Here is a 57,671-nt window from a genome sequence, read left to right as displayed (position 1 = left end):
AGCAAGAGCAAACCCAACGATTTGAAATCTGACATCTGTGAGAAGGTGGGATGGTCGATAACACCTATCCTGCCTTTTTTCTTTTAGAAAGGGGGGAGGTAATTGTGAGTGATTATCGAAATAGAAGTGAAAACAGCTCTACGATAAAGGAGATGGACTTCACCAAATCCCAAATTGGTCAAAGTGGAAATTCTGACGTAGATGTAAATGTTAATGTGATGGTTGATACATCATCCCTTGCTTACGCATATCTATGTTCTATGCTGGCGACCAATAAAATGACCAATCAAGAATTCGAAACTGCTTTGGAGAAATTAGAGGAACTCACAATTCGTAAACAAGAGAAAGATAAATATAGAAAAGATTCTTTAGGCGTTGAGAATATAGATCGCTATCGACAGAAACGCCGCCAATATTTTTGGTGAATACATGCGTAGGTTGTTGCAGAAACAAAAAAACTACTCGTTGTTGCAATTCAAACTTGGTGTGTTTTCGCCCCTGTAAGATGTACCCGGTTGGGTACTTTTTTTGTTTTGAGGGATGATGTTGTTTTACTCGATTCACAAAATATTTGGAATACCTCACTCGAATTCATATTATCAGAAATAAATTTGTAGAAGAATTGCGTATGATTGTTGAAGACTATTATTAGATTGATCTATAATCCCATGATCTCTTCATATTTTTTGGGTAGGTTCCCCTCGTATAATTCTTCAATGCTAAATAATCCCTGGTGTCTTATAATAATGGTCATTGGGAGTATTCCATCGATCTTTTTGGGATGTTTTCGTAGACTTACTGATATATAAGACTTGGATGATACTTCCTTTTTGTGTCTATAAACCCTATGAGAAGGGCTCGGAATTATGAATATCAATCATATATAGTTGAAGATTAGCTCGCTACGTCATCCAGTCACCAGAAGATGCTGCAGCTTTTATGATGGCTGAGATGGATTATCACACCAAAACATGCCTTGGTCATCTTTTTGACTATGAAGAATGAAATCTTATTTCAGTGATGAATAACTAAAAAGAATTTCCGTTCTATTCAATATGATTTTGACTAAAACCGCGTAAATCTTCAAGATAATATCCTACATCGTAATTATATGGCTCTGCTAATTTTAAGCCCATAAATGGGATCCTATGGAGTTAATAATCATAGATTTCTTTATATAACTATGAAGGTATCTGTGAAAATGTATAAGAGATATATTTTTATCGTCAAAGATGATAATGATAAATGAACTGATCTTTATCAGTTCAAAAACTGGGTTTTATATTAGCCTAATATATTCACTACGATTTAGGTGGATTATGGCAGATTATATTTCCGAACGTACTTAGAAAAGTAACAGACCTTTATATGTTTTTCTATGTATATCTTTTCGCAACATAGCAGTTATGTTATCCAAAGGAGTAATTCTTCCTTTTCTATTTTAAATGAAATATTATCTGAAAATGAATGGAGGAACAAAGATGTTGCTTAAATGGCATACCTCGTTAAACTTTGTAATTTATTTTACTCTGTTGTCACTTGTGGGTTTTATAATAAGTAACAATTCTATTGACCTTGTTCTGTTTAAGTTTGACTCACTAATCTGGTTCATCTGCTTTTGTCTTATAACTTTAGGTTTTCGGTCAATTAAAGAAGAACTTTTCCCATTATTTAATTTTAGGCCTTTAAGAAAACTGACCACATATTTATTTATTCTTTTTGGCTTTCTTGTTCCTTATTTGTTCCTAAAGTTTTTAATTAACTATGAAATTTTGATAGACCATAGGTTTATAGTTCTTTACAAAAATGGCTTGTTGGATTCCAATGGGATGGATTTATATGGACTTATCAACATAATGGTTTTTGTTCCTATATGGGAAGAAACTTTTTTTAGGGGGATTTTATTAATTTTTCTCTCAAAGTTTTTAAAACCGCATTGAGCGATTATTACTTCAGCAATAGTCTTTGCACTTTTTCATCCAATGTATTTAGTAGTTACTCTCATTTCAGGATTAATATTAGCAGTAATAACTTTTAGGACTAAGTCATTAATACCTGCGATACTAACTCATGCAATATGGAACTTATATGTAGGAGTATTTTTCCTCTATTTTTAGTTTTTACGTCAATGTAAACTACTATCATGAAATTTACTCAGGTATCTTCAAAAACAGCATTGTCTACATGAACTTTGCTTTTTTGACTAATCTGATGAGTACGCATGTTTTAGTAACCATTTTATAGACATATAGGACTTGACACACCTGAAGTGGGTTACCAATTGGGCTCATTGAAAACGATCAAAGCGCAACGAATGATCCCTATTCCTGGTTTCGTAATAAATGAGCATAAGATACAAAAGGGAATCAAAATAACTGGAAACAACTGGTTGGAGAATCTTTTATCGACCGGGACTTGGTAATCTGTACGGGAGAGGGGACATGCAAGATCATAGAAACCTAACCAGGGTGATGAAACGAATTCTTGATAGTTTGAACGTACCAAGGATTCGATTCCACGATCTACGCCATTCTCATGCTTCGATCCTGATTTCAGAGGGCGTGGATGTCGTGAGGATCTCTGACCAATTGGGACATTCAAATCCGGAGATTACATTGGATTATTACGCGCATCTTTTGCCGAATACAAATGACGGAGTGGCCGACATTTTCCATAATGCTCTCCAAATCCCTTCGAATCATCCCGAGGAAGAGGGTAACAAGAAAAAGTAGCTGCGGACAAAATGCGGTAAAAAACCACAAAAAAACAGCCCCTAGGCATCCGGCCTAATAGGACTGTTTCTGGAGAAGGTTGTTGTTCCGACAACCTTCCTACGGGTTTGGCACCCAATGATTCCGACTGGGCTCGAACCAGCGACCTCTACCCTGTCAAGGTAGCGCTCTCCCAGCTGAGCTACGGAATCGGGAGATATACTGCTTACTGCACATTTATTATTATAGCTATTTTGTGGAAGAAGTCAACATGTTTTTAAAAAGTTTTTATAAACATGAAGAAAAAGGTAGAATGGAAGGAAAGGAGGGAGTATTGTGATCAATCAAACGATTTCACTTCCATTCGCTTATGACTTTGATAGCGCATTGGTTCGCTTGGCGAGGGATCCGATAAATGCAGTGAATGTAGAAGAGCGAGAAGTGTTGGTTCCGATGGAGGAAGGGAATGTCATTCGTTTGAAAGGAACGGGTTCCACTTTGCATCCGGCTTTTGAAATTGAAAATGTCGTAGATGATGCACAGATGGATCGATTATTTTCCATTTTTCATTTTGACAGGCCGTTGGACGAGATTGCGAGGCATTTTGAAAAAACGGATCTCGCGCCCATTTTTGAACAATATGCGGGCATGCCGATCATCAAAAGTTTTTCTCTCTACGGAACGCTTGTAAAATCGATTATTCATCAGCAGTTGAATTTGAAATTTGCAGATGTGCTATTAATGCGATTTGTTGAAGTATATGGGAAGAATGAAAACGGAGTTTGGCGTTATCCGAAGCCTGAAGAAGCTGCGATGATCAATGTAGAGGATTTGAGGATGCTTCAATTTAGCAACAGAAAAGCAGAATATATTATAGAAATATCTCGTGCAATTGCAGAAGGCCGTTTGGAATTGGATAAATTTGAAACGATGGATGATGAAGAAATTATTAGTGAGTTAGTAGCGATTCGAGGGATCGGTCCGTGGACTGCTCAAAGTTTTCTCCTTTTCGGACTAGGCAGGGCAAATTTATTTCCAATGGCTGATATCGGTTTGCAAAACGCTTTGAAGCTTCATTGGAAAATGGATCGAAAGCCGACGTATGAGGAAATGGCTGAGCGGTTCCCGATATGGTCTCCATATTTAAGTTATGCTTCCCTCTATTTGTGGAAAAGTATAGAATGAAGAATTTAGATAGCCGTATGAATGCTATAGTTAGCATCCATACAGCTCATCAGTATAATTATTGAGGTTGATTGTCGTCTTGTTCAAGGTTGTTTTCGCTAAAGTAGAGGAAATTTTCATCATCCAGGTCTGCGATGCGCTCCTTGTTGAGACCTAATGAAAGATTTCCTTCAAAAATTGTTTCCCACCAAGTTTCTGTCGTTGTCATGTTCATTTCCTCCATTTCGTTAATTGGTTATGTGATGATTCTTTACCCGTGCCGAAAGCAAAAATAACAAAAATGCTGAAAAAGAATCTTAAGGCCTATTGGGTTGCCAGTCATCCAAACGCTTGTTTACATTAACGATGTGCTCTGCTCTTACGTTTATCTCTATAATATGCGACATTTTTTTCGCTCTTTTTGTATTTATAGTATATGTTTGCTTCCATCTTCCCAAACTGCATAATTGGTCGGAAATTGACGAATCGAAATTCAGTCCTTTTGCTATATTGACATTTGTTTTCCATGCAAATCTTTTCAATGGAAATTATACAAAAAACAGTTAAACGTCGAATAGTAACGTATTGATCGTTCAATCGTAGGTTGTTCAATATTTGTGGGGTGTAATAAATTGCTATTGCGAAACAAAAGGAGGATGTTTCATGGATTTTGAAAAAAAAGTAGATTCAATTATCGAATTACAAAAAAGTTATTATTTTAGCGGCGAGACGAGGGATATTAATTTTCGAAAGGAAATGCTCAATCGTTTAAAAGAGGCAATCCAATCGCGAGAAGAAGAGATTTTTGAAGCATTGCAGAAAGATTTGGGGAAAAGCCCGTTTGAATCATACGTAACAGAAGTCGGTTTTGTCATATCAAGCATGAATCATATGCTGAAACATTTGGAGGAATGGATGAAGCCGGAAGATGTGAAGACGCCTGTTCATTTGCAGCCTGCAAAAAGTTTTATTGTACGTGAACCATACGGCTCTGTTTTAATCATTGGCCCATTCAACTATCCGTTTCAGTTAGTGATTGAGCCGTTAATTGGAGCCATTGCTGGAGGAAATTGTGCCGTAGTGAAACCGTCTGAGGCTGCCATTCATACAGCGCAAATCATTAAAGAGATCCTTGCCGCTATTTATCCTCCTCATTATGTAACAGTCGTTGAAGGTGAAAAAGAGGAAACTTCTGCTTTAATTCATGCACCGTTCGATTATATTTTCTTCACAGGAAGTGTAGCAGTTGGAAAAGTTGTTATGAAAGCGGCTGCTGAACGCTTGACGCCGGTCACATTAGAATTAGGGGGGAAAAGCCCGGCGATTGTTGATCAAACTGCCGATTTGCGAAAAACCGCAGAACGGATAGTTTGGGGCAAGTTTGTAAATAATGGGCAAACATGTGTAGCGCCTGACTATGTCATTGCGCATGAATCGATTGTCATAAAGCTAATTGAAGAAATGAAAAAAGTGGTCCATCGATTTTACGGAGAGCGTGTCGAGGAAAATCGAGACTACGGTAGGATTATTAATAAAAAGCATTTTGAACGACTTGTCCAATTACTTGAAAAAGAAAAACATCAAATTTGCTTTGGTGGCTCTTTTGATCGGGAATCATTATTTATCGAGCCTACTTTTTTAAAAGATGTCAATTGGGAAAGTCCGTCAATGGAAAATGAGATTTTTGGGCCGATATTACCAGTTTTGACATTCTCCAATTTGGGAGAAGCCATTCATAGAATCCGCCAAAATCCAAAACCGCTTGCAGCATACATGTTTACGGAAAACGAAAAGGCTGCCGACTATTTTATGGAAAACCTGCCGTTCGGAGGTGGCTGTATCAATGATACGGTTTCTCATGTCGGGAACATTCACTTGCCGTTTGGCGGTGTCGGTTCTTCAGGCATTAATGCCTATCATGGCAAGTATAGTTTTGAAACGTTTACTCATGCAAAGGCAATGATGAAAAAGAGCACGAAAATTTCTGCGAGTATCGGATATCCTCCATACAAGAACAAGCTATCTGTTGTGAAACCGATTATACGATAAGGAAAAGCAGCCTACGTCAGGCTGCTTTTCTTAATAAAGTATGCAAGATACCTATCATTAACTTATAGAAGTACGTTAACAGTTTCATTTTTTCTATCACATTTTAAAAGAATTTTTCCTTTCATGTTGGAAAGAGATATACGAGAGTTTAATGATTTCGGTTATCAACGGATTGTTACTATAAATGTTTTAATATGTGAACAATCGTTAGTATATAATAATGCTATCGAATTGAAACAGGAGAGTACATCGATATTGGAAATGCGGAAAGTTTATCATTTCCATTGGTATACCTTTGAATTTAGTAGTAATATGAAAATAAAATTATTAATGAGAGCAGGAGTCACAAAATAGAAAGAAGGGTGAAGTAGATGTTTACATTCGATGAAAAAAGTACGTTGTCTTTATTAAAAAAACTAGTGGAGACACCGAGTCCATCGGGATTCACAGAAAACATTATGGCGTTCATCGCAAATGAATTAAAGGCAATAGGCGTTCCTTTTAAAAAGACAAACAAAGGGGCAGTCATTGCGACGATTGCCGGCAAAGATCAAACGCGCCATCGTTTATTGACAGCTCATACAGATACGTTGGGCGCAATGGTTAAAGAGATTAAAAGTGATGGCCGATTGAAATTGACGATGGTTGGCGGTTTTAATTGGAATGCAGTGGAAGGCGAGTATTGCCAAATACATACTTTTAGCGGCAAAGCAATTCGCGGCACAATTTTGATGCATCAGACGACCGTTCACGTTTATAATGATTCAGGCAGTGCAAAACGGAATGCCGATAATATAGAAGTTCGCATAGATGAAAAAGTGAAAACAGCAGCGGAAACGAGAGCTCTTGGTATTGAAGTGGGCGATTTTGTTTCCTTTGATCCTCGATTTGAAGTGACGGGTAGCGGCTTTGTTAAATCTCGCCATTTGGATGATAAAGCGAGCACCGCACTATTGTTGGAATTGGTCCGTTCATTGCATGAAAAAGGAACCGAACTTCCACATACGACGCATTTCTACATTTCAAATAATGAAGAGATTGGTTACGGGGGGAATTCCAATATTCCTGAAGAAACAGTTGAATACATCGCTGTCGATATGGGCGCGATTGGTGATGGACAGGCATCCGATGAATATACGGTATCCATTTGTGCAAAGGATTCTTCAGGGCCTTACCATTATGCATTAACAAGACAGTTAAAAACATTATGCGAGGACGAAAATATTCCGTATAAAATTGATATTTATCCTTATTATGGATCGGATGCTTCTGCAGCGATTCGCGCGGGATATGATGTAAAGCATGCTTTGTTTGGTCCGGGAATTGAATCATCCCATGCATTGGAACGCACTCATGTAGACTCTTTGCGTGCTACTGCCCAACTGCTTTACGCTTACGTTACATCAGAGATGCTCGACTAATTGGAGGTTATTATGGATACAGAAAAGTTATTTTCTATTATTCCTATAAAAAATATTAAAGGCGTCTTGCCAAAATCGGTTACAGATATTGCAGTCGATTCACGAGCTGTCAGTGCGGGGGGAGTGTTTGTCTGTATAGAAGGCTTTACGGTAGATGGACATTCATTTGTGCAAAAAGCGGTCGACCAAGGTGCGCGTGTCATTGTCGCATCGAAACCCGTTGCCGTTGACTTGGAAAAGGTTGCAGTCGTTTACGTGAAAAATACAGACAGGGCGATTGCGCTTTTGGCTCCTCATTTCTATCAATATCCTTCCAAAAGGATGACGATGATTGGAGTGACAGGAACGAATGGCAAAACGAGTGTCAGCAATATGATCCATGCAATTTTGCAGCATACGGGAGAACGCTCTGCAGTTACAGGGACAATCGGCTTTAATTTGGATGGGACACTGATGGAAACAGAAAATACGACGACAGATGTGTTGACGACCCAAAAAATGATCCATCAGGCAGCCGAGGCGGATTGTTCTACGATGACGATGGAAGTTTCCTCTCACGGCTTAGTGGAAGGTCGTCTTGCAGGCACGGAGTTTGACATTGCGGTCTTTACAAACTTAACGCATGATCATTTGGATTTCCACGGAACGATGGATAATTACGGACATGCGAAGGGGTTATTGTTTGCACAGCTTGGCCAAGACTTGTCGCAACGTAAATTTGTTGTTTTAAATGCGGACGAGCCATGGAGCGAGCGCATGGAGAAAATGACGTCTTATCCTGTTTTATCCTATGGGATAAGACGGGAAGCCGATTTCCGTGCACGGGATATCGTGTTATCTCCAGATGGTACCTCATTCAAAATGGAAACGCCTGTTGGGGACTTTACTGTTCGAATGAATGTAATAGGCGAGTTTAATGTATACAATGCGTTAGCTGCAACAGCTGCACTTTTTGCGAAGGGGATGGAGATGGAAGACATTATAAATGGTTTGTCCGTTATCCCTGCTGCGAAAGGGCGGATGGAAAAGGTCGAGACGGATCTACCTCTCACGATCTATGTTGACTATGCGCATTCGCCGGATGCGATCGAAAAAGCGATCAATGCTGTATTGCCTTATAAGAAAGCGGAGCAAAAGCTCATATTTGTCATCGGAACGGGCGGTAACCGAGACCGCAAAAAACGACCAATCATGGCGGAGAAAGCGTCAATTGCCGACTATGTTATATTGACGACAGATGATCCGAGGGACGAGCCTTATGAGTCGATCCTTTCCGAGTTGGAAGCGGGCATGGCGCATAAACGTTATGCAGCTATCGGAGACCGTGCCGAAGCGGTGAAGCATGCAGTATCAGTGGCGGATGCAGGTGATATTATTATTTTTGCAGGGAAAGGTCATGAGGATTTTCAAATTGTCGGTCATGAAAAGCTGCCGCACTCAGACGCTGCAATTGCTCTGGAAGAGGCTGAAAGAAAGTTTCGGAAAGGCTTTATTGAAACTGAATGAAGAATGAGGGGCCATTATTTTGTAAATGGCCTCTTTTTTCTTTGAAAAAATGTTGAAATCGTCTTTCATTCTGTCTATGCTTAAAAAAGCTGAATAGAAGGAGTTAATGATATGCAAAAACCGATAAATGAAGAAATTGCTTCGCGGCGTACGTTCGCGATCATTTCACACCCGGATGCTGGTAAGACGACGATGACGGAAAAGTTATTGTATTTTGGCGGTGCCATACGCGATGCCGGAACGGTAAAAGGAAAGAAAACAGGCAAGTATGCAACATCTGACTGGATGGAAATTGAGAAACAGCGTGGTATTTCTGTTACGTCTTCCGTATTGCAGTTCGATTATGACGGCAAGCGGGTCAATATTTTAGATACACCTGGGCATGAGGATTTCAGTGAAGATACGTATCGGACGCTCATGGCCGTTGATGCGGCTGTCATGATGGTAGACTCAGCTAAAGGAATTGAGCCGCAAACGATAAAATTGTTTAAAGTATGTCGTATGCGTGGCATTCCTATTTTTACATTCATGAACAAAATGGACCGGCAAGGGAAAGAGCCGCTTGAATTGATGGAAGAGTTGGAAGAAGTTTTAGGGATTGAATCGTATGCAATGAACTACCCGATCGGGATGGGCAAAGAATTCATCGGCGTTTATGACCGTTATAACAATCGCATCGAGCAGGCAAGAGTGGAAGGGGATAGCCATTTCCTCCCTCTGAATGAAGACGGTGAATTGGCAATAGATCATCCGATGATCGAAACTTCTTATTATCAACAAGCTTTAGAAGATGTAATGCTTTTGAATGAAGCTGGCAATGACTTCGACGAAGAACGTGTAGCAAAAGGCGAGTTGACACCCGTATTTTTTGGCAGTGCGTTAACGAATTTTGGCGTGCAAACGTTTTTAGAGACATTCCTTCAATTTGCTCCTCCACCACAGCCGAGAATAACGAAGGACGAAACGTTAATTGATCCGCAGTCGAAAGATTTTTCTGGGTTTATTTTTAAAATCCAAGCGAACATGAATCCTGCACATCGCGACCGAATCGCCTTCGTGCGAATCGTCTCAGGCGCTTTTGAACGCGGCATGTCCGTTACAGTCCCTCGTATTTCAAAATCGTTTAAGCTGACGCAAACGACTCAGTTTTTAGCAGATGATCGAGAAACAGTAAATGAAGCGGTTGCTGGGGACATTATCGGTTTGTATGATACGGGCAACTACCAAATAGGCGATACTGTTGTCGGAGGAAAGTCGAATTTCCAATTTGAAGCGTTGCCGCAGTTCACACCGGAACTGTTTGTCAGAGTAACAGCTAAAAACGTTATGAAATCGAAGCATTTTCATAAAGGGATATTACAGTTAGTCCAAGAGGGCGCCATCCAATATTATAAAACTTTGCATACAGAAGAAGTGTTATTGGGGGCGGTCGGACAGCTTCAATTCGAAGTATTTGAACACCGTATGAAAAATGAATATAACGTTGAAGTGCATATGGAACATATTGGCTCTAAAGTGGCGAGATGGATTGAAAATGAAAGCGACGTGAAAGAGTCGATGTCGGGACAACGTTCAATGTTAGTGAAAGATCGACATGAGAATTTAGTGTTTTTATTCGAAAATGACTTTGCTCTGCGTTGGTTCGGCGACAAATATCCAGATATTAAATTATATAGCCTTTTATAATGTAATGATTATGGCCCAGCAGACGGTTTAGTCGTCTATGCTGGGCTTTTTCATACGTATGCGAGTGCGCTCATGTTCGATTTGGCGAATTTCCGTATGCTTTACAGGCATTAACGCACTGGACGTCTTGAGCATACAATGCCTTCTTTTAGAGTTCAGACGAAATTGAAGACACTCTAATCTCATTATTATGTGGGAAGCTTCATTTTTGAGCTTGCTGATTAATGTTATGTGAATTTAATCTATATATTGGTGTTTAGAGGCTGTAATGCGCTTCTGATGCGTTTTTGAAGGATTGGCGTTGGATGTTTTTCAGTGATTTCTATGCTCATAATTGATGTTAGGTGAAACATTCAATATGATGTAAGTAGTGCTTTTTCCGATACGAAAGGGATGTCCAGATGAGAATCAGTAACTTTTCAATTAAACGGCCTGTGTTTACAATTGTCACAATGTTTCTTGTCATCATTTTAGGTGCAGTATCTTTTTTCAAGATACCAGTAACATTAATTCCAGAGTTGAATCCACCGGTCGCTGTCGTTGTAACAAGCTATCCGGGGGCATCATCGACCGAGGTAGATGAAAAGCTGACGAAACCATTAGAGACGAGTTTATCCACTGCACCCGGACTGAAATCAATGCAGTCCTCTTCACAGGAAGGGGCTAACTTCATATTGCTGATGTTTGATTGGTCGACAAATATTGATGATGTTCAATTGGATATTATGCAAAGGATCGACCAAGTGGCTGTTCCAGATGGAGCGAACTCTCCAAGGTTCATGAAGTTTGATCCTGCACAATTTCCGGTTATCCAGCTTTCTTTAAGCAGTAAAGCAGAAGATGCTGATATTCGTAATTTAGCAGAACAGCTCGAAACGGAATTGCGCAGAGCTAAAGGGGTTGCGAGCGTTACAGTTTCAGGTAAGCTTCTGGAAGAAGTTCAAATTATCCTAAGTCAGGAAAAGCTTGAGGAATTTGGTTTAACCCAAACGGATATCGTTCAGATGGTACAAGCAAATAATGTAGCCTTGCCAGGAGAGCCGATTGACACGGAAGATGGCAAACGATTGACAACTCGGATTGTAAGTACATTTACTACGATTACAGATATCCGCAATGTCGTCGTCGGCATGAATCCGCTCACCGGAGAGAAAGTGACCGTTGGGGATGTCGGAGATGTGGCGATGCTTGAAACGGAAAGTAATTCTGAAACGCGGGCAAATGATCACCCGGCGGTTCTCATGTCCGTTCTACAAGAGTCAGGGGCAAATACAGCGTCGGTTTCTACAGCATTTAAAGATGCATTGGACGAGTTGTTGGCACAAGATGAATATAAAGATATTGAAGCAAATATTTTATTTGACCAAGGGGATTATGTGAAGTTAGCCATTAATAATATTGGTCAGTCACTGTTGCTGGGTGGGATTTTTGCAATGGTTGTTCTATTCTTCTTTTTGAGGGGCATTAAAAGCCCGATCATTATTGGAGTAGCCATTCCATATTCAGTCATCGTGACGTTTGTGTTAATGTTTTTTGCCGACTTCTCACTTAATATTATGACGCTTGGCGCTTTGGCGTTAGGAATTGGGATGCTCGTCGACAATGCAATCGTTGTCATAGAAAATATAGAACGGCATTTATCGATGGATAAAGAGCCGAAAGAGGCGGCAAGGGATGGTGCTAAAGAGATTAGTGGCGCCATAACTGCTTCTACTTTAACGACATTGGCAGTGTTCGTGCCAGTCATTTTTATTAGCGGATTGATTGGACAAATTTTCACTGAATTTGCTTTGACCATTTCATTTAGTTTGTTTGCTTCTCTCGTTGTCGCTTTGACAGTCGTTCCGATGATGGCGAGCCGAATGCTTAAAAGACCACGGAAAAACATCGAGGCGAGACGGCGTCGTTCCAAGTCGCTTAACAATTTTGAGCGCTCTGTAAAATGGTCGTTAAAGCACCGGACGCTCGTCCTCTTAACGACAGCGATTCTTCTCGTCGGAAGTGGTTTCGGTTTATACAAAGTTGGCACCGAATTTTTGCCCGCTACCGATGAAGGTTTTTTTAGCATAAATGTTAAACTGCCAAACGGTTCGTCTTTATCTGCAACGAATGAAATTGTCGAACGAATCGAAACGCGTTTGAAGAAAGAGAAGGATATAGATGTATATGTGAGCCTAATTGGTGGCAATCAGCAAAGCATGGCGGAAGGAAGTTCAAAAACGAATACTGCTGAGTTGTATGTGAAACTGTTGCCGATATCAGAAAGGGAACGCTCTGTTTTTCAATTCGTCGATGATGTGCAGCCTGAAATTGTAAAGATGGTTGGAGATGAGGCGAAGATCAATTTCAATATGCAAACTGCCGCAGGTTCAAATCCAAACACGTTAACTTTCATGGTGCAAGATACGGATGAACAAAGGCTGAATCAAGTCGTTACGAAGTTGAATAAACAACTGAAAGAAATGGATGCTGTCTTGGAAGTGTCAAATAATCTCCAAGATACGATTGAAGAAATACATGTAGATGTCAATCGAGAAAAAGCTGCTGAGTTAGGATTATCTCCTTATCAAATCGCTCAAACAGTCAATTCGATCACCCGTGGATCGACTGCTTCCCAATTTATAGATAAGCATGGAGAAGTCGTATCAATTGTTGTGAAGTATGATGAAAGATATCGGGATAGTATTAGCAACTTGAAAAAAATCAAATTAAAGACACCTTCAGGTATATTTATCACTTTAGACGAGATAGCGAATCTATCCATTAAGGAAGGTCCTGTATCCATTCAACGAGTCGATCAATCGCATTCTGTCACTTTTGATGTTAAATACGAGTCTGTTTTCACTTTAGGTGAAATGACAGAAAAGGTGAACGAGCTTTTTGATCATATTGGAGTCCCGAAAGAGACAGACATAAGTTATGGAGGAGACAGGGAGCTGTTTGAAAGTGCCATTGACGATATGCTATTAGCAATTGTGTTGGCAGTTGTATTAGTGTATATCGTGATGGCTGCACAATTTGAATCCTTCAAGTATCCGTTTGTCATTATGTTTTCGGTGCCTTTAATGATAATAGGGGTAGCAATCGGCCTATACGTTACGAATACGCCGATTAGTGTCACGGCCATTATCGGGATTTTAGTTTTGGTCGGTATTGTTGTCAATAACGGTATCGTGCTAGTCGATTATATTAATCAAAGAAAAGATAGCGGGCTTGACTCTTACGATGCGATTATCGCGTCTGTCAGAGACAGGGTTCGACCGATCTTAATGACTGCTTTGACGACGATTTTAGGTTTAATTCCGCTTGCATTAGGAATTGGGGAAGGAACAGAAATGAATCAGCCGATGGGTATTGCTGTAATAGGCGGCTTGATCAGTTCTACGTTTCTGACATTATATGTAGTGCCGATTATGTACAGTTTATTCGATCGAAAAACCAGAAGAAGAGCCGTAGCAAATACGAAATAAGTGAAATAATTGCCTTGGAAGACCGACATTGTGTTTTCCAAGGTTTTAAATTCGCTTTTTATGCATAGTATAAGTGTGAGCATCGTAAAAAATTTGAAGAATAGATTGTACGTCTGGCTATGCGATGTTATAATACATTGAAAGCGCTCAACAACTACATAATACTTTTGACAGTTGTCAAAGGGGAGTAGCTATAGGGAAACCTATTTCATAGTCGTCAATACATGGCATTTGCGCCATCGGTTATGATAGCAGGAACGTACTTAATTTCTGACTTAGCGAGACCTTTGCCTTTTATTAGGTGAGGGTTTTTTTATTGCCAAATAATAAGGAGGAATTAAGGTTGGAAGCAATATTATTGGAATACGCATGGGTACTTGTCGTACTAATTGTTTTAGAAGGATTATTAGCTGCAGATAATGCTGTCGTAATGGCTGTCATGGTTAAGCACTTGCCTAAAGTACAGCAGAAAAAGGCACTTTTTTACGGTCTATTAGGAGCGTTCGTTTTCAGGTTCGGCGCATTGTTCATGATTACATTTTTAGTAAACATTTGGCAAATCCAAGCTTTAGGAGCTGCTTATCTATTATTCATATCGATAAAAAGCTTGATGGATAAAGGGAAGGATCACTCGGACGAAATTAAAAAGCCACGCAAACAGTCTGGTTTCTGGATGACTGTTTTAAAGGTTGAATTGGCGGATATTGCATTTGCCTTAGATTCAATGCTTGCGGCTGTCGCATTAGCTGTAACATTGCCTGAGTTAGGAGATTTCCATATTGGCGGTATTAACGGTGGACAATTCATCGTCATGCTGTTAGGAGGAATTGTCGGATTAATCTTGATCCGATTTGCAGCGAGACAGTTCGTAGTTTTGTTGGAAAAGTATCCTTCACTTGAAACAGCTGCATTTTTAATCGTTGGATGGGTCGGCATTAAGTTAGTCGTATTAACGCTAGCGCATCAAAAAGTACAGTTGATTGATACGGCATTTCCGCATTCTGCTGTTTGGAAAACGACGTTTTGGGTTGTGCTTGCAGCGATTGCTATTGGTGGATATATTACTGCAATGGCAAAAAGTAAAAAGAAAGCATAATGTTCTTCCCGGCGGCAAAATTTTGTGCCGGTTTTTTAATCTTTTCTATAGATTTTCTTTCTTTTTCATAAGAAGTTATCTAAAATGAAAAGATACTCGTCTGAGGGAAGGAACAGATTGTAATGAAGATCACAAGAGAAAAACTTCATAAATTTACGCCAGCACAAGTAATTGTATTTTATTATTTTTTGGCGATCGGTTTTTCATTTCTTTTATTGAATTTACCAGGGGTCTATAATCCAGGAGTAAAAGTTAGTTTCATCGACAGTCTATTTACTGCAGTAAGTGCAGTGAGTGTTACTGGATTGACGCCGATTAGCATAGGAGACACGTACTCTGTGTTTGGATTGTGCATGCTCATGTTAGTTCTTCAATTAGGCGGAATTGGCATTATGTCCATCGGTACGTTTTTTTGGCTGCTCATTAGAAAGCGGATTGGATTGAGGGAACGCCAATTGATTATGGTCGATCATAACCAGTATTCGTTAGCAGGTGTCGTGCAGCTCATTCAGCAAATTGTGAGGATTATCGTTTTAATTGAAGTAGTCGGCGGTATAATTCTAACAATCTACATTATGAGATTTTACGATTCATTTAGCGAAGCGCTTTTGAACGGCATGTTTTTGTCAGTGTCGGCGACTACGAACGCTGGCTTCGATATTACAGGTGTTTCATTGAAGCCTTATTTCGATGATTATTTTGTCCAAACCGTTATTATGATTTTAATTGTGTTAGGGGCAATCGGTTTTCCGGTGCTTGTCGAGGTAAAAAGCTATTTTTCAAAAAAAGTGCCAAACTTCCGCTTCTCTCTTTTTACGAAAATTACAACTGTAACTTTTGGCTTTTTACTAATATGGGGTGCACTTCTCATCTTCATTCTTGAATCCTTTCATTCGTTTAAAGGAATGGCATGGCATGAAAAAATTTTCGCCTCATTGTTCCATTCTGTTTCAGCGAGGTCAGCTGGTTTAACGACGTACGATATAACAAACTTTAGCGACGCAACGGATATTTTCATATCGTCTTTAATGTTTATAGGGGCTTCTCCAAGTTCAGTAGGAGGAGGCATAAGAACGACGACATTCGCAATTGCGGTGCTATTTTTAATTAACTTTGCCCGAGGAAATAATGTCATCAACATTTTTAAACGTGAAATTAAACTGATCGATGTTTATCGATCCTATGCTGTCATTTTATTGGCGGCTGTCATGGTGATGACAGCATTGCTTATATTATTAATAACAGAACCGACAATCCCGGTCATCCCATTGCTATTTGAAATCACTTCCGCATTCGGTACGTGTGGCATGTCTTTAGACATCACTTCCGAATTGTCATCATTTGGAAAAGTGATCATTATGATATTAATGTTCATCGGCCGCGTCGGACTAATCTCCTTCCTATATACATTAGGCGGAAAAACAAACAAACGCCCATACAGTTATCCAAAAGAAAGAGTAATTATTGGGTAATCTCAAAAGCGGAGAGGGGCGTTTAGCCCTGACAGGCACTGGAAGAACAGAGCCTAAGGCGCTTTTTGCCTTAGACTCTGTTCTGAAGTGACCCGAAGGGCTGCCCCTCGAAGTCTGGATGTATCAAAAGCGGAAGGAGGCGATTAACTGCGACTGGCGCTGGAGAGCCTGAATATAAGGCGCTTTTTGCCTTATGCTTCAGGATCGAAGCGACCCGAGAGGCTGCTGCCCGGAGTCTGGACGAAACAAAAGCGGAGAGGGGCGTTTAGCCCTGACAGGCACTGGAAGAACAGAGCCTAAGGCGCTTTTTGTCTTAGACTCTGTTCTGAAGTGACCCGAAGGGCTGCCCCTCGAAGTCTGGATGTATCAAAAGCGGAGGGCAGCGTTTAGCCTCGACAGGCGTTGGTCGATTTAGAGCGCCGCGTTCTGCGGCAATTTCCCAATTTGGACAGTAAAAAGGTGGAAGAGATGTACTTCCACCGCTATCGTTAGTCGTTCGCTCTTATCTTTCGCTAACTCATCTTAAATTCTTTTAGATTAAGCAAATCATTTCTTACTTCCTACGTTAAATTCTGGTAAAAATATATTTTTTTATTCATTAGAGTAACGCTTTGAGAGTTTCTCTTTATGAGAATTAAACACTTCTTCTAAAGAAATGTTATATTGATTGGCGATTACAATTACGTTGCCTAATACATCTCCCAACTCTTCGATCAAAGCCTTTCGATTATTCATAAAAGAATCTGTTACTTCGTCAGGTCGATCCCTTCCAATCTCAAGAGCTCTGATGGCTCGTGCTACTTCCCCTGTTTCCTCTGCCAAAAATCCAATACGAATGAAAATATCTAAATCAGACCAGCCTCTATTTTCATAATAATCATGTACCCATTTTTGAAATTCAGTTACATCCATTTCTTACCACTCCTTAAATTTCATTTCCATAGAAGTTTAACAAACGATCAAGACTTTTGTATAATATAATTGCTGAATTCGCTAGGGGGACGGTCATAATGAAAAGCATAGCTGTATTTTGTGGTTCCAGTGCTGGAGCATCTAATGTATATATGGAAAATGCCAAAGAGTTTGGCAGGGAACTAGCCAAGCGCAATATTACCCTTGTGTATGGTGGAGCAAGTGTTGGTGTTATGGGAGCAGTTGCGGATACTGTTTTACATGAAGGTGGACAAGTCATTGGAATCATGCCTTCTTTTTTAGAGCAGAGAGAAATATCGCATAAAAGATTATCCAAGCTAATCGTAGTCGATTCCATGCATGAGAGAAAGGCTAAAATGGCAGAGCTGTCAGAAGGTTTTGTTGCTTTACCAGGTGGGCCAGGAACATTAGAAGAATTCTTTGAAATTTTTACATGGGCTCAATTGGGACTTCACCAAAAGCCATGTGGTCTTCTAAATAGTAATCATTATTTTGATCCACTCATTGAACTGTTTAACCATATGACAAAGGAGCAATTTTTACACGAAAAGTATCGCTCTATGGCGATTGTAGATGTTGAGCCGAGCCGATTACTTGATAGGTTTGATTCTTATGAACCGCCTACAATTAAAACCTACATTAAAGAAAAACAGATTTAAAAGCTAACAACAGACCGAGATAGAACCATTTGGAACTAAACTTCCTTGCCTTTAATACTTCTTGCCTTCTTTTTCACAAAAATAAACCAATACTCAATATAGAAGGCTGCTGGATAGTCGTGAAGTGACCTTTCCAACAGCCTTTTTTGAGTGCATTAAGAGATTGCCAATGCTTCTTGGATAAAGTGGAACTGCGGTTTCTCGCCACGGCAGAAAAATGTGACGAGATAGCCCTGTTTCTCTTCAATCAATCCACTTTTCGCTTTGATTGGATCAATCGCTATAGGAGTAATAAAAGTATGCTTCCGAATATTTCGCTCATTCAAGCGGGTAGGCGTTTTTATTTTGGACAATAAATGATCGTTCGATAGGATCATCCGTTCCACGGAAGAAAGCGTTTCAGGAGAAATATCATTTTCCCACCAAATATGCCGAGGCTGGAATGAGTGGTGAGACAAATAATCGATCTTCATTAAACTCAACACAATTTCCATATTCGCTTTCGCATATGTCGTTAAAAACGCATGAAGCCGAGTATATAAATCTTGCAGTTGGTGGCCGATTCTTGCCCACCCTTTCGACTCCCAAAAGGCACCGAAATCTTGGAAGAAGTCGAAAGGTGTTTCGAAAACTTTTGAAACGAGATACTCGATTGTATGAGGCATTCGATTGTCATTCCAATATTTTTCTAAAACATCTTCTGTCTGCTTAATGCGCAATACATCATCGAAGGATAGTACATTATTTGAAAGTATTTCATAAGGTGCTTCGTCGATATATGTATAACCATATTGTTCTGCTTGGATGCGCAGTCCTGTCCCTCTAAGAAGCTTCAAGAAGCCAAGTTGCAGCTCTTCAGGACGCATGGCGAAAACATCATTGAATGTTTTTCTGAAGGAATCGTAGTCTTCTTCAGGTAGCCCCGCAATCAAATCAAGATGCTGGGCAATTTTACCGCCTTCTTTAACCATATTAACTGTCCGAGAAAGCTTTTCGAAGTTTTGCCGGCGTTTAACGAGTTCATTTGTTAAGTCATTCGTCGATTGGACGCCAATTTCGAAACGGAATAGTCCAGCTGGAGCGTTCTCATTTAAAAAGTTAATGACTTCTGGCCGCATAATATCACCAGTTATTTCGAACTGGAAAACAGTGCCCGGCTTATGCTCGTCAATAAGGAATTGAAACATCTCCATTGCGTAGCTCCGGCTTATATTAAATGTCCGATCAACGAATTTAATTGTTTTAGCTCCATTCTCCATCAAATAGCGTATGTCCTCTTTAATTGCTTCTCTATTGAAATACCGGACGCCAACTTCAATCGAGGAAAGGCAAAATTGACAAGAAAATGGACAGCCCCTGCTCGTTTCAATATAGGTTACACGATTGGATAAATGAGGAACGTCTTCCTCGAATCTAAAGGGGGAAGGCAATTCACGCAAATCTAATTTTGGTCCCGGTGCAGTCACTTTCAACTGACCATCTTCCATATAAGCAATCCCTTGAACGTCTTTCAATTCACATTTACCGGAATGGTAATCCAATAGTTGCTTAAACGTCCGTTCTCCTTCCCCAATTGCAATAAAATCGATTTCTGGCACTTTCGTTAGCCAAATGTCGTAATCATAAGTAACTTCTGGTCCTCCCGCAATTATAACAATTTCCGGATTCGCCTTTTTTAGTGTACGGATGACTTTTAATGACTCTTCAATATTCCAAATATATAAACTAAAACCTACAATTCTTGGCCTTTTCTGATAAATATCTGATACAATGTTTAATGTCGGGTCTTTTATAGTGTATTCTGAAAGTACTGGATCATAATCTGGTGCAACGAATGATTTAAGATAACGTATGGCTAGATTCGTATGGATATATTTTGCGTTCAAAGTGGCTAATACAATGTTCATGCTAAAACTCCTTTGTATTGTTACTATGCTAATGTTCTTGTTTATGTATCATTTTACACTGAAATTAGGATGAAAATACTATTTTATTACGACTGACAATATGGAATAATCAGAAATAGGGACTCTTTATGAACGAAATTTGTTAGCATGATTTATTGTTTTTTCTCATACTGTCTGTTATAGGGCACAGGAGGTATCAAGTTGGATAATCATGAAAAAGCTTTGAAAAGCATGTCGCTTCTTATGGATGACAGCAAACGGCCTGGCTTGGTTTTGGATATCGATGGTGCAATCCGTGGAATGAATGATCATTTCAAGATTCATTTTACAGCAGCATCGGGAAATATTAAAGATTTGATAGACCTGACCTCTCAGCGGACTTGGGATCAGTTTGTAGAGCGCGCTTTGCATGCTCAAGAAATGATTATGGAATTGCTGCCAATGACTTTTAAAGACGAGCAGCGTAATGAATATCACGTTCACCTTATTTACATGCCTGATCTAAAACAGGTAATTGCCTTATTTGACGCCCCTACGCTCAATGATAGGCTTTCAAATGTCTACGTAAACGCCTTTAGAAAATCTAATAATTTCATGCTCCTTGTAGACTTGAAAGGTGAGATTTACGATGTCAATGAAATGCATAGTAAATTCATCAATAAAAGTCGAGAAGAACTGATTGGAAAAAGCTTATCGGTCATCACGAAGCTTATACATCCTGATAAGACAGCCGAGTATACGAATGCGCATCTTGCTAAAGCGAAAGAAAAAGGTCAAGTCGATGTCATCATTCCTTTTTACAGAGCTCATGACGACACAAGATACTATCATATTACAACGTATCATGATAAAGAAACAAATATGTTCATCATTCAAATGGCGGATTGCACTGAAATAGAGAATTTAGAAGTCCAATTGGCTCATTCTGGTTCATTATCTGCTGTTGGACAACTTGCTGCAAGTGTGGCGCATGAAATTCGAAATCCGATCACTACTTTAAAAGGATTCACTCAATTGTTACGTGTATCGGCTTCAGAAGACTCCATCCGCTATATTACTGTCATTGAAGATGAAATAGAAAGAATGGAGTCGATTTTAAGTCAAATGCTTGTACTGTCAAAGCCTTCTGTAAAGAAAAAGGCTGCTTTTTCGCTTTCAGAGCTCATAGAAGATATGGCTTCAGTATTATATCCGAAAGCTTTGATGGAAGGAATTGAAATCATTAAAAAAAGTGATTTCAAAAAAGCGCCGATGATTTTCGGAGATGCAGCAAAAATGAAACAGGTCCTATTAAATTTATTTAAAAATAGTTTAGACGCGATGCAAGCAGGGGGAACTTTGACGATCTGCTTGCAAGAATCGGATGATTTACTTGTTTTATCTGTACAAGATACAGGAAAAGGTATGAACCATAATCAAATTAATCAAGTTTTCATGCCGTTTTTCAGCTCGAAGCCTGGAGGAACCGGTTTAGGGCTGCCATTTGTTTTAAAGACGGTAGAAGAGCATGGAGGAACGATTTCTGTGGAGAGCGAAGTGGGAAAGGGCACTCTTTTCACAATTAAAATACCATTTGCTGCGGATAAATATTTGCAGTTAGTGAAAGATAGGGAGAGCATCGTTTCATAATCCTTTTTTGACATAATATTCGTCTAACCGCTATAATGATTGCATGTCAAGAAGGATAATAGAAGGTGGACCAGACTATGGGAAAAGATACAGAACGAGCATTGAAATTATTTATTGTACTTTCAAGAGCAAGCAAGGTTGTTTTAGAAGAAGCCAATAAGTTAACCGACACGTATAATTTGAATCCTACGGAATTCGCCGTATTGGAGCTTTTGTATCACAAAGGCAGACAGCCAATTCAAAAGATCGGACAAAAGATTTTGTTGAGAAGCGGATCTATGACGTATGTTGTGGATAAGCTTGAAAAGAAGGGTCTCCTTGAACGTGTTTTCTGTCAAGAAGATAAAAGGATTACCTATATGTCGATTACCGACGAAGGAAAAAAGAGGATTGAAGAAATTTTTCCGTCGCATGAAGAAAATATCAAATCAATCATGTCCGCGTTAACAGAAGAAGAACAAGAAACAGCAATTGAATTGCTTCGGAAATTGGGGCTATCTGTTAAAAGTTTGTCCTGAGGCAACAAAAGACTGCTCGTATATAAAAGACTGTAGAGAATGTTTCTTTTCATCTATCTACAGTCTTTTTATGATTGATAGATAGGAATTAGAGATTTACTCAGTAGGGCTGAAATGTCGGGGATAATTGTTCTGAGAGCGTTAACTACCATTTTCTCTATCATGAAAGCTCTATGCAATAATTTTCATTTGTGATCTTTGGATTTAAAAATCGGCCTTTCTAAAAATGGTGGTTTGGTCTCTAGAATCAACGATATTTTGTATGTTTCCTTCCTGTTGTTGTGGAAAAATAATAATTGCTTGGAGTGGAAGGTGGCGACTTCTCGGAAATGCGCGCACTTCCTTCGAGCGGATGATTCGGTGATGCTGATTTAATGTCCTGCGAAGCGTGTCACTCCAAATGGCTTGTAAATAAAAGCGAGGTGTTAGGAGCACATACTTTCCAGAACATAGAACGAAGAACATACTTTGCGAGTGAAAAAAGTCTTCATTTCCAAAAATAATTGCAGAAATACGGCAATTTGAACTCTTCGTTGTTCGATTGGTTCACACGCAGAAAGCGTCTGCCTAAAACGGAAACCCAACCACAATATGGTCAAAAAAGGAACTGTCGTAGAAAGTCAATTTTCACTGACTTTCTGGACAGCTCCTTTTCATTATTTCTTTTGAATTGTTTCACCCATTTGAATGAAGTCGTTGTAATGCTCTGCTTCAGGTGAATCAAAAATTGTCAATCGAATGAGTAAGTCTCCTTGTTCAAAAACAATTCCAGTTATTGGGCTATCTTCTGACTGTACTGTAAATGCTTTTACTCGTTCAATTCCTTCGGCGGAAGGCAGTTTTTCTTCATCCGTTACTTCTGTCAATTCTTCCGTATCAGCGGATGCTTTCAACGTTTCTTGCATATTTTCAAGTAAATATTCATAGTCGCCGTCAGCAGATAACTGCGTTTCAATTCTCATAAAATATTCGCCATCATCACCGAAATACAGACTGTCACGTCCTGGCTCTTCACTCGTTAAAGTATATTCAGGAAGCACGTATAAGGCATAATCTTGAGCATCGCTATCTTGTAGTGCTGCTTTGTCCATGTCGGACTGCACGTTTTCTTGCTCTTGTCCCTCATCCTCATTTTCATCTTCCAACGATAAATCAGTATCATTTGTTTCGTCTACATTCGTCTCTGTTTCATCCACAACGCCGCTTGAACCGTTCGATTTTTCATTGTCATTGCCTGAATCAGTTCCACAGGCGGTAAGGATCATCGCAGCTGAGAAACCAGTAAGTAGAAGCTTCCAATTGATCTTCATAAAAAATCCCTCCTGTCACTTTATTGGACGTACAATGAAGTGGAATGTTTCAGTTCTCGTCATTTCCATGAATAATCGTATATCGTTTATGGTTGACGACTGTTTTTTCTTCTAATTCCAGCTCATCGAAGTTTTCCATGAAAGTAAGATCAACGATGACGGAGTTTTCGTTGACTTTTTCAACGATTCCTTGCAGTCCATCCTTAAATTCTATAATATTTCCGACTTCCGCAATTTTCATAGCGAAATCAACTCCTTAAGAGATTATCTTTTATAGTTTGCCTTAAAACATAGTAAAGGTAAAGAAATTTACTTGTAAATTACGGAGTAAATCGTTGGTTGCCGAAAAAAACGAATTGTCGAATTAAGTCGAAAAGTAAGTGCCATTCTATTCAGATTTCATAGTATAATAAGACTTTAAGATTGTTGCCCTGGGGGGAATGCGCTTGAATCTAAAAATTATAAAGAAAATCGAAGCAGCGCGCAATGAATTGATTCGATTGGCAAAAAGTGAAGGTCTTTCTTCTGAAGCAACCATCGAGAGCAGCAAAGCGCTTGATCGTTTGTTAAATGAGTATATGAAACTTGAAGGGGAGTTCAAGCGATCACGGAAAGGGCAAAATTGAAAGGGTGATGGAATTGGTGTCGATCAAGGAGTTTAGGGAAGAGCTGAATACGGCAGTCGTTGGCCGCGAACAGGAATTTGATCTCATGTTAATTGCGTTGTTGCAGCAAGGCCATGTGTTATTGGAAAGTGTGCCTGGATCAGGTAAAACAATGATGGCAAAAAGCTTTGCCAATGCTTTTAAAGGTGATTTTAAACGGGTGCAATTCACGCCTGACGTATTGCCATCAGATGTAACGGGCATCCGGTTTTACAATCCACAAACGCAGGAGTTCGTATTGAAAGCAGGCCCTGTTTCAACAAATATTTTATTAGCTGATGAAATTAATAGAGCGACGCCGAGAACACAATCTAGCCTGCTTGAGTCGATGGAAGAAAGGCAAGTGACAGTAGACGGCGAAACGATCAAATTACCGACGCCATTCATGGTCATTGCTACGCAAAACCCAATTGAATCTCAGCAAGGAACCTTTCCTTTGCCGGCGGCGCAGCTAGACCGATTTTTGTTTAAAATAAAAATCGATTACCCTACTTTTGAGGAAGAGCATCTTATTTTGAAACAATATGGAACACGTCCTGGTGCGATCTTAACGAAAACGGTTATTGATGCAGACGTTGTAGGAAGATGGGCAAAAGAAGCAAGTGATGTAGTTGTACATGAAGATATTGAAAGGTATATTTTAAAAATTGTTAGGGCTACGAGGGAGCATCCGCTAGTAGAGTTAGGGCTCAGTTCACGGGCTGCGCTAGCTATATTGCAAGCTACAAAGACAAGAGCTTTCATAGACGGCAGGAGTTTTGCAACACCAGATGATGTGAAGAAGATTTTAGGACCTGCAGCACTTCATCGTATGGAGCTTTCCACAGAAGGTGTTTTGACGAAAGGGATGGAAGAGGTTTTACAGGAAATCGTCCAGTCGATCGCTGCACCGTTAGAGGCGACAGTTTAATGAAATGGACTCGTTATGAAACAGGATTTTCAGCGATCCAGCAAGGCATGGTTATTACGTTCGTTTTTGCTATATTTTCATTCCTCCTGTCACAATTATTACTAACAGCTTGTTTTGCAGCCGTATTTGCGACATTGGCTTATCAAAATCGTTATTTCTCGAAAGTAGGCCAACATTTTACTTTAAAGGTCAAATCAAAACAAAACCGTATTTTGATCGGTGATGAGGAAGAGTTGATTTTGGAAATCGAAAATGGTGTCGTACCGATTTGGAATGCAGTTTTGACGATGTCAATTGAAGATGCAGTTTTGCCGAAAGAGGTACCATTAAAAAACTATAGCGGTATTTATGATTTGACGCTGCCTGTTGCTGTTGGCAGCAATAAAAAAATTGAGATTAAAATACCGCTTGAAGGGAAGAGAAGGGGAGTTTCTCGTATTACGAGGGTTGTCATAGAGATTCCGCATCTTTTTGGGGATGGCTTTGTCATGATGGAATTAGACGAGCCGATATATTATCAAAGTTTAGTGTATCCAAAAATCACGCCGCTTGATGGATCATTGAAATCCTCTCCGTTTAAGCCAGGCGAGGTTGAACAAAGGCAATCGCTTTACCGTGATACTTTCCAGCCTGTTGGAACGCGTGACTATGTTCCGACTGATCGGTTCGATCAAATTCATTGGAAAGCGAGCGCTCGAATGCAAAAGCTTCAGACGAAGGAATTCCTTCCGGTAAGCTCCCAAAATGTTGTACTTATGTTGAATGTTATTGAAAAAGATCGGAAGAGCGAGGACTTTGAACGAAAGGTTGAGAGGCTAACTTCTTATGCGCATTTTTGTACGAGCCATCAAATTCCATATTCCGTAGCGATCAATATTCGAACATTTGGAGCGACGCCATATATCTTTATTCCGGCTAACCAAGGAAAGATTCATTTTCTGAAGGTGATGGAAACGCTCGCGCAAATTTCGGATAAACATGCGAAAATGCCTTTTGAAGATGTAATGCAAAGCATGGCTGCAAAAGGCCAACTGTCTCCGACGATTGTGTTAGTTAGCCATGAAACGAATCGTTTGAACAGCCTTTGCTATAAGTGGTCGAAGCAATATAAAGTCATTTTAGATCACGCATTTGAAGGGGAGGAGCAGAAATGGGACATGACACAGCCGCAATTGACCAAAATCGATTCATTTTATCCGAGCGCCTAATTGTTGAACTGTTTCTAGTCTCCTATATATTCATCTTCTTCTTAGGAGAAACTGGGTCGTACATGCCATATATATGGATGACAATTGCGATTCTTGGTGGTATTGCAGCTTTTTATGTGTTCAAATCTCGCGATTATTCAATTGGCTATGGAATAGGACTATCTTTCATGATGACAGCACCACTTTATTTCTTTGGCGTACCGTTTGTAAATATCTTGTTTTTCTTTATCTACACTTTATGGAGGATGCAATACAATTTTAATGGATCTCGCATTAAAGGCTGGCCGTTCTTTTTTGTCAATTCAATCGTGTTCATTGTGCTGTATTTATTAGCTCGAATCATTTTCGTCCATAATATTCCTGAACCATTGATGCAACAACAAATCATTATTTATTTTGTTTCTTCATTTTTGTTTTATTTTATCCGAATGATAACAATATGGGTGAATGGCAGGCGGTTTGGCACTTTAAAATTCATAGAAACTGGTAAAGTATTTGGTTCTATTTTAGGTGTGGGGACAATTGTATTTATTGCGGTTTTATTTATTTTGCAACCAATCAGGTCAGGGGTCATTAAAGTATTTAGTTACTTATTGAATTTTTTCTTTTCAATGTACGGTAAAATATTGAATCCGATCTATAATTTCATAACAGGTTCGAATAGGAGCATCGAAGAAGAGGAAGGCGAAAGCGAATATATTGATTTCGAAATGCAAGATAAGTATACCGTTTTCGGCAACAGTGATCGAATCCTTTTTGAAGTAGTGTCATCAGTTGTCGTATTTATCGTTTTGATTGTGGTTATCGTCATCCTGTTTAAAAAGAGTAAAAAGCGTTTACTAGCTGGGGAGCAGATGAAACACACTTTCATCTTTAAGGGTAGACGCAATGAGAAGAAATCTGTAAAGTCATTGCGCTATGATTATTCAGAAGCAAACGATAAAGTTAGAAAAGCGTTTAAATCATTTGAAGAAAATGCCCAATCCGTAAATTCACCTCGTATGGTAGGAGAAACTGTGAGGGAATGGTTTAAACGGATGGGGTGGGGAGAACAAGAAATCGTATTTAATTTATATGACCAAGTAAGATACGGTTCTTATCCTATTTCAAATGAAGAGGCGGAACAATTTTTGAAAGCGCTTGATAAAATAAAAGAAATATTTTTTAAAAAAGATGTTTAAGAAGCATGAAAAGGGGGGATATTAAGATTGAACACAGCAACATTCTCATTTCCCCCTTTTGAGGACAGACCCTTTATCGGATCTGTCCTCCTTTTTTATTGTCGAAAGACGGATTGTCAATCGTATGAATCTTTTGATACGATAAATAAAAAAGGTGGGGTTGACATGGACAAGTTATCAATTGGTTTTATAGGAACTGGTGTTATGGGAGGAAGTATTGTTAAGCATTTGCTCGCTGCTGGCCATAAAGTGACGGTATATACTCGTTCGAAGCACAAAGCAATGCCACTAATAGAAGCTGGCGCCAATTGGGCGGACACACCTGCACAAGTGGCTAAATCAGCGGATGTCGTAATGACAATGGTTGGTTATCCATCTGATGTGGAAGAGGTCTATTATGGAGATGAAGGGATTTTTCAAAGTTGCAAAGAAGGCCAAATCGTCATTGATTTGACTACCTCAAGCCCGTCATTAGCGAAAAGGATTGCAAAAGATGCCGCAGAAAAAGGTATGTCATCTTTGGATGCTCCTGTATCTGGTGGAGATATTGGTGCTCAAAATGGCACGCTATCGATAATGTGCGGTGGAGATGAAAAGACTTTTGAGCATATGCTCCCGCTATTACAAGTTTTCGGCAAGCAAATTGTCTACCAGGGTGAAGCCGGGGCTGGCCAACATTCGAAAATGAGCAATCAAATCGCCATTGCAACAAATATGATCGGTGTTTGTGAGGCATTGATTTATGCGAAACGAGCGGGTTTGGATGCGAATAAAGTGTTGCAATCCATTTCATCTGGTGCAGCGGGATCATGGTCTTTAAGCAACCTTTCTCCAAGAATGTTAAAAGGAGATTTTGAGCCAGGCTTTTTCGTGAAGCACTTTTTGAAAGATATGAAAATTGCTTTGAAAGAAGCGGAAGAAATGAGTTTGCCTTTACCAGGCCTTCGGTTGGCTAAAGAAATGTACGAAGAACTTGTCAATGACGGCTATGGAGATAAAGGAACGCAAGTGCTGTTTCAAAGCTATGAGAGATAAAGTAAATCTATTTTCGATGTGAAAAATTAGTTAGACGTTCCCTTCCTACATGTTTTATTGTGTGCCTTACGTTATAATCAATGATGAATTTTGTTAAAAAGGGACGATTGCTTTATTGATAGCATCGAATAGAGAGGAATCATTTCAATCATGAAACTACCTGAAACGATTAATAAAGAAGCATTGGATGAATTGCGCATCAAAATAACACGTTTTGGCATGGCGTATAAATTTGCATTGGATGAAATTAGTACGAAGGTAAATATTTTAAAAGAAGAGTTCCGCCTTGTGCATGATTACAATCCAATTGAGCATGTAAACACACGTGTAAAATCTGCGGAAAGTCTAATGAATAAAGTTCAAAGAAAAAACTTGCCGTTATCGTTAGAAGTAATTCAAGAAAGCATTAAAGATATTGCAGGGATTCGAATTATCTGTTCTTTTGCATCAGATATTTATCGAATTAGCGAAATGATCCAAGCGCAATCTGATATTGAAGTAATTGAAGTGAAGGACTATATCCAAAACCCAAAACCTAATGGCTATCAAAGTCTACATATTGTTATGAAGATTCCTGTTTTCATGTCAGACCGCACGGTAAAAGTTTATGTAGAAATGCAAATTCGAACGATTGCAATGGACTTTTGGGCGAGCTTAGAGCATAAAATTTATTATAAGTACGATAAACAAGTTCCTGAACATTTAACAAGCCAATTAAAAGAAGCTGCAAATACTGTAGCTGACCTTGATCGGAAAATGGAGTATTTGAATAATGAGATTAATATTTTGAAGGAAAACGAACAAACAGATCGTATTGAAGATCTGATGTTTAATCCAAGAGAAATGCTGCTACAGATGTTGAAGGGCGTAGAAAAAATTAATAATTAAGTCGGTCAGAAGATTGATGATCAGAATCCATTTTGAATATTTTTCAAAATGGATTCTTTTTGTCAAAAAAATAGTGAGGCGATGTTTTTCCTTAGGCACTTAGGAGAGGAAGCTTTTGAGAAGGAGACGAAATTCGTATTGTTTATACACCTTATCGACCATCTAAATAGGACGAACGGAAAGATTGTGGTTGTTTTTGCTGTTTCCGTTTCACTGTAGCGGTTTTAATAGATTTTTTGATAGGTGGGTGGATGCCTAAGAAATTTTCGACTATTGTTTTAGCGGCTTGCAACCCCATCCGTTCTTGGGGGTTTCTGTATGACTGATTTTGATCACCTAAATGGGGGAGAGATGTAAAATCTTCTTTTTCAGGTAATGTGTGAAATAGAAAGTCACTGCATTGCACTAAAACGGTTGAGCTTTGCCGACTGAATTTTGGCTGTTCAATATAATGCAATCCAATTTTGGTGGCATTGCCTGTCTTAATTAATTTTTGGATCGCCATATTTTTTAACATGTAAAGCTGTTTATTGTCAGGGGCGGTTTTTGCATGTCGGTTGATTGTGTAAATGGCAATAGCAATTTTTCGAACTTCTTCCTCTTTCATACGGCAACCTCCTTTATTATATAATCAAAAAGGCCATTCACTCGGGAACTAATTCCATTATAAGTTAATCATAAACATAAATTGCATTTTTGCAATGTGGACGGATAGATATACGGATAAATATTGGTGAAACTACTATATTTTTGTCGAAAATACAGGTATACTGAAAAATAATAGCGATGGCAAAATCATTACCTTTCTGAAAATTTAAATAATCTGTTTTGCATAAATAGTGGAGTACGTAAAATACGTGGAGGCATTCATGAAAAACATACAATCGAACACGGAAATGATAATGGCCGAGCGGGCAAAAAGAATTGAAATCGAACAAAAATATATGTCAGTCATCGAACATAATTTAGATCCAATCTTTACAATTCAAAAGGATTTTAAAATTATATATGCAAATAATGCCGTTCATACGACATTTGGATATCGTCAGAAAGAATTGACTGGCAGATCAATCTTTAACTTTATTGAAGATGATAAGAATAAAGATTTCGAGATGTACTTGCGCATGGCGTTTTTAGGTGAGGCAATTGAGCTGGAAGGCATTTCTTTTTTTCATAAAAAAGGTCAATACTTACCTTCCTATATGAAAACAATTCCGGTGGCAATTATGGGAGAAGTGCAAGAAGTCCATTTGATTTTACGTGATACATCCGTCCAATCAAAAAACAACGAGCGGTTGCTGTTTTTGTCCTTTCATGATCAATTGACAGGCCTATGGAATAGGCGTGCTTTGAAAGAACATTTTGACGGTGACACGAAGTATCCACTTTGCAAAGATGAAAACATTTCTTTCGTCCATTTGGATTTGGATCGGTTTAAGACGATTAATGATTCTTTAGGCCGGAATGGTGCGGATGAAATTTTAAAAAAAGTAGCAGAGCGTATTAAGACGGTTTGTCCTAAGAATGGAAGTATTTATCGAACAGGCGGCGATGAATTTATCGTTTGTCTTCGAAATTATTCCATTGAACAAACGGAGAAATTTGTTCAAAAAATTTTAAGTGATTTTAGTAAACCCTTTTATTTTGAGCATCAAGAGTATTTTATTTCATCCTCTATCGGCATTGCTGTTTTTCCAGATGATGGAACAGGGTTGGAAGAATTACTACAAAAATCGGAGCAAGCAGTTCAATATGTGAAGGAGCGTGGACGCGCCCATTACCGATTTTTTCAGGAGGAAATGAACTCTTCGTTTTCAGATGTAGCACTAATGGAAGCGCATTTGAGAAGGGCTATTGAGTTTGATGAATTTGAAATCCATTATCAGCCACAAGTGAATTTGAAGACAGGGCAAATTGATAGTTTTGAGGCCTTGCTAAGATGGAATAACCGAAAATTCGGTTTTGTTTCCCCGGCTCAATTTATTCCGATGGCGGAGGAGTCAGGTTTTATCCATTCGATGGGAGATTGGGTAATGGACCAAGTATGCAAACAGCTGAAAGAGTGGCAAGGGAAGAATTTTCGTCCAGTCCGAATAGCAGTCAATATTTCTCCGAAGCAATTTCGGGAGGGATCTTTTGCTCAAAAAGTAAATTTTTTAATTGAAAAGTATGGCATTCATCCTTCGTCGTTTGAAGTCGAAATTACGGAAAGTGCTTTGATGCATATGGGAGATACGCTATCGACTTTAGAAAGCTTAAAAGAGACAGGTGTGACAATTTCAGTAGATGATTTTGGGACAGGCTATTCTTCTTTAAGCTACTTAAAACAATATCCGATCGATATAATTAAAATTGATCGATCCTTCATTAAAGATATTGAAATGGACCAAAAGAACGAAGCGATTGCAAAAACAATCATTAATTTAGCTCATAATCTTGGTATGGAAGTTATCGCAGAAGGTGTAGAGAGAGAGCTACAGGTGAAAATTCTATTGGAAGCGAATTGTCATAAGGCACAAGGCTTCTTATTTAGCAAAGCGATCCCTGCAACAGAAGTTGTAAAAAAATATTTAGTATAATCGATAACTGCCCTGTGCTAAATAAAGGGCGGTTTTTTTTACGGTAAATATGAATTGCGTGATGGTGCAGATTGCTAAGACACTGCCCAAATGCTTTGAGCAGTTATGTAGAAAGAAAATTGAATGGATTTACAAGATTGAAAGTTTCGGATATGATTGTGAGTGAGTATTCATTCAGTTTGAAGTGGGGGGATGTATATTGTTTAACGAAAAAGTGATCATCGTTACAGGCGGTTCAAGCGGTATGGGGAAGCATATGGCGAAGAAATTTGCAGATGAAGGTGCGCATGTCATTATAACAGGGCGTGATGAAAAGCGTTTGCACGCCGCTCAGGAAGAAATCGGTGGAAGTTGTTTCACGTATCAGATGGATGTGCGAAATATCGAGCAAGTGCAAGGAATGGTTGAGTTTGCCGATGAAAAGTTCGGTAAGATCGATGGGCTTATCAACAACGCTGCTGGTAATTTCTTAGTGCATGCTGAAGAATTATCTCCGAACGGGTGGAAGGCTGTAATTGATATTGTGTTAAATGGTACTTTTTATTGCTCGAGTGCTGTCGGTAACTACTGGATAAAAAATAATCAACAAGGCTCCATTTTAAATATGCTTGCAACGTATGCGTGGGATGCAGGTCCGGGAGTTGTTCATTCGGCGGCTGCAAAAGCTGGCGTTATGTCGCTTACTCGTACATTGGCAGTTGAATGGGGTCGAAAATACGGCTTTAGGGTGAATGGGATTGCACCTGGACCTATTGAAAGGACAGGCGGCGCTGAACGGCTATTCCAATCCGAAGAGGCTGTGCAAAGGACAATCGATTCCGTGCCGTTAGGACGTGTCGGAAAGCCTGAGGAAATTGCTGAATTATCAGCATTCATCATGTCGGACAAAGCTTCTTATATGAACGGTGAAATTGTAACATTGGATGGTGGGCAATGGCTAAACCAATATCCTTTCTAAAAGAGTAGAATGAGAAAAATTGCATATCCTACCTGTGACAAACAGGAAGGAGGATGCTCGTTATGTTCATGTGGGATATTTGGCCTGTTCCCATTGGAATCGTTATTATAGTCATCGGAGCGGTGTGCTTTTTCTCCGTGCGAAGCTATAATAGGATGAAAGTTGTGCTTAATGAACGGGATCAAAACGTGCCTGACAACGTTGAAAATCATCCATTTACTATGAACCCGATACTTTGGGTGATCGGCATTGCAGCTCTATTCATTTTATTTGTCATCTTTTACTACTGGGCCTCTTCTTTATGAAGAGGTTCTTTTTGTTCTGGTATTCTTTTGACGACTGCCTATTCTCAAAACATTTACAATTTGCGTATTAAGAAGGAATGTAAGCCTATGCTTGCAGTTATAACGCTAAGATTTTTAATTGTATAATTAACATTGAGGTGTTCCCTTATTGGCGGAGTATTTTTCATTATTATTATTTGTAAAACAGTGCGTTTTATCCTAAAGAATTAGGTGTTAGAAAAAAAGTGTGAAATGAAGAATTAGGGGAAATTACAATATATAAAAGAACTATTTTTCCGTTTTCAATTTGTAGCTTTTGAAAACGGTGCACCCATTGCTTTCCATTATGGTATGATGAAGATGTAGATATTTTATGACAGCCTAGTGCACAGAAGGAGCGGATTTTATGATTTCTGTAAATGACAGGGATTTTCTTTACATGCCAATTGCCGACTATATTATACCAGCTGAGAAAGTAGCACATGTGCAAATTGGTAATAATGCGGAACACGCCCTTCTTGTCCTTACCAAAACAGGTTATTCTGCTATACCGGTTTTAGATGCAAAAAATCATTTAAAAGGGTTACTTGGTATAGGCATGATAACGGATTCCATTTTAGGACTTGAACGAATTGAATATGAACGTCTTGAAGATTTAAAAGTTGATCAAATTATGCAGACTGATCTGCCGCAAATCCGGACAACGGACAAATTTCAGAAAGGTTTAGATCTACTAATCAATCATACTTTCTTATGTGTAACAGAAGAAGATGGGACATTTGCGGGTATACTAACAAGAAGAGTTATGCTAAAACAATTTAAAAAATACATTTATACAAGTCGATAATTCCAAAAGGGGATTGTCGGGATTTTTGATGCGACCGAATCGAATTCATTAGGTAGCAATCAATATACCTGAAGGGGCTCCTCGTAAAACAGGATCCCCTTTTATTATTTTTACATAGAAGGGGTTGCGACATATGACGACGAAACGCCCATTGGTTTTAGTATCCGTCATGTTGGCTATGTTTGTAGGAGCTGTGGAGGCAACGATCGTTTCAACGGCCATGCCATCCATAGCAGCGGAGCTTGGGGGATTCTCAAGATATAGTTGGATTTTTTCTGCTTATTTATTGATGAGTACTGTAACTGTACTTATTTATGGAAAATTGGCAGATATTTTCGGGAGAAAACCGATTTTCTTTATTGGGTTAACGATTTTTTTAATTGGTTCATTACTATGTGGATTCGCTACAACGATGGAACAACTTATTATCTATCGGCTAGTGCAAGGATTGGGAGCAGGTGCAGTTATGCCAATTGCGACTACGATTGTTGGAGATATTTATTCCACTGAAGAACGGGCAAAAATACAAGGGTACTTATCGAGCGTATGGGGGATTTCGGCAGTTTCAGGTCCTGTTATCGGGGGCTTGATCGTCCAATATATGGATTGGAAATATGTATTCTGGGTAAATATTCCATTGGGTTTACTTGCCATGGCAGGCATCTACTTGTTTTTACAGGAGCCTAAAATGGAAAGGAAAGTATCGATTGATTATGCAGGAGCTATATTGTTGACGCTTGCCCTATCCTCAATCCTATTTTGGTTAGTGGAGGGTGGACAATCTTTCGGAAGGTTGTCGGCAATCAGTTATTTGTTAATCATAGTTAGTGCAATTTTATTTATAGCATTTATATTCGTAGAACGGAAAACTGAAGAACCGATGATGCCTTTTGCAATATGGAAAAATCCTGTTATTCTCTACGCCAATTTAGTGTCATTAACAACTGGGGTCATTTTAATAGGCGTCTCATCTTATTTGCCGACTTTTGTTACAGGTGTCATGGAAGAGCGGGCGATTATTGCAGGCTTTACTTTGACTGCTATGTCTATCGGTTGGCCGATTGCATCTTCTGTTGCGGGGCATTTGCTTATCCGTTACGGAACATTTAAAGTGTCGTTTGCCGGGGGCATTTCACTCGTCATAGGATCTTTAATGTTCGTATGGATGACAGGTGATTCGGGTCCACTTTGGGCTGCCGTTTCAAGCTTTTTTGTCGGGATCGGAATGGGATTGACGAGCACTTCCTTCATCGTAACGATTCAAGGGGCTGTTGGAAGGGAGCAGCGCGGTGCTGCAACGGCTGCTAATATGTTTATGAGGAATTTTGGAAATACTGTAGGAGCTGCAATTTTCGGTGCAGTGCTCAATGCAACTTTATTAATGTCCTACAGTAAAGAAGGCATTGAGGCACAAGTCGATGACATTAATTTACTTTTGACGGAAGAGTCGAGAAATATGCTCTCCTTGGAAAGAATGCGTTCTTTGCAATATGCGCTTGATCATTCATTGCAATGGGTGTATATAGCGGTTGCCATGTTTGCGGTTATTAGTTTTCTGCTCATTTTAAAAATCCCACGTGGAAAGGTGATTCAGCATGACAACGACTGAGCTTGAAATTATTAAAGCTTTACATGAAGAAGGGAATATGCGCAAAGCGGCAGAAAGGCTATTTTTGTCGCAACCGGCATTGTCTCAGCGGCTCCAGACAATTGAAAAAGAATGGGGTACATTATTGTTCATCCGTTCTCAAAAGGGATTGGAACCGACGCCAGCAGGTGAGTTGGTCATTGCATATGCAAAAGAGACGATTGCTAAGAAAGAAGAAACTGCGGAAATGATTGCTTCGTTGGCAGACAAAGTGCACGGAACATTAAAAATCGCTTGCGCGTCAATTGTCGGACAAACATGGCTTCCGCAAGTATTGAAAGAGTTTGTACAATTGTATCCAGACGCTAAAATATCGTTAATGACTGGATGGAGCTCTGAAATTGTAAAAGCGCTGTACGAAGGAGAAGCGCATGTTGGTATCGTCCGGGGACAAGTCGATTGGAAGAGCAGAAAAAGCTATTTGTTTAGAGATCGTCTCTATTTAGTAGACAAGGAAATTACAATGATTGATGAGTTGAAGAATGCGACGCGTCCATTTATACAGTTTAAAAGTGATTCGAATTATTATATGGAAATACAACGGTGGTGGCAACGTCATTTTTCGCAAAACCCGGGAAGACAAATTACCGTAGATCAGATTGAAACATGCAAACAGCTTGCGATTAACGGTATTGGCTACGCAATATTACCATCCATTACATTAGCAGGTGACGAGAAGGTAAATAAAATTCCATTGTTGAACAGCGAGGAAGAATTCGAGCTGACGAGGGATACGTGGCTCATCGGTTATGATTCAACATTTGCTCTTAAACAAGTGAGCGCTTTTACTGAAATTGTGCAAAAACATGCAGAAAAGCTGAGAAATGAAACATTTATTAAGTAATTGGGGGAACCTTCCGTATTATGCAACGTACTAACTATATAAAGGAAATAGAATTTTAGAAATTTAAATAAGCAGAAGCACTCCACTTCTGCTTATTTAAATTCGCCTCCAGCAAAAATGGATGTTCAAAATTTGAACTAAGAAAGCACAATAAAATTTGATCAGATATTTGCTTGAGGCGAGATTGATATTTATTGACGGGGGGATCTGTTACATGCGGAAGAGAAGGTGGGATATACTCCTGATATTTTTCATCGTTTTCCTTAGTTTTCCGGCAGCTTATGTTAGTGCGGCGCCTGAACTAAAGGTAACGGTTAGTGCAGGAATTGACGGCAAGGTGAAATACGGTAGAGGTGCGCCTGTTTCGATTGTTATTGAAAATAATGGCAGTGCGTTTTCAGGAGACTTGATTGTTGATGTCCAACATTCTTATGAAAATGGAGTGGGTGAAGTTTTTCCGATTGATATTGGAGAAGGGGAATCGAAGACGATTTCTTTCGTAATACCGAAAATGTATGACTTCAATATGTACAATCCAAATAATAAATCCATTTATTTATACGAAGGTGGATGGAAAAATGGTAAGGAAATTGCCCATAAAGGGGCCCAGCAAATTAATGCGGCAATGTATCATGACGATACGAAGTTAATGGTTGCATTTACGGATAACATGGACCGCCTTACATCGTTCAAAGGCATACGTACGTCCACTACAAATAGCACCCAATTGATAAATGCTACTAAGATTTCAAAGTTTCCAGATGAATCGGTAGGATGGGAGACTAGTGATATTATTATTGTAGACGAATATCCGATTGCCGATTTAACGAAAGATGAGCAAGAAGCGATGTTGCAATACGTCCAGTCGGGCGGCATGATCCTATTTGGAGGCTCTGATCATATTGCAGCTGAAGCGGGCGTCTTTGCTGAATTTTTGCCGATAGAATTCAATGGCAAAACGAGTATTGAACCACAAGTATTCAACGAGTTTACTTCAACAGAAGGATTCGACCAGCAAATTACCATGAATGCAGGTACTTTGCGGCCTGATGCCAAGGCAATTTTCACTTCTGATGGGAATGTATTAGTTGCTTCTAAAGAGGTCGGAAGGGGATTGGTCATTCAAACGGCATTTTCTATTGGAGACGAACCATTATCAAAAGCAACAGGTGGCTCCGCTTTATGGATGAAACTTCTCGATGCAGCCAAACCATCTAATTCCCAAATGGGCGGCATGAATTATTATGACAATCCATTGGAGTCTTTGCGTTGGACGATGGGTAATTCAAATGAATTATTTCCAAGTTTCAAAGTGTCTGCGCCAGTAATCATTGGCATTATAATTGCTTACATTGTTCTCATTATTCCTGTACTTTATTTTATTCTGAAACGTAAGGATAAACGGGAGCATGCATGGTGGATCATACCTGCTATTGCGGTGTCGCTCTCCATCTTCATATTTGCATACGGCGCTCGGGAGCGTATCGGCAAAGCGCAAATTCAACAAACGGCTGTCATGGAAGCAGACCAATCTGGAAAGCTATCAGGCTATTTCGTTGAGTCAATTTTGACGAATAAGGCGGGAGATTTCGTGTTTGAAGCACCAAAGGAGACTGTATTGTCGATATCATCGCCAGTTTATTACAGTAGCTTTTTCGGCGTCAGCGCTATGGGCGGTACGCCGCATAAGCAAGCAATTTTAGAGAGAGATGCTACCGGGCAGAAAATGCATGTTCGTGATATTGGTTATTGGAATGTTTCCACTTTATATGGTCAATCTTCGGCTGAGGTTGATGGCAATTATAGTATTGATTTGACCGTTGCAAATAAGCAGCTAACTGGTACAATCACGAATAATTTCCCATTCTCCTTGAAAGATGTTGCAATTTGGTCGGGCAACAAACTTATTGCAGTGGGAGATTTAGGACCGGGGGAATCAAAAAATATTAATGAAACGTTAAAAACGTCCACATTGCTGCCGAAAAGGTCGATTTATTCAATGTACATGGGCCAACAGCCGGCAAACACGGACGATTTAAAAAAGATGAGAAAAGATAGCATCATTAGCTATACAGGTGAATTTATTAACAACCAAGGCTCATTGCCGGCCATAATCGGTTACACGGATACACAGTTAGTGCCCGTTAATTTGAGCAATGCAAAAGCTTCTATGGATGCAATGACGATGGTCATTCAGTCATTCAAGCCAACCGTCGAATTTTCTGGTGAATTTTCAGTTGATCCAGAGATGATGGAAATGACGATGATTTCAGATGTAAATAAACACGAAGCTTATTATTCGGGATACCAAAACAATATGTATTATTTTGATGAGCAAGTGTATGTCCAAACGTGGAAGCTTCCTGAAGAAATGAGGGCAAAGAAATTCAAGTGGAAGTCATTGGAAATAAGCGGCATACAAAATAGTATGTATTCTGTAAGTGTATGGAACGAACAAACAGAAGAGTTTGAAAAACTTGATGAGGGAAAAAGAGTCACTTTGGATTCTGTAGGCCAGTACTTATCTAAAGAAGGCGAAGTTAAGTTGCGACTTGATTTTGTAAACCAAAATGGCACTGAAGCATTAGCGCCACAAGTAAGGTTGAATGGCGAGGTGACACCATGATTGAGATTAAAGGGCTTACAAAAAAGTATGGTAGCTTTACTGCATTGGATCATTTAGATTTAACATTGAATGAAGGCACTGTGTTTGGTTTCGTTGGTGCCAACGGAGCTGGGAAGTCTACAACTTTCCTTATTCTTTCGACGTTGTTGCAAGCAACTTCAGGAGAAGTGCTAATTGATGGAATAAACGTTCGAGAACAGCCATCGGAAATTCGGAAGTTAATTGGATATATGCCAGACTTCTTTGGTGTGTACGATCAATTGAAAACGGATGAGTACCTTGATTTTTATGGGGCAAGTTACGGGATTCCTTTAGAAGAACGGAAAAAGCTTATTCCACAATTACTGGAATTAGTGAACTTATCCCATAAACGTTATGATTATGTTGACTTATTATCACGTGGAATGAAGCAGCGGCTATGTCTTGCAAGATGCTTAATCCATGATCCGAAAGTGCTCATATTGGACGAACCGGCTTCGGGACTTGATCCGAGAGCACGGATTGAAATGAGAGATATATTGCGTACATTAAAAGGAATGGGTAAGACAATATTAATTTCCTCGCATATTTTACCTGAATTGGCGGAGATGTGTGATGAAATTGGTGTCATTGATAATGGAAAATTAATCGCCCATGGATCTGTTTCAGAAATACAGAAAAAGCTTCAAGGAGAAAAAGTAATTACAGTTCGTATAGCAAGTCATTTAGATGAAGCTGTAGCGTTTTTTGAGGAACAGCCATTTGTATCTTCTATTGAGGAGCTTGAAGACGGAAACGGTCTAACATTCCAGTATAAAGGGACCGAAGAAGAGCAAATTGAGCTATTAAAGAGAGCGATTACGAAAGGTGTTCCGATACTTACTTTTATGGAGCATGTCACAAATTTAGAAGATGTATTCATGGAAATTACGAAAGGGGCCGACTGAATATGAATTTTAATAATCCAGTTCTATTTAAGGAATTGAAGCTAAGGTTCCGATCATTTAAAGCATTTAATGGGATTTTATTCTTTCTGTTGGCCATGTGCATCTTCGTTTTTGGCTATATTTTTTTAACAGTGAACATAAGAGGAACTTCGTATTTTAGGCCAAGTGAAAGTTTTGTACTGTTTGCATTTTTATCTTTCATCCAATTGGAACTTGTGCTTTTCACGGCTCCTGGATTAACGGCTGGAACGATTAGCTCTGAAAGAGAGAAGCAAACTTTGCCGATATTATTGACGACATCTCAAACCTCCTTTCAAATTATTGCAGGTAAACTGATGTCTTCCGTTGCTTTTTTGCTATTGCTCATCATCGCGGGAATGCCGATTTATAGTTTAGTCTTTTTATTCGGCGGCATTTCACCGTCCGATTTTGTAAAAGTGTTCGTATTTCTTTTTGTTACACTGTTGGCAGTAGGGAGCATAGGCGTTATGTTCTCGACATTAGTTAGAAAGACAATTGTGTCAATGATTGTTACTTATGGGACGATGTTATTTTTAACTGCTGTAACAGGTTTTCTATTCATTATCGTCATGCAGATGAAGATGATGAACCAAGTGAGCGGTTCGATTATCGAACCTTCTTATATCGGGTATTTCTTAGCATCTATTAACCCTGTTGTACTGTTTGCGTCATTTTTGTCTCCCGGAATATTAGAAGGAGTACAGGAAGCGACGAAAATAACTTTCCCGCTTTGGGGAGGATATTTAATTTTTTATAGTTTCATCACTGTGCTCTCTTTATTTATTGCTGTGAAAAAGTTGAGGGTGAACACAAAGAAATTGAAATAATATGGAGGTTATATAATGGATTTGTTAAAACGATACGTGCGTAAAGCGGTTGCTTCTCTTCGAATTGAAAAAACGATCTATGAATTGCAAACTGGCTTTTTCATTTCATGGCTGCTTTGCGCGCTTATCCTTCTATCCTCCAGGATGTTCGTATTTCCTTATTATGAAAGGATTGCGATACTATCGGCGATCGTTGCATTTATTGCTGCGGTGATCGTTGTCATAATAAGAAGGGCAACAGTACACGAGGCTGTTTGGAGATTGGACAGCTATTTACCAGATAATTTGCTAATCACTGCGTTGGATCAAGATGTACAAGAAACCCGGTTTGCAAAGTTGATCATACAAGAAGCCGCTATGACAATCGATTCTGCATTTGGTCAATTCAAGAAGCGTAAAAAAAAGCTTATCAATTGGCCAATTGCAGGGGGCTCGCTCATTTTGATAGCAGCAGCAAGCATCCTTTTTGCATTTCCTTCAGAAGCTCAACAAGAAGCACAAACGATTGTAGAAGAAAATGCTATTATGGAGAAGTTGAAGAAGGAAATTAAAGAAATAGCCAAAAAGGAACAGCTTCCAGAAGTGAAAAAAGAGTTGGAAGAGCTATCTAGTAAAATTGAAGAAATGGATAGTTCTGAAGAAGCATTAAAAGAAGTCTTGAAAAAGCAGAAAGAAATGAAATTAAAAGAGCAAAGACTAGCGGAAAAGAAAGATGCTGCTGAACAGGGGAATGGGGATGCCGATGAATTGTCCGATGATGAAGCGGAAATGTTGGAGCAGTTGCGTCCAATTGTAGATCAACTTTCCCAGCAAGTCGGAACAGCACAAAGTGCCTTAAACAAAATTGGCAAAGCTCCTTCCCTTCCTTCTTTAGCAAATGCGGGTAATGGCTCTTCAAATAAGGCCACACAAAGCGGAAGTCAGCAAAACCAAGGTCAAGGCCAAGGTCTAAACCAAGGTCAAGGTCAAAACCAAGGTCAAGGCCAAGGTCAAAACCAAGGTCAAGGCCAAGGTCAAAACCAAGGTCAAGGCCAAAACCAAGGTCAAGGCCAAGGTCAAAACCAAGGCCAAGGCCAAAACCAAGGTCAAAACCAAGGTCAAAACCAAGGTCAAGGCCAAGGCCAAGGTCAAGGTCAAGGTCAAGGTCAGGGCCAAGGTTCAGGTTCAGGATCAGGATCGGGATCAGTCGCCGGGAAAGGTACAGGTGGAAGAGACTTGCTGTCCATCCCAGCGGATCGATTTGGTCAAATAAATGATCCTTCAGTAGTCGGGGGAAAAATCGGCGAGGGCGAGTTTGTAGAAGAGAATGAGCGAGAAGGATTAACCGAGAGAGGAACTTTGCGTCCGTATAAAGAAGTAGTAGGGCAGTATAAAGATGCCTATTTAACAGGTGCTGACAAAATGGAACTTTCACCCGACTTGCAACGGATATTGTCTGATTATTTTTCTTCTATTGAATAAATTTGACTTAATTCAGCTTATAGCAGTACGATGACAGGAATAAATAGCGAGTTGTCAACAAAAGACATAGGCTGAATTAAGTTAACGTTTTTTAAACGATTACTGAGTTTACGATGAAGTGTACATATAGGATTAAAAACATAAAGTTGAGATCCTTACAAAGGGGGAATCATATTGGCTTATTCACCGGAACAATTTAAAGAAATTAGCGAACAGCTATCACTTGTAAAAGAAGAAATCGGAAAATTTATTGTAGGGCAACAGGAAGCCATTGAGTTTTCCCTTTATTCCATACTATCAGATGGCCATGCATTGTTGGAAGGATTGCCCGGATTAGGTAAAACGATGTTAATTCGCACGATTTCAGAAGTGCTGGATCTGTCTTTTTCGAGAATTCAATTTACACCAGATTTAATGCCTGCTGATATTACAGGAACAAGTATTTTGGAACGGAATGAAGACGGGCAACAAAAATTTGCCTTTAAGGAAGGCCCGATATTCAGCCAAATGGTTTTAGCGGATGAAATCAACCGCGCGACGCCTAAGACGCAAAGTGCGCTTCTTGAGGCGATGGGTGAAAAGACGGTAACTGTACTTGGAGAGACACGGAAAATGCAAAAGCCATTCTTCGTCCTTGCTACGCAAAACCCAATTGAGATGGAAGGGACATATCCGCTTCCAGAGGCTCAGATGGACCGGTTTTTATGCAAGATTTTATTGCCATATCCTTCAAAAGATGAGTTGAAAGAAATTATGCTTCGTACGACTGGACCGTATACGATACCGATTAAAAAGGTAATGAATACGGAAAAAATCATTATTGCCCAGGAATTGACAAAGGAAGTTGTGATCGCGGATGAGATGGTAGATTATGCTGTAGATCTTGTATCGGCTACACACCATAAATCCGAAGGTGATAATGAATGGAGTCAATATGTGCAGTATGGCAGCGGGCCGCGTGGATTGCAGTCAATCATCCGACTTGCGAAAGCGAGAGCATTAATGGCTGGACGATTCCATGTATCGATCGCTGACATTAAGTCGGTTGCAAAGCCAGCACTGAGACATCGTGTGTTAATGAATTATGAAGGGGAAGCGGAAGGAATTGATGTTGATAAGCTCATCGACAAACTGTTAGATGAAGTGAAGCAAGGGGCAAGCGTATAATGCAAAAGGAGCTTTTTCCAGATCGATTAACGAAAAGGTTAGGTTCATTGTCAATTGTAAGTCGTTCCAAACGGCTCGGTCACCATAAAGGCACCCATCGATCAAGAAAAACTGGAACGTCTTTGGATTTTTCCGACTTTCGAGAGTATCATCCTGGGGATGATTTGCGACATATTGATTGGAATGTGTTTGCGCGAACAGAAAAACCGTTCATTAAACAATATTTAGATGAACAAGAGATGAGAATTCACATTCTTCTCGACCCGACCTTATCTATGGGAGTGGACGGGAAATGGGATTTTGCAAGGCAAATGGCAATTGGTTTAAGTCATATTGCACTGAAAAGTGGAGATACGGTTTCATTTTCCACTTGGACTCATAAGAAACAGCTATTTTTCCGAAAAAAAGGGGCCCTACACAGAGCATCCTTTACGAAATTTATCTCTACGATCGATTCACCAACTTCGGGAGAATCGTTTGCTGAACAAGCTTTGCGCCATATACCAAAAGCTGTGACAGTTTTATTTATTATTACAGATGGCTTGGAAGACTTGACTGAATGGGAAAAGCTGTTCCGCAAGTTACCTATGATTTGTAAAGATATTCGAGTGGCGACGCTTCATTCACCACAAGAAAATTCACCCATTTATGAGGGGGATATGCGCTTTGTAGATATTGAGACAGGCAAAGAAGTTGAGGTGTCTATGTCCTCTAAAATGGTTGAAGAGTATGTACAAAGGAAAGCAAGACATGAAACTACCTTGATTTCCTTGGCTAATAAATATGGTATTCAACTGCTACGGACAGAAGTCGGTGATGGAATTATGAATACTTTTGTCAAGAAAATGCGGCATGCAGGATGGGTTCGATAGGGGGACGGCCAATTGGGATTTGATCATGTAAGCAATCTATGGACGGCAATCTTTCCGTTAGCCGTCCTTCTTTATTATTTTTTCAGGAAAAAGTACAAAACAGAAATGATTTCTTCCACATTGTTTTGGGAGAAATCAATGAAGGAAACAAAAGTATCCCCATATTTGAAAAATTTACAGCAAAATGCTTTATTTTATTTGCAAATGGCGGCTTTGCTTTTATTGTTATTCATCCTAATGGATCCATTCATACCGAAAGAACAAGGTGATGATGAGCATACGATTTTCATCGTCGACACTTCTGCAACGATGACAGCTGTGGAAGATGATTTGTCTTTATTCGAGGCGAATCGTGCGGTCATGAAAGAAATCGCTGAGGAGAGAGCAGGCGAAAGCTTTTCGTTAATTACTACCGGAAAAGAGCCTTCAATCATCTTGCGTGAGGAAAGGGACGCACGCAAAGTGTTAGAAGCGATTGAACATTTGGATGTTGAGTATGAGAACGAGAAGATCGATCGTTCCATCGACATTGCCAGATCAATTATTGCAGGAAGCAGCGCAGATATTCATATATTTACAGATCAAATGGATCGGTCTGCATTCGTAGATACAGAGGAAGGCATACATTGGACATTACATGTTAATGAAGCAGAAATAGCAAATATTTCAATCGAAAAATTTGGGGCGATACTCTCTGATGATGGTGTGGAAGCTATTTTAAAAGTAAACAATCAAACAGAGCAGGACATTACAGGCACGGCAATTATTTGGGACGAATTGAGTGGAAAAAAACTGCTTGAGAAACCTTTCGAAATAGAAAAGAAAGATACGACTCTTGTTTCATTTCAACAATTGCCTGAAACAATCGCCCTTCGCGCGGAGATTGACGTGAATGATGATTACTCAGCAGATAATTCTGCATTTGTTTTAATAGGAAATGATGCATCGGAAGCTATAGTCGATAGCAATCTTCATGAGCTAATAAAAAAAGCATTTGATGCGATCGGGTTGGCTGTGACAACTGGATCAGCAGCTGAATTGAAAGCGGCAGTGGATCAGGCTATTATCGTCACAAATGACGTTTCCTTTTTGCAGGAAGGCGTCAGGCCGATATTATTAATTGGCAGAAATGATGAACGAGCAGAGGAAATATCGGGGCAGATTAAAACGGAAGCGGATCCGTTATTTTCACTCGGTTCAATCGATGATGTATATGTACAATCGATTTATCCATCTTTCGAAGAATACGAGACGATTGCATATATCGGTGAACAGCCTTTCATTCAACGATCCAAAAGAGGAGATATTATTATTTTAACCGACATCGGATCGACCGATTGGCCGCTCCATCCATCATTTCCATTATTCTTTTGGAGTGCTGTGGAATCATTGCGTTCGGGGACGGATATAGCCGGCCTTTTCCATCCAAATGAACGGAAGGCGATTTTATCATCAGGCATGTCTGATGATATGGAAGTATTCACTGTAAAGGATGAGTATGTCGAGTCGTTTGCTAATGGCAATCATTTCATTGCACCTATGAAACCGGGCATTTATAAGTTGATCGATGGCGGTAAAGAGAAATATATCGCTGTTCAGCTTGAATCCACTGAGAAATCGATCGGTTCCGGGAGCAGCTTCAAATTTGGAAGTGATCACGCAGACGGTGTAAAAGAAGAAGGAAAAAATAAATTTGGTTGGCTATTCGTTTTGCCGGTGCTTCTTCTTTTGCTAATTGAATGGGAGGTGCAAAGGCGTCGTGGATATCCGAATTGAACAGCCTTTTTGGCTTTTATTGCTCCTTCCAATTGCTGCCTATTTTGTTTTCACATGGCGTTCATCTAATATGAAATGGCGGAGCCGCGGCACTATTTTATATGTTTTGCGTAGCTTGGCAATTATCTTGCTATTAATTTCATTGACGATGCCAACAATGATTTTGCCAGATGATGAAGAGCAAGTATTGTTTTTGGTCGATCGCTCTGTGTCGATTGAAAATGCGGGGGAAATTGCAGATGAATGGATTGCTGAAAGTTTAAAAGCACGCCAAGCGCATCAATCGGTAGGCATTTATTCATTCGCAGGAGATTTTAGAACAGATATTCAGTTAACTGACAGAGACATTGCTCCACCTGTTGTCGAGCCGATGGAAAAACGGGATGCAACCAATATTGCAAACAGTATTGACCTTGCTTTAGCGGTCGCCAAACATAATTTGGCGACTCGAATTGTTTTGCTATCCGATGGGCTTGAAACGGAAGGATCGATTGAAGAACTTTTGCCGAAATACAATTCTGATCGCATTCAAATTGACACAGTTACGTTGGAACGACCAAATAGCAATGATGCTTCGATTTCTTTATTTGAAACACCAAGAACAGCGTATGAAGGTGAAAAGCAAGTATTGAAAGTGGAGGTCGAATCATCGAGCAAGACGACCGGTGAATTGCTCCTCTATCGAAACGATCAGGAAATATTAAGCCGTGCTGTAGAATTGGATGAAGGAGGCAACACTTTTTCTTTCCAAGTTGAAGCGGAAGGCAATGGGCTATTAAAATATGAAGCGAAGTTAATTGTACCAGATGACAGTTTTCTTGAAAATAATAGGATGCTGTCTGTTACGATGGTGAAAGAATCACCAAAGGTCTTAGTCGTTCAAACTGAGCGCAGCCCTTCTGCAATACCGGCGCTATTAGACCGTCAAGCACTTGAAGTTGATGTTGTGAACGCCGATATGCTCCCAGAATCGTTATCGGGTTATTTGCCTTATGGAGCTATTTTGTTCGATAATGTGCCAGGCCATCTCGTCGGTGAACATAAAATGGGTGTTATTGAACAAGCGGTCAAAAATTTTGGTACTGGCTTCATGATGATTGGCGGGGATGAGAGCTTCGGGCTAGGCGGCTATTTTAAGTCGCCAATCGAAAGACTACTACCTGTTGAAATGGAAGTGAAAGGGAAAGAACAACTGCCTTCATTAGGGCTAGTCATTGCCTTAGACCGATCTGGAAGTATGTCAGGTTCGAAGATTGTTTTAGCGAGAGAAGCTGCAGCGCGGGCGGTTGAATTGCTGCGCGATGATGATACGTTCGGTTTCACAGCATTCGACCATGAAATATGGGAAGTCATTCCTGTAGGCCTGCTACATGATAAAGTGGATGCAATTGAGCAGATTTTATCGGTTCCGGCTGCTGGTGGAACTGACATTTTTCCTTCCGTAGCGAAAGCATATGAAGATCTATCTGATTTGAAACTTCAACGCAAACATATCATTCTATTAACAGATGGCCAGTCGGAAATGCCGCCTGGATATGAGGAAGTAATAGAAGAGGGAAAGAAAAACAACATTACGCTATCTACGGTTGCAATTGGTACCGACGCAGACTGGGGACTGCTTGAAGAGCTATCTGATCAAGGGGGCGGACGTTTCTATGATGTCGTTGATGAATCGACAATTCCGGCGATCTTAACGAGGGAAACATCCATGCTTACAAGAACTTATATTGAAGACGATCCATTTTATGCGGAATTCAGCAATGTTCCTGAATGGACAAACGTTTTCAATGAAGGGGTACCGCAGATGAATGCTTATATCGCAACAACTCCGAAAGCTACTTCTACAATTGTAGCGGAAAGTCCGAAAGAGGACCCGGTTATCGCCGAATGGATGTATGGACTTGGTAGGACAGTTGCGTTCACTTCGGATTCATCTGGTAAATGGTCCGGAGATCTTGCTCGATGGTCAGGGTATCCGGAGTTTTGGAACGCTGCTGTTTCACGGCTTCTACCTTCTTATGAAGAGGTTCCTTTTCTAATTACACATGAACGTGGCGGTGTTTTCACTGTTACCGACAGTTCAAGAAAATCGGCATTCTTGGACATTGCGATTGTAGATGAGAAAGGTAATGAAGTGGATTTCCAATCTGAACCTTTGGCACCCGGAAAAACAAGAGTGACAATTGATGCTGATCCGGGCCTTGTATTTTTCCGCGTATCGGATGAAAAAGGTGGAATGTTCGAAGCGGGTGTTTCGGTTCCTTATAGTGATGAGTATAAACCTTCAAGTCCAAATGCTGCTTTAATGGAAAAAATAGCTGAGCGGACAGGGGGAGCTGTATTGGACGAAAATCCTGCCGATGCATTCAGGCAGCACCCATTCAAAAGTGGGGAAAACTTGCCAATTAACAGATGGTTAATGTTAATGGCGATGATTCTGTTTTTCGTAGATATAACGTTGCGTAGATTTGGTATGCTTTCCGGCTTGTTCGCAAGACCTGTGAAAGAGATTGAGCCGACAGTAGTTCGTCCAAAAGAGGATCATGTATCTGAACTGTTAAAAAACAAAAAGAAGCGATAAAAAGAACTGCCGTACGAATCCATACGATTCTTGCGGCAGTTCTTTTTCATCTATGAATCATGTAGTGCGTGTTTGTGCAATCAATTCGTTGTTCTTCCGTGACCAGATGCTTGCGATTAAAGCACAAATTAATAAAATGAAAGTGCCTAATAAATATGGGAATGTTATGTTAATATCAAAAATTGACCCAGCAAGCGCTGGTCCGATCATATTGCCTAAACTCATATAGGCATTCATCATGCCTGCTGCAAACCCTTGCTCTTCCCCGGCTAATTTTGAAATGAGCGTATTTACTGCAGGGCGAAGAAGAGATGTAGCAACCGAGAATATTGTTGCGACCAAAAGAATCGTCCAAAACATATTGACGAATAAAATTGCAAGCATAGAAAAAGCGGCTACTAGTAAGTTGCAAAGAATGACCGGCATCTCCCCAAACCGTTTGAACAACGGATTAATGACGAAGGTTTGTACAATTACACCGACAAAACCGCCAACGGTTATAAGAACTGCGATTTGAGAAGGACTGTATCCATATTTATGGTCGACATATAAAGAGATTGTCGATTGATAATTGGCAAGTCCAAATGAAAAGACAAACATGACAATTAAAATGACGAAATAGGAGGTTTTTGTCGAACGTTTTAATTGCTTAATTAGATTTTCAGGTTTCTTGTCTGCCATCCCTTCAGAAACAGCAGGCGTGGGGTTTGGAAGGATGAAGGTTGATAGAAGTGCTGCGAATAGAGCAGCTCCCCCCGCAAAGTAGAATGGGAAATATAAACTAATATTCGCTAAGAAACCACCAATTCCCGGTCCAATCATAAAGCCTAATGACATAGAAGCCCCTAATAGCCCCAATCCTTTACCCCGTTCCTCAACGGTCGTTATATCCGCTACAAAGGCCATCATCGGAGGAACGATGAAAGCAGAACCGAATCCTGAAAAGAACCGAGCTACGAATAACATCCACAGCTCAGTAGAAAAACTGAAAGCAAGCTGTGAAAGTCCATTGATAATAAGTCCGATAATAATAATCTTTTTCCTTCCGTGCTTGTCAGACAAATCGCCAGCAAGGGGAGAGAATATAAATTGCGCAAAAGAGAATACTGCAATTAAAAAACCTAAAACAAGACCAGCAGCGCCAAATGTACCTAAAAACTTCGGCATAATCGGAATGATCAAGCCGACGCCGGACATGGCGATGAACATATTAAACATTAAAATGAATAGAACAAACTTTTTCTCCATTGGCAATCCACCTTCTAATTATTTCGTATCACTGAATTTTACCATATCGTAGCAATGAAAACACTTTGGGCGAACGCATATCCAGTAATTCTCTAAAATGGATTGATACGGTTTACTAAATGAATCGCACTTTCTTTACATATCAAAACACGAACTGCAACGTACTATACAAAACTTTAGAAAAACGGAAAGTGAAAATGCTTCAGTATAGCGTATAAATTGTCAAAAACGCATCACAAAACCACGGAAAATATTCTTAATGAAGTTGATCGGACTCCGTTCATTCATTAATGAAACCTAAAGGGCGATTTCCTGTTCAATAGAAAATCGCCCTCTCAAATTAACCTATTTCATATCCATTTTGAACTCTAAAAACAGTTCATTATAAACGCCTAACATTTCCAAGCCTAAGTTTTTATATACTTCTAAATGGCTTCGAGTTTCTTCATCTGGATAAAAACGTTCATCTTCTACTACTTCGGGATCCATCAAATCAAGTGCGGATAGATTCGGTGTTGAATAGCCGACATAATCAGCATTTTGAGCAGCTACTTCAGGATCTAACATGAAATTGATGAAAGCATGGGCACCTTCTATATTTTTCGCGGTTTTAGGAATGACAATATTATCAAACCATAAATTTGAACCTTCTTCAGGAATGATATAATCAATTTCTTCGTTTTCATACATCATATCAGCTGCTTGACCAGACCATGTAAGTGCAACAGCAGCTTCATTATTCACCATTAGCTGTGTCACTTCGTCTCCGATGACCGCTTTTACATTCGGGCTCAACGCTTTTAACTTGTCAGTCGCTTGGCGAAGTTCGCCCATATCTGTTGAATTCAATGAATATCCAAATGAATTCAGCCCCATGCCGATTGTTTCCCGCGCACTATCGACCAAAATGACCTGTTGTTTTAAAGAGGGATCCCATAACTTATCCCATGATTCGAAAGTTTGGCCTTCTAACAATGTCGGATTGAAGGCGACTCCTACAGTTCCCCAGAAGTAGGGGAGGGAATACTTGTTTCCCGGATCAAAAGGCAAATCTAAGAAGTAAGGATCGATATTTTTGATATTCGGAAGTAGATCATAGTCCAGCGGCAATAGTAAGTCTTTTTCCATCATCATTTCCACCATATACTCGGACGGCATCGTAATATCATAAGAAGTTCCGCCTTGCTCGATTTTGCCCATCATACCTTCATTTGAATCAAATGTTTCGTAAATTACTTTAATGCCGGTTTCTTCCTCAAATTGCTTCAATAGATCGGGGTCAATGTATTCTCCCCAGTTGTAAACAGTGATCGTATCTTTTCCGGATTTGCCACTTTCATTTAATTCGGCATTAATGAATAAAAGGATTCCAGAAACGATGAGAATGAGTATGGCGCCTTGCCAAATCGATTTCATTTCTTCACCCCCGTTAATGGGGATTTCGCTTTTTGGCTAATTGCGTAATAGCCTACTACCAATACGACGGTTATGACGAAAATGATTCCAGAAAGTGCATTAATCGTCAAGCTAATGCCTGTGCGCGCCATTGAATAGATTTCAACGGATAAGGTAGAAAAACCATTGCCTGTCACAAAGAAGGTAACCGCGAAATCATCCAATGAGTAAGTAAGCGCCAAGAAAAAGCCTGCAAAAATCCCAGGTTGGATGAATGGCAAGACGACCCTCGTCATTACGTCTTTTTTGGACGCTCCTAAGTCAAGAGCCGCATCGATCAACGTCGGGTTCATCTCTTGCAATTTCGGCAACACCATAATGACGACAATCGGGATGCTAAAGGCAATATGGGAAATGAGGACTGATGCAAAGCCCAATTTCACTCCTACCATCGTAAATAAAATTAAGAACGACGCACCAATAATGACATCGGGACTAACGATCAAAATGTTATTCAATGAAAGGATCGCATTTCTTGCTCCGCGATTTCGCATAAAATAGATCGCCAACGCGCCCAACACGCCGATCGTTGTCGATAGCAGTGCAGAAAGCAAGGCGATGACGACCGTATTAATAACGATGCTTATGAGACGTTTATCTTCAAAAACAGCTGCATAATGCTCCCAAGTAAATGATTCAAAATGTGACATCCCTCCTCCAGAATTGAAGGAGTAAAAAATTAAATAAAAAATAGGTGCGTATAGAATAATGAATACGACAGCCAAATAGAGTTTTGGAAGCTTACCGATTCTTTCCAATGCCAGTCGTCCCCCTTTCTGCGCCGCCCGTTAATAGCATAATAATAAACATGAAAAGGATAAGGAAAACTGCAATCGTTGAACCCATGCCCCAGTTTTGTGTAACGAGGAATTGTTGTTCAATCGCAGTACCTAACGTAATCACTTTATTTCCTGCGATTAGGCGTGTAATCATAAACAAGGATAATGCAGGGATGAAAACAACTTGCACACCAGATTTCACACCATTTAGCGTTAATGGCAAAATCACTCTTCTGAACGTTGTCCAAGCATTCGCCCCTAAGTCACGAGAAGCGTCTATTAAAGCCGGATTCAACTTATCCAATGCGTTAAAGATCGGTAAAATCATAAATGGAATAAAAATGTAAACTGACACGAAAACAAAACTGAAATCAGTGAACAGGATTTGCTGTTTGCCGATGCCTACAGTTTCCAAAAATGCATTTAATGGACCGTACAAGCCCATAAGTCCAATAAAAGCATACGTTTTCAATAATAGGTTGATCCAAGAAGGAATGATGATCAACAAAAGCCAAAGCTGTTTATGTTTAGTTTTTGTAAGCAAATAGGCTGTCGGATACGCAATCAATAGTGAAAAGAACGTAATTAAAAAAGCGTACCAAAAAGAACTGATTGTCAGTTTCAAATAGACCGATGAAAAAAAGCTTTTATAATTGCCTAATGTAAAATTCCCTGATAGATCGAAAAAGGAATAGTAGACAATAAGGGCAATCGGCGCGATGACGAAAAGTAAAATCCAAGCTCCGTAAGGGACCATATAGAGTGAGCGCAGACGATTATCCTTCATTGTCAGACACTCCATATGCTTCAAGTCTCGCGTCATAATCCTCTTCGGACTCATTCAACCTCATGACATGGATGTCTTCAGGATTAAAATCAAGCCCAATCGTTGTGCCAACTTCCGCTTTTTTTGTTGAATGGACAAGCCACTCATTGCCATCCGAATCATAAGTTGAAAGCTCATAATGGACGCCACGGAACAATTGCGTATCAACTTTTACGTTTAATTTTCCGCGGTCGATCGATGTGATTTCAAGGTCTTCCGGGCGAAGGACAATATCCACTTTTTCATTTGGCTGTAGGCCGGCGTCTGCACAAACGAACCGTTTACCGGTGAACTCGACGAGATAATCCTCGATCATTCTGCCTGATACGATATTCGATTCACCGATGAAATCAGCAACAAACCGGTTAATAGGCTCATCATAAATATCTAACGGCGTGCCGGATTGTTGGATGGCGCCCATATTCATGACGAAAATTTCGTCTGACATCGCAAGTGCCTCTTCTTGGTCGTGCGTGACAAAAACGAACGTCTTGCCTAACCTTTGCTGCAATTCACGCAGCTCATATTGCATTTCGGAACGCAATTTTAAATCCAAAGCGGATAATGGTTCATCTAATAAAATGACTTCTGGATCGTTCACAATCGCGCGTGCAATGGCGACACGCTGTCTTTGGCCTCCGGACATTTCAGTAATTTCCCGATTTTCGTAACCGGCAAGATTGACGAATTTTAATGCTTCTTTTACGCGTACGTCAATCTCTTCCTTTTTTACTTTTTTAATTCGTAATCCGAAAGCGACATTCTCATAAACGTTGAGGTGAGGGAATAACGCGTAATCTTGGAAAACCGTATTCACTTGACGCTCATTTGCAGGAACATCGTTAATTTTCTTTCCGTTAAAAAAAATTGAGCCTTCCGTCGGTTCAATAAACCCGGCGATCAATCGTAAAATTGTCGTTTTCCCGCAGCCGGAAGGGCCTAATAATGTGTAAAACTTTCCTCGTTCCATTTCGAAAGAGACGTGATCCAAAACTGTCGTATCACTTCCATATCTCTTTACGACATTTTCAAATCGGATGATCGGTTGTTGATCCATAATCATTATCCCCCTTTATAAATAAGATTCTGTAGCGACTAAAATCAGCTCGCTCAATCCATCATTCGCGTTCGTCACACGATGATGGTCTGATGCTTCATAGTAAACAGCATCTCCCTTCATTGCAATGAATTTTCGTTTACCAAGCTCAATTTCCACTTTCCCTGATAAAACATAGATAAACGTTTCAGCAAGGGAAGGCTCGAACTGTTTAAATTCCCCGTTTTTCAAAAAGGTTATATGGACGGGCTCCATTTCATTTTCATTGGAGCGGGGAACTAACCAACGTATGCTATATTTCAATTCATCGTCCACATACGTTGTTTGTTCGGATGGAGAGTAGACGACTTTCATATTTTTCTTTGGCTCATCAAAAAATTCCTTCGGAGTCGTACCTAATACTTCCAATAAGGCAAAAAGCGTTTCAATCGACGGGGAGGTCACTTCACGTTCCAATTGTGAAATATACCCTTTCGTCAAATCAGTGCGTTCGCCCAATTCTTCTTGCGTAAGTCCTTTTTTGAGTCGTAGGCTTTTAATTTTACTTCCGATATGCATGACAGTAAATCCTCCCTTCTGCAAAACGGAGTTTAGTATTACTGTACTTTAAGTTTACTATAAACCTTTTTTATTATACAAAATTACCAATGGAAATCAAACATTTTTTAAGAAAAAACCGTAAGCAAAATAATTTTAAGGAAAATCTTACTATGAATGTATGGATATAGTGAATGAATCAGCAGTTAGTGTCTTCAATAGAAATAAATGAATGTTGAATTGATAGAATAGATTTGATATTCTGAATGAAGGGAGTGAAGGAGATAGATAACGATATGTAGGAGGGATAAACTATGATTGAAAGGATCATTGGTAAAGAAGCTCCCAAATTTACGATGATTGCTGTACTGCCGGATAAGTCATTTGGAACTGTAAGTTTGGAAGAAAATATGAATAACGGTAAATGGACTGTTCTTTTTTTCTACCCATTGGATTTTGCTACTATCTGCCCGTCAGAAATTACAACTTTATCGGATCGCTACGAAGAATTTGAAAAGCTTAATGCACAATTGATTGGAGCATCGACAGATACAGTTTATACCCATCTTGCATGGATCAATACGAAACGAAAAGACAGAGGGCTTGAGCAATTGAATTTTCCACTTGCTTCAGATCGCAATCAGTTAGTTTCGCGTCGATACGGTGTTTTAATCACAGAAGAGGGCATTACACTGCGCGCGTTGTTTATTATTAGTCCGGAAGGTATTTTGAAATATGAAGCAGTATTTTGCGATGACATTGGCCGTGATGTGGATGAAACACTTCGTGTGCTACGCGCGCTGCAAATCGGTGGCCTAACCGTTAATTGCGAAAAACAGTAAGTGGATGATTCACATCGCCATTTGAAAACTCCTTGCATATTATGAGCAATGGGGATCTTTTCAAAATGGAGGAGATGCAATGTGAGATTAAAAGAACAGATGCCTGAATTAGACGGCGCGACTGCTTGGTTAAATGGAAGAAGAACAAAATATGATCTAATCGGCAGAAATCCGACCCTCATCCATTTCTGGTCAATTAGCTGTCATTTATGCAAAGAAGCTATGCCTGTATTGAACAAATTTAGGGACAAATATAATAATGAACTGAACATGATCGCCGTACATATGCCGCGATCCAAATACGATACCGATTTAGAACAAATTGAAGACGTAGCAATCGAGCATAATATCCTTCACCCGATTTTTGTAGATAACGATTTGGAATTGACGAATGTATTTGATAATCAGTATGTGCCTGCTTATTATCTATTTGACAAAGAGGGGAAATTGCGCCATGTACAATCTGGCGGAAGTGGAATGGTAATGCTTGAACAACGTATTATCCGATTATTGAATGAACCAAATAGATAATCATTTCTATCGATCCGGTGACCTTTTCAGGGAGCCGGATAATTTTATTGTTTTGAATCCTATGTAGATAGATAAAAGGAGATATGGTACACTAATTTCACCTATCGTGTCAGATTGGAGCGATTGTTTATGAAAAAGGAATTTGTTGTCATCGGCTTAGGTCGTTTCGGGGGCAGCATCGTAAATGAATTAGTTAAATTAAATGCCGAAGTGATGGCGATCGATATTGATCCAGAGAGGGTAGAGGATTATGCCCAAATAGCGACACAGGCAGTTCGAGCAGATACTACAGATGAATCTGCGCTTCGATCTTTAGGCATTCGGAATTTCGAACATGTCGTTATAGCAATCGGTGAAAACATCCAGTCAAGCATATTAACGACACTTATATTGAAAGAGATCGGTGTTAAAAAAATCACTGTGAAAGCCCAGAATGATTATCATGAAAAAGTGCTTCGGAAAATTGGCGCAGACCAAGTTGTTCACCCTGAACGCGATATGGGGATACGGATTGCCAACAACATGGTTTCAAATAATATATTGGATTACTTGGAGCTTTCCGATGAATACTCGATCGTCGAAATAAAGGCGAATGAAAAACTTGCAGGCTATACATTAATCGACCTTGATATTCGCGCAAAATATGGGGTTAATATTGTTGCTATTAAACGAAGTTCACAAATTTTAGTTTCGCCGCAAGCAATTGAAGAAATACGATTGAATGATATTCTAATTGTCATCGGCTCTGACATTGATATTCATCGTTTTGAAAAGAAAGCTCTTCATTAACATGTAAAAAAGCTGTCCGCCAATTGGATTCTTAATTGGTGAACAGCTTTTTATACTTTTTTATCGATACGCTTGGTGGAGCTAAGCGGCGTTCTCCGCTTTAGTTTTCATCCAGACTCCGGCGACCAGCTCCTCGGGTCACTTCAGAAAAGAGCCTAAGGCAAAAAGCGCCTTAGGTTCTTTTCTTCCAGTGCCTGTCGGAGCTAACCGGTCGCCTCCGCTTTTGTTACATCCAGACTCCGAGGGGCAGCTGCTCGGGTCGTTTCGGACTTAAAAATAAAGGCAAAAAGCGCCTTTATTTTAAGTCCTCCGACATACAGGACGTATTAGTGCCGACGTTGCCGCAGGACGCGGCGTTCTTAGTCGGCCAACGCCTGTCGCAGTTAACCGCCTCCTTCCGCTTTTGCTATCATCCAGACTCCGGCGACCAGCTCCTCGGGTCACTTCAGAAAAGAGCCTAAGGCAAAAAGCGCCTTAGGTTCTTTTCTTCCAGTGCCTGTCGGAGCTAACCGGTCGCCTCCGCTTTTGTTACATCCAGTCTTCGAGGGGCAGCCCTTCGGGTCACTTCAGAAAAGAGTCCAAGGCAAAAGGCGCCTTAGACTCTTTTCTTCCAGTGCCTGTCAGGGCTAACCGCCCCTCTCCGCTTTTGTTATCATCCAGACTTCGAGGGGCAGCCCTTCGGGTCACTTCAGAAAAGAGTCCAAGGCAAAAGGCGCCTTAGACTCTTTTCTTCCAGTGCCTGTCAGGGCTAACCGCCCCTCTCCGCTTTTGT

General features: G+C 39.8%; 50 protein-coding genes and 1 tRNA gene (1 of these 51 running past the window's edge). 38 read left to right on the top strand and 13 right to left on the bottom strand.

The genetic code is table 11. The features are described 5' to 3' along the window. From WFH04_RS07250 to WFH04_RS07240, 4 genes are all read left to right on the top strand, one after another. Positions 1-32: the 3' portion of a hypothetical protein gene (locus WFH04_RS07250; RefSeq protein ID WP_336823396.1), read on the top strand. It extends 319 nt beyond the left edge of the window; only the last 32 of its 351 coding nucleotides appear in the window; the start codon falls outside the window, past its left edge; it ends in the stop codon at positions 30-32. A gap of 72 nt (positions 33-104) precedes the next feature. Continuing rightward, positions 105-425, top strand: a complete 321-nt coding sequence (locus tag WFH04_RS07245; protein ID WP_336823395.1) for a hypothetical protein — start codon at positions 105-107, stop codon at positions 423-425. A 1,518-nt stretch (positions 426-1,943) separates the two neighbouring features. Continuing rightward, entirely contained in the window at positions 1,944-2,117 is a 174-nt protein-coding gene (locus WFH04_RS18350) for a CPBP family glutamic-type intramembrane protease (RefSeq protein ID WP_381481033.1), read from the top strand. A gap of 324 nt (positions 2,118-2,441) precedes the next feature. Continuing rightward, complete coding sequence (locus tag WFH04_RS07240; protein ID WP_381481032.1) at positions 2,442-2,732, top strand: tyrosine-type recombinase/integrase; 291 nt, start codon at positions 2,442-2,444, stop codon at positions 2,730-2,732. Positions 2,733-2,850: 118 nt separating this feature from the next. Here the strand turns inward: WFH04_RS07240 and WFH04_RS07235 are convergent. Next, positions 2,851-2,923 (bottom strand) — tRNA-Val (locus WFH04_RS07235). Between the two features lie 124 nt (positions 2,924-3,047). Between WFH04_RS07235 and WFH04_RS07230 the strand changes: the two genes are divergently transcribed. After that, positions 3,048-3,896 carry a DNA-3-methyladenine glycosylase family protein gene (locus tag WFH04_RS07230; RefSeq protein ID WP_336823393.1) on the top strand — a complete coding sequence of 283 codons (849 nt, stop codon included), beginning with the start codon at positions 3,048-3,050 and terminating at the stop codon, positions 3,894-3,896. Positions 3,897-3,954: 58 nt separating this feature from the next. Here the strand turns inward: WFH04_RS07230 and WFH04_RS07225 are convergent, their stop codons facing one another. Further along, positions 3,955-4,104, bottom strand: coding sequence for a hypothetical protein (locus tag WFH04_RS07225; protein WP_336823392.1), 150 nt, complete (start codon positions 4,102-4,104; stop codon positions 3,955-3,957). A gap of 434 nt (positions 4,105-4,538) precedes the next feature. Here WFH04_RS07225 and WFH04_RS07220 point away from each other — a divergent pair, with 434 nt between their 5' ends. From WFH04_RS07220 to WFH04_RS07190, 7 genes are all read left to right on the top strand, one after another. After that, positions 4,539-5,924: an aldehyde dehydrogenase gene (locus WFH04_RS07220; protein ID WP_336823391.1), complete on the top strand. Its 1,386-nt coding sequence runs from the start codon at positions 4,539-4,541 to the stop codon at positions 5,922-5,924. A gap of 371 nt (positions 5,925-6,295) precedes the next feature. Continuing rightward, complete coding sequence (locus WFH04_RS07215; RefSeq protein WP_336823390.1) at positions 6,296-7,345, top strand: M42 family metallopeptidase; 1,050 nt, start codon at positions 6,296-6,298, stop codon at positions 7,343-7,345. Between the two features lie 12 nt (positions 7,346-7,357). Then, a complete protein-coding gene (locus tag WFH04_RS07210) occupies positions 7,358-8,851 on the top strand; it encodes a UDP-N-acetylmuramoyl-L-alanyl-D-glutamate--2,6-diaminopimelate ligase (protein ID WP_336823389.1) in 1,494 nt (497 codons plus the stop codon). Between the two features lie 111 nt (positions 8,852-8,962). Further along, positions 8,963-10,537: a peptide chain release factor 3 gene (locus tag WFH04_RS07205; RefSeq protein ID WP_336823388.1), complete on the top strand. Its 1,575-nt coding sequence runs from the start codon at positions 8,963-8,965 to the stop codon at positions 10,535-10,537. A 401-nt stretch (positions 10,538-10,938) separates the two neighbouring features. Beyond that, positions 10,939-14,007 carry an efflux RND transporter permease subunit gene (locus WFH04_RS07200; RefSeq protein ID WP_336823387.1) on the top strand — a complete coding sequence of 1,023 codons (3,069 nt, stop codon included), beginning with the start codon at positions 10,939-10,941 and terminating at the stop codon, positions 14,005-14,007. Between the two features lie 343 nt (positions 14,008-14,350). Next, the gene (locus WFH04_RS07195; RefSeq protein ID WP_336823386.1) at positions 14,351-15,103 is read left to right on the top strand and encodes a TerC family protein; all 753 of its coding nucleotides are present in this window, start codon (positions 14,351-14,353) and stop codon (positions 15,101-15,103) included. A 122-nt stretch (positions 15,104-15,225) separates the two neighbouring features. Further along, entirely contained in the window at positions 15,226-16,575 is a 1,350-nt protein-coding gene (locus tag WFH04_RS07190; protein WP_336823385.1) for a TrkH family potassium uptake protein, read from the top strand. A 591-nt stretch (positions 16,576-17,166) separates the two neighbouring features. On the opposite strand, the gene WFH04_RS07185 is transcribed toward WFH04_RS07190, so the two are convergent. Beyond that, positions 17,167-17,487: a MazG nucleotide pyrophosphohydrolase domain-containing protein gene (locus tag WFH04_RS07185; protein ID WP_336823384.1), complete on the bottom strand. Its 321-nt coding sequence runs from the start codon at positions 17,485-17,487 to the stop codon at positions 17,167-17,169. 98 nt (positions 17,488-17,585) lie between these two features. Between WFH04_RS07185 and WFH04_RS07180 the strand changes: the two genes are divergently transcribed. Then, positions 17,586-18,167: an LOG family protein gene (locus WFH04_RS07180; RefSeq protein ID WP_336823383.1), complete on the top strand. Its 582-nt coding sequence runs from the start codon at positions 17,586-17,588 to the stop codon at positions 18,165-18,167. 155 nt (positions 18,168-18,322) lie between these two features. Here the strand turns inward: WFH04_RS07180 and WFH04_RS07175 are convergent, their stop codons facing one another. Then, the gene (locus tag WFH04_RS07175) at positions 18,323-20,074 is read right to left on the bottom strand and encodes a B12-binding domain-containing radical SAM protein (RefSeq protein WP_336823382.1); all 1,752 of its coding nucleotides are present in this window, start codon (positions 20,072-20,074) and stop codon (positions 18,323-18,325) included. Between the two features lie 201 nt (positions 20,075-20,275). On the opposite strand from WFH04_RS07175, the gene WFH04_RS07170 reads away from it, so the two are divergent. Together WFH04_RS07170 and WFH04_RS07165 are read left to right on the top strand one after the other, a co-directional pair. Then, the gene (locus WFH04_RS07170) at positions 20,276-21,703 is read left to right on the top strand and encodes an ATP-binding protein (protein ID WP_336823381.1); all 1,428 of its coding nucleotides are present in this window, start codon (positions 20,276-20,278) and stop codon (positions 21,701-21,703) included. A 77-nt stretch (positions 21,704-21,780) separates the two neighbouring features. Beyond that, entirely contained in the window at positions 21,781-22,221 is a 441-nt protein-coding gene (locus WFH04_RS07165) for a MarR family winged helix-turn-helix transcriptional regulator (protein ID WP_336823380.1), read from the top strand. A gap of 656 nt (positions 22,222-22,877) precedes the next feature. On the opposite strand, the gene WFH04_RS07160 is transcribed toward WFH04_RS07165, so the two are convergent. Both WFH04_RS07160 and WFH04_RS07155 read right to left on the bottom strand, forming a co-directional pair. Continuing rightward, positions 22,878-23,531 (bottom strand): hypothetical protein, encoded by a 654-nt coding sequence (locus WFH04_RS07160; RefSeq protein WP_336823379.1) that lies wholly within the window; start codon positions 23,529-23,531, stop codon positions 22,878-22,880. Positions 23,532-23,580: 49 nt separating this feature from the next. Further along, entirely contained in the window at positions 23,581-23,772 is a 192-nt protein-coding gene (locus WFH04_RS07155) for a YkvS family protein (RefSeq protein WP_336823378.1), read from the bottom strand. Positions 23,773-23,977: 205 nt separating this feature from the next. Here WFH04_RS07155 and WFH04_RS07150 point away from each other — a divergent pair, with 205 nt between their 5' ends. From WFH04_RS07150 to WFH04_RS07125, 6 genes are all read left to right on the top strand, one after another. Continuing rightward, positions 23,978-24,157: an aspartyl-phosphate phosphatase Spo0E family protein gene (locus tag WFH04_RS07150; RefSeq protein WP_336823377.1), complete on the top strand. Its 180-nt coding sequence runs from the start codon at positions 23,978-23,980 to the stop codon at positions 24,155-24,157. 13 nt (positions 24,158-24,170) lie between these two features. Continuing rightward, a complete protein-coding gene (locus WFH04_RS07145; protein ID WP_381482448.1) occupies positions 24,171-25,106 on the top strand; it encodes an AAA family ATPase in 936 nt (311 codons plus the stop codon). After that, a complete protein-coding gene (locus WFH04_RS07140; protein ID WP_336823376.1) occupies positions 25,106-26,314 on the top strand; it encodes a DUF58 domain-containing protein in 1,209 nt (402 codons plus the stop codon). Before WFH04_RS07145 ends, WFH04_RS07140 begins: the two co-directional genes overlap by 1 nt. Next, positions 26,257-27,495 carry a DUF4129 domain-containing protein gene (locus WFH04_RS07135; protein ID WP_336823375.1) on the top strand — a complete coding sequence of 413 codons (1,239 nt, stop codon included), beginning with the start codon at positions 26,257-26,259 and terminating at the stop codon, positions 27,493-27,495. The genes WFH04_RS07140 and WFH04_RS07135 overlap by 58 nt, the downstream gene beginning before the upstream one ends. Positions 27,496-27,636: 141 nt before the next feature. Next, positions 27,637-28,530: an NAD(P)-dependent oxidoreductase gene (locus tag WFH04_RS07130; protein WP_336823427.1), complete on the top strand. Its 894-nt coding sequence runs from the start codon at positions 27,637-27,639 to the stop codon at positions 28,528-28,530. A gap of 150 nt (positions 28,531-28,680) precedes the next feature. Beyond that, a complete protein-coding gene (locus WFH04_RS07125) occupies positions 28,681-29,418 on the top strand; it encodes a GTP pyrophosphokinase (protein WP_336823374.1) in 738 nt (245 codons plus the stop codon). Between the two features lie 151 nt (positions 29,419-29,569). On the opposite strand, the gene WFH04_RS07120 is transcribed toward WFH04_RS07125, so the two are convergent. Next, the gene (locus WFH04_RS07120; protein ID WP_336823373.1) at positions 29,570-30,025 is read right to left on the bottom strand and encodes a YkyB family protein; all 456 of its coding nucleotides are present in this window, start codon (positions 30,023-30,025) and stop codon (positions 29,570-29,572) included. Between the two features lie 262 nt (positions 30,026-30,287). Here WFH04_RS07120 and WFH04_RS07115 point away from each other — a divergent pair, with 262 nt between their 5' ends. The 14 genes from WFH04_RS07115 (at position 30,288) to WFH04_RS07050 (ending at position 48,835) form a co-directional block, all read left to right on the top strand. Beyond that, positions 30,288-31,997: an EAL domain-containing protein gene (locus WFH04_RS07115; RefSeq protein ID WP_336823372.1), complete on the top strand. Its 1,710-nt coding sequence runs from the start codon at positions 30,288-30,290 to the stop codon at positions 31,995-31,997. 199 nt (positions 31,998-32,196) lie between these two features. Then, on the top strand, positions 32,197-32,955 hold the full coding sequence (fadH, locus tag WFH04_RS07110; RefSeq protein WP_336823371.1) for a 2,4-dienoyl-CoA reductase: 759 nt from the start codon (positions 32,197-32,199) through the stop codon (positions 32,953-32,955). Positions 32,956-33,017: 62 nt separating this feature from the next. Then, complete coding sequence (locus WFH04_RS07105) at positions 33,018-33,260, top strand: hypothetical protein (RefSeq protein ID WP_336823370.1); 243 nt, start codon at positions 33,018-33,020, stop codon at positions 33,258-33,260. Positions 33,261-33,645: 385 nt separating this feature from the next. Further along, positions 33,646-34,086 (top strand): cyclic-di-AMP-binding protein CbpB, encoded by a 441-nt coding sequence (gene cbpB / locus WFH04_RS07100; RefSeq protein ID WP_336823369.1) that lies wholly within the window; start codon positions 33,646-33,648, stop codon positions 34,084-34,086. Between the two features lie 133 nt (positions 34,087-34,219). Next, the gene (locus WFH04_RS07095) at positions 34,220-35,695 is read left to right on the top strand and encodes an MDR family MFS transporter (RefSeq protein WP_336823368.1); all 1,476 of its coding nucleotides are present in this window, start codon (positions 34,220-34,222) and stop codon (positions 35,693-35,695) included. Then, the gene (gene ccpC, locus WFH04_RS07090) at positions 35,682-36,578 is read left to right on the top strand and encodes a transcriptional regulator CcpC (protein WP_336823367.1); all 897 of its coding nucleotides are present in this window, start codon (positions 35,682-35,684) and stop codon (positions 36,576-36,578) included. The genes WFH04_RS07095 and ccpC overlap by 14 nt, the downstream gene beginning before the upstream one ends. Positions 36,579-36,792: 214 nt before the next feature. Beyond that, a complete protein-coding gene (locus WFH04_RS07085; RefSeq protein ID WP_336823366.1) occupies positions 36,793-39,204 on the top strand; it encodes a hypothetical protein in 2,412 nt (803 codons plus the stop codon). Next, positions 39,201-40,130, top strand: coding sequence for an ABC transporter ATP-binding protein (locus tag WFH04_RS07080; RefSeq protein WP_336823365.1), 930 nt, complete (start codon positions 39,201-39,203; stop codon positions 40,128-40,130). The genes WFH04_RS07085 and WFH04_RS07080 overlap by 4 nt, the downstream gene beginning before the upstream one ends. Continuing rightward, on the top strand, positions 40,127-40,978 hold the full coding sequence (locus WFH04_RS07075) for an ABC transporter permease (RefSeq protein ID WP_336823426.1): 852 nt from the start codon (positions 40,127-40,129) through the stop codon (positions 40,976-40,978). The genes WFH04_RS07080 and WFH04_RS07075 overlap by 4 nt, the downstream gene beginning before the upstream one ends. 15 nt (positions 40,979-40,993) lie before the next feature. Beyond that, positions 40,994-42,439 carry a hypothetical protein gene (locus WFH04_RS07070; RefSeq protein WP_336823364.1) on the top strand — a complete coding sequence of 482 codons (1,446 nt, stop codon included), beginning with the start codon at positions 40,994-40,996 and terminating at the stop codon, positions 42,437-42,439. A gap of 174 nt (positions 42,440-42,613) precedes the next feature. After that, the gene (locus tag WFH04_RS07065; protein ID WP_336823363.1) at positions 42,614-43,606 is read left to right on the top strand and encodes an AAA family ATPase; all 993 of its coding nucleotides are present in this window, start codon (positions 42,614-42,616) and stop codon (positions 43,604-43,606) included. Beyond that, complete coding sequence (locus tag WFH04_RS07060; RefSeq protein WP_336823362.1) at positions 43,606-44,478, top strand: DUF58 domain-containing protein; 873 nt, start codon at positions 43,606-43,608, stop codon at positions 44,476-44,478. The genes WFH04_RS07065 and WFH04_RS07060 overlap by 1 nt, the downstream gene beginning before the upstream one ends. A 12-nt stretch (positions 44,479-44,490) precedes the next feature. Continuing rightward, positions 44,491-46,254: a vWA domain-containing protein gene (locus WFH04_RS07055; protein WP_336823361.1), complete on the top strand. Its 1,764-nt coding sequence runs from the start codon at positions 44,491-44,493 to the stop codon at positions 46,252-46,254. Then, positions 46,238-48,835, top strand: coding sequence for a VWA domain-containing protein (locus WFH04_RS07050; RefSeq protein ID WP_336823360.1), 2,598 nt, complete (start codon positions 46,238-46,240; stop codon positions 48,833-48,835). Before WFH04_RS07055 ends, WFH04_RS07050 begins: the two co-directional genes overlap by 17 nt. Before the next feature lie 57 nt (positions 48,836-48,892). Here the strand turns inward: WFH04_RS07050 and WFH04_RS07045 are convergent, their stop codons facing one another. From WFH04_RS07045 to WFH04_RS07020, 6 genes are all read right to left on the bottom strand, one after another. Continuing rightward, positions 48,893-50,083, bottom strand: coding sequence for an MFS transporter (locus WFH04_RS07045; protein WP_336823359.1), 1,191 nt, complete (start codon positions 50,081-50,083; stop codon positions 48,893-48,895). Positions 50,084-50,428: 345 nt separating this feature from the next. Then, positions 50,429-51,499 (bottom strand): ABC transporter substrate-binding protein, encoded by a 1,071-nt coding sequence (locus WFH04_RS07040; RefSeq protein ID WP_336823358.1) that lies wholly within the window; start codon positions 51,497-51,499, stop codon positions 50,429-50,431. After that, a complete protein-coding gene (locus WFH04_RS07035; protein WP_336823357.1) occupies positions 51,496-52,296 on the bottom strand; it encodes an ABC transporter permease in 801 nt (266 codons plus the stop codon). The genes WFH04_RS07040 and WFH04_RS07035 overlap by 4 nt, the downstream gene beginning before the upstream one ends. Beyond that, entirely contained in the window at positions 52,280-53,104 is an 825-nt protein-coding gene (locus WFH04_RS07030) for an ABC transporter permease (protein ID WP_336823356.1), read from the bottom strand. The genes WFH04_RS07035 and WFH04_RS07030 overlap by 17 nt, the downstream gene beginning before the upstream one ends. Beyond that, on the bottom strand, positions 53,094-54,200 hold the full coding sequence (locus tag WFH04_RS07025) for an ABC transporter ATP-binding protein (RefSeq protein ID WP_336823355.1): 1,107 nt from the start codon (positions 54,198-54,200) through the stop codon (positions 53,094-53,096). The genes WFH04_RS07030 and WFH04_RS07025 overlap by 11 nt, the downstream gene beginning before the upstream one ends. A gap of 15 nt (positions 54,201-54,215) precedes the next feature. Further along, a complete protein-coding gene (locus tag WFH04_RS07020; protein ID WP_336823354.1) occupies positions 54,216-54,758 on the bottom strand; it encodes a helix-turn-helix domain-containing protein in 543 nt (180 codons plus the stop codon). Between the two features lie 293 nt (positions 54,759-55,051). On the opposite strand from WFH04_RS07020, the gene WFH04_RS07015 reads away from it, so the two are divergent. From WFH04_RS07015 to WFH04_RS07005, 3 genes are all read left to right on the top strand, one after another. Beyond that, on the top strand, positions 55,052-55,579 hold the full coding sequence (locus WFH04_RS07015) for a peroxiredoxin (protein WP_336823353.1): 528 nt from the start codon (positions 55,052-55,054) through the stop codon (positions 55,577-55,579). 81 nt (positions 55,580-55,660) lie between these two features. Next, positions 55,661-56,110, top strand: coding sequence for a TlpA family protein disulfide reductase (locus tag WFH04_RS07010; RefSeq protein WP_336823352.1), 450 nt, complete (start codon positions 55,661-55,663; stop codon positions 56,108-56,110). Between the two features lie 129 nt (positions 56,111-56,239). Next, positions 56,240-56,899 carry a potassium channel family protein gene (locus WFH04_RS07005; protein WP_336823351.1) on the top strand — a complete coding sequence of 220 codons (660 nt, stop codon included), beginning with the start codon at positions 56,240-56,242 and terminating at the stop codon, positions 56,897-56,899. Positions 56,900-57,671 lie beyond the last annotated feature (772 nt).

Origin of the sequence: Sporosarcina sp. USHLN248 (genome assembly GCF_037144575.1) — a bacterium.
GTDB lineage: Bacteria > Bacillota > Bacilli > Bacillales_A > Planococcaceae > Sporosarcina > Sporosarcina contaminans.
This window is presented reverse-complemented; position numbering and strand designations above follow the sequence as displayed.

Excerpts from the sequence above, each read along its gene's own strand:
- WFH04_RS07240 (WP_381481032.1), top strand. The coding sequence starts at position 2,442 with ATGCAAGATCATAGAAACCTAACCAGGGTGATGAAACGAATTCTTGAT.
- WFH04_RS07225 (WP_336823392.1), bottom strand. The coding sequence starts at position 4,104 with ATGACAACGACAGAAACTTGGTGGGAAACAATTTTTGAAGGAAATCTT.
- WFH04_RS07220 (WP_336823391.1), top strand. The coding sequence starts at position 4,539 with ATGGATTTTGAAAAAAAAGTAGATTCAATTATCGAATTACAAAAAAGT.
- WFH04_RS07215 (WP_336823390.1), top strand. The coding sequence starts at position 6,296 with ATGTTTACATTCGATGAAAAAAGTACGTTGTCTTTATTAAAAAAACTA.
- WFH04_RS07210 (WP_336823389.1), top strand. The coding sequence starts at position 7,358 with ATGGATACAGAAAAGTTATTTTCTATTATTCCTATAAAAAATATTAAA.
- WFH04_RS07205 (WP_336823388.1), top strand. The coding sequence starts at position 8,963 with ATGCAAAAACCGATAAATGAAGAAATTGCTTCGCGGCGTACGTTCGCG.
- WFH04_RS07200 (WP_336823387.1), top strand. The coding sequence starts at position 10,939 with ATGAGAATCAGTAACTTTTCAATTAAACGGCCTGTGTTTACAATTGTC.
- WFH04_RS07190 (WP_336823385.1), top strand. The coding sequence starts at position 15,226 with ATGAAGATCACAAGAGAAAAACTTCATAAATTTACGCCAGCACAAGTA.
- WFH04_RS07185 (WP_336823384.1), bottom strand. The coding sequence starts at position 17,487 with ATGGATGTAACTGAATTTCAAAAATGGGTACATGATTATTATGAAAAT.
- WFH04_RS07180 (WP_336823383.1), top strand. The coding sequence starts at position 17,586 with ATGAAAAGCATAGCTGTATTTTGTGGTTCCAGTGCTGGAGCATCTAAT.
- WFH04_RS07175 (WP_336823382.1), bottom strand. The coding sequence starts at position 20,074 with ATGAACATTGTATTAGCCACTTTGAACGCAAAATATATCCATACGAAT.
- WFH04_RS07165 (WP_336823380.1), top strand. The coding sequence starts at position 21,781 with ATGGGAAAAGATACAGAACGAGCATTGAAATTATTTATTGTACTTTCA.
- WFH04_RS07160 (WP_336823379.1), bottom strand. The coding sequence starts at position 23,531 with ATGAAGATCAATTGGAAGCTTCTACTTACTGGTTTCTCAGCTGCGATG.
- WFH04_RS07155 (WP_336823378.1), bottom strand. The coding sequence starts at position 23,772 with ATGAAAATTGCGGAAGTCGGAAATATTATAGAATTTAAGGATGGACTG.
- WFH04_RS07140 (WP_336823376.1), top strand. The coding sequence starts at position 25,106 with ATGAAATGGACTCGTTATGAAACAGGATTTTCAGCGATCCAGCAAGGC.
- WFH04_RS07135 (WP_336823375.1), top strand. The coding sequence starts at position 26,257 with ATGGGACATGACACAGCCGCAATTGACCAAAATCGATTCATTTTATCC.
- WFH04_RS07125 (WP_336823374.1), top strand. The coding sequence starts at position 28,681 with ATGAAACTACCTGAAACGATTAATAAAGAAGCATTGGATGAATTGCGC.
- WFH04_RS07120 (WP_336823373.1), bottom strand. The coding sequence starts at position 30,025 with ATGAAAGAGGAAGAAGTTCGAAAAATTGCTATTGCCATTTACACAATC.
- WFH04_RS07115 (WP_336823372.1), top strand. The coding sequence starts at position 30,288 with ATGAAAAACATACAATCGAACACGGAAATGATAATGGCCGAGCGGGCA.
- WFH04_RS07105 (WP_336823370.1), top strand. The coding sequence starts at position 33,018 with ATGTTCATGTGGGATATTTGGCCTGTTCCCATTGGAATCGTTATTATA.
- cbpB (WP_336823369.1), top strand. The coding sequence starts at position 33,646 with ATGATTTCTGTAAATGACAGGGATTTTCTTTACATGCCAATTGCCGAC.
- WFH04_RS07095 (WP_336823368.1), top strand. The coding sequence starts at position 34,220 with ATGACGACGAAACGCCCATTGGTTTTAGTATCCGTCATGTTGGCTATG.
- ccpC (WP_336823367.1), top strand. The coding sequence starts at position 35,682 with ATGACAACGACTGAGCTTGAAATTATTAAAGCTTTACATGAAGAAGGG.
- WFH04_RS07085 (WP_336823366.1), top strand. The coding sequence starts at position 36,793 with ATGCGGAAGAGAAGGTGGGATATACTCCTGATATTTTTCATCGTTTTC.
- WFH04_RS07080 (WP_336823365.1), top strand. The coding sequence starts at position 39,201 with ATGATTGAGATTAAAGGGCTTACAAAAAAGTATGGTAGCTTTACTGCA.
- WFH04_RS07070 (WP_336823364.1), top strand. The coding sequence starts at position 40,994 with ATGGATTTGTTAAAACGATACGTGCGTAAAGCGGTTGCTTCTCTTCGA.
- WFH04_RS07060 (WP_336823362.1), top strand. The coding sequence starts at position 43,606 with ATGCAAAAGGAGCTTTTTCCAGATCGATTAACGAAAAGGTTAGGTTCA.
- WFH04_RS07045 (WP_336823359.1), bottom strand. The coding sequence starts at position 50,083 with ATGGAGAAAAAGTTTGTTCTATTCATTTTAATGTTTAATATGTTCATC.
- WFH04_RS07040 (WP_336823358.1), bottom strand. The coding sequence starts at position 51,499 with ATGAAATCGATTTGGCAAGGCGCCATACTCATTCTCATCGTTTCTGGA.
- WFH04_RS07030 (WP_336823356.1), bottom strand. The coding sequence starts at position 53,104 with ATGAAGGATAATCGTCTGCGCTCACTCTATATGGTCCCTTACGGAGCT.
- WFH04_RS07025 (WP_336823355.1), bottom strand. The coding sequence starts at position 54,200 with ATGGATCAACAACCGATCATCCGATTTGAAAATGTCGTAAAGAGATAT.
- WFH04_RS07020 (WP_336823354.1), bottom strand. The coding sequence starts at position 54,758 with ATGCATATCGGAAGTAAAATTAAAAGCCTACGACTCAAAAAAGGACTT.
- WFH04_RS07015 (WP_336823353.1), top strand. The coding sequence starts at position 55,052 with ATGATTGAAAGGATCATTGGTAAAGAAGCTCCCAAATTTACGATGATT.
- WFH04_RS07005 (WP_336823351.1), top strand. The coding sequence starts at position 56,240 with ATGAAAAAGGAATTTGTTGTCATCGGCTTAGGTCGTTTCGGGGGCAGC.